A 57671-nucleotide genomic window follows, 5' to 3' on the forward strand; every position below is an offset into this window, starting at 1 on the left:
TTTTACAAGCTATAACGCTTTTGTCTTAATAGGACTCATTGTGGTTATGCCAATTGCAACTTACTATATGCTACCTAAAAACCCTATTCCGATTGATCCCAAACTTTTACAAGAAAAAGTACCCTATCAAGAAATTTCTAAAAACCTAACCAATCCTACTCCTGCTCAAAAACTAGAGAGTAGCAGGATTCTCTCTTTATTTGTCGTGCTTATCGGTATCATTTATCTTGGTGTATATATTTATGAAAATGGTTTTAATTTTACAATCAATACCATCAATTTGATTTTTATCATTTTGGGATTTGTTTTACATAAAACACCAATGGCTTATATGAATGCCGTTACTAAGGCCACTGCAAGCTGTGCAGGCATCATTATTCAATTTCCTTTTTATGCATCCATCGCATTATTAATGGAAAAATCTGGTTTTGGCGAAATTATCACGCAATTTTTTATTCAAATTGCAAATAAGGACTCCTTTGCTCTCACAACTTTTATCAGTTCAGCAATTATTAATTTTGCCGTCCCAAGCGGTGGAGGACATTGGGTTATTCAAGGTCCTTTTATTATCGGGGCGGCAAAAGAAATTGGTGCGGATTTAGGCAAAGCCACAATGGCAATTGCCTATGGAGAGCAATTTGCCAATATGATCCAACCTTTTTGGGCTATTCCAGCTTTGGCAATAGCAGGTCTCGGAGTGAGAGATATTATGGGGTTTTGTGTCACCGCTATGATTATTTCAGCCCCTATCTTTTTGGTCGCATTAATCTTATTTTAAGGAATACGTATGAAAAAAATCGCAATTATAACAGGTAGTGCCGGAGGCATTGGTTTAATAATAGCTAAAAAATTTTTAGCTAACGGATATAGCGTTGTTTTTTCGGATATTAACAAAGAGGGTTTGGAAAAAGCAATCAACGAAGAAAAGCAAAAAGGTTTTGACTGTATCGGTATTAAATGCGATGTCACCAAAGAAGAAGAAATTAAAAATTTAATTTCTCAAGCAATGGAGCATTACGGTCGAATTGATGTTTTGATCAATAATGCAGGATTACAGCACGTAGCCAATATAGAAGATTTTCCAACTGATAAGTTTGAATTTATGATAAAAATAATGCTTACTGCGGCATTTATGGGTACAAAATATGTTTTCCCGATTATGAAAAATCAAAAATTTGGCAGGATTATCAATATGGCCTCTATCAATGGTGTTATAGGGTTTGCCGGAAAATCAGCCTATAATAGCGCTAAACACGGACTTATCGGGCTTACAAAAGTAGTAGCACTAGAGGGTGCAACATATGGAATTACAGCAAATGCAATTTGTCCAGGTTATGTTGATACCCCACTTGTAAGAGGTCAAATGGCTGATTTAGCCAAAACAAGAGGTGTGAGTGTAGAAAAAGTGCTTGATGAAGTTCTTTTCCCACTAATCCCTCAAAAAACGCTTATCGATATTAATGATATTGCTGAACTTGCACTATTTGTGGCTTCTGAACATGCCAAAAATATTACAGGACAAAGTATGATTATTGATGGCGGATACACGGTTCAATAACTAAAATATCAGGAGGTGAAAAATGTTGGGAATTCTTTTAGGACTTATTGTTATTATGGTTTTAGCCTATTTGGGTTGGTCTATTATCTGGGTTGCACCAATTGCAGCAGGAGTCGTCGCTCTAAGCGGAGGACTCGATCTGCTTTCAAGCTATACAGGTCCGTATATGAGTGGATTTGTAGGCTTTGCAAAAGATTGGTTCCCAGTCTTTATGCTTGGAGCAATCTTTGGAAAATTAATGGAAGCTACAAAGATGGCAAATTCTGTGGCTATAATGATTAGTAAAGCTGTCGGTAAAAAACAAGCTATTTTAGGTATATGGCTTGCTTCTGCCATTCTTACCTATGGAGGCGTGAGTCTTTTTGTGGTAGTATTTAGCGTTTATCCTTTAGCAATCTCTCTTTTTAGGGAAGCCGACATTCCTCGAAGATTAATTCCTGGCTCTATCGCCTTGGGTGCTTTCACCTTTACGATGGTGGCACTTCCTGGTACCCCTCAAATCCAAAACCTCATTCCTATTAAGTATTTTCACACTACCGCAATGGCAGCTCCAATAATGGGAATTATCGCTTCAATTATTATGGCTGCGGGCGGGCATTTTTATTTGATCTATCGCGAAAAAAAACTCAAAGCAAATGGAGAGGTTTTTGATGAACCTCAAACAAAAACAATCAAAGAAAAAAATCAAAAAATACCTTCTTTCTTTGTCTCCATTTTGCCTCTGATTGCAGTGGTTCTATCACTCAATCTAGCCAAAATTCCCATTATCCCTTCATTGCTTTTAGGTATTATCCTCATAATGATTTTAAGTTTTAAAGATTTCAAACAATTCATTGCCTCTATCAATGATGGTGCCAATAGTTCGCTGATTGCGATTATCAATACGAGTGCGGCAGTCGGATTTGGAAGTGTGATTAAGATTGTCCCCGGATTTGAACAACTCACGCATTTACTGATGAATATCAAAGGAAGTCCTTTGATATCTGAAGCCATTGCCATCAATATTTTGGCAGGAGCAACAGGTTCAGCAAGTGGCGGGATGGGCATAGCACTAGAGGCACTTGGTGACAAATACTACCAAATTGCCATAGAAAACCATATGAATTTAGAGCTTTTTCACCGAGTTGCCTCAATTTCTTCAGGAGGTCTTGACGTTTTACCCCACAATGGAGCAGTTTTAACACTCCTTGCCGTAACGGGAATGACACATAGAAAAAGCTATTTAGATATTGCTGTTGTAGGTATTATATTGCCCCTAATTTCCTTAGCAGTGGTGATTCTTTTAAGTATGTTAGGATTTGCTTAAAAAGGAAGAAGTGTTGTAAAAACTTGATTTTCATAAATGCCTTTTCAAAAATTATTTTATTCCTAAGGCTTCGCCTTTTAAGGGACAAGGGGGCTTAAATTGAAAAGTTTGCCCCTTATGTCCCTTAACAACGCTGTACCCCCCCCCATCACGCTTTTAAGAAAAAATCAAACCACAATTTTAACTTTTACATTAAAGCATTAGCAGATAAGAATAGGTTTTGGAAATTTGCATTTAAAAAGCGTGTAGTGGGCGATGTTCCGCAAGTTAGAACCCGCCCCCTCCTAAAGAAAAAATTTTAAAAAATAGAGATTTTTGTAAAAAACTATTCTTTCTCATTTACCATTTTGATGCCAAAACTTTCGAAATCTAAAATATTTTCATCAAGATAATAAATATTTTCTAATCCTGCTAGCACAAGCTCACTCCCATAAACTGAAGCAGTATGACCACTATAACAATGCAAAAGGATTTTTTTATCCTCATTTTCTTGAGCAATTTTAGCAATCTTATCCAAATCAACCACATTTAAAGTTCCCTTGATATGCGCTTGGGCGTGATCATAAGGATGTCGTATGTCGATAATTAAATAATCTTCAGGTTGAAATCCATCTAAATATATGGGATTGGCATAGCTTTTATTGTGTTTGCCTAAAAGTTTTTTATTTCTAATTTTTTCTTGATTCATTTTAATCCTCAATCAAATAATCTTTTTGTTATTTTATAATGTTTTGATAAGAACTCTCTCTCAGATTTGGTAAAATTATGAAATTTTTTCAAATCAAGGTATTCCCATAATGCAGGATTATGAATCGTTCAAACAAGAAGCCAAAGAATTTTTAGGAAAAAGGGTTTATGATGATTATTTAAGGAGATTTGTTTATGGCACGGACGCTTCATGCTATCGCTATATTCCCAAACTCATTATTAAAGCTCACAGCGAAAATGAGATTGTAAAAATTTATACTCTCTGTGCAAAATACAACATTCCCCTCACATTTAGGGCTGCAGGCAGTTCTCTTTCAGGACAAGCGTGTTCAGAAAGTGTGCTTGTGATTACATCTCACCATTGGGAAGATATCAATATTTCAAAAAATGCAGAATTGATCAGACTTTCATGTGGCGTGATTGGTTCAAAAGCAAATGAAGCCCTCAAACCCTATGGAAAAAAAATAGGTCCCGACCCTGCTACACTCACAACAGCAATGATTGGAGGAATTTTATCAAACAATTCCAGCGGAATGTGCTGCGGAGTCAAGCAAAACAGCTATAACACGCTTGTCTCTTTGCGTATTATTTTATCTGATGGCACACTATTGGATACATCAGACAAAAAAAGTGTGGAAGAATTTTTAAAAACTCATTCTCATCTCACGGAGGGACTCTTAAAATTAAGGGAAGAAATCTTAGCTGACAAAGAGCTTGAAAAATTGATTAGAAAAAAATATAAAATCAAAAATACCACCGGATATAGTTTGAATGCTTTGGTAGATTTTTCCGATCCAATTGAGATACTCAGTCATCTTTTTATCGGTTCTGAAGGTACCTTAGGCTTTATATCTGCTTGCGAATATGAATGCGTGCAAGATCTACCGCATAAAACCTGTGCGTTATTATTTTACAAAGATATGGAGAAAGCAGCAAAAGTTATCAAAATTCTAGCTGGTTTAAATTCTATCATCTCTGCAGCCGAAGTGATGGATTATGCCTCCCTAAAAAGTGTTCAAAACTTCAAAGGCGTACCTGAAATCATCTTTCAAATCCAACCAAATAACGCTTGCATTTTAATTCAAATAGAAAACAAGGATAAAGAAAATCTTTTAGAAAATGTAAATTTAATTCTTAGTGAAATCTCACACATTCCGACAATTTTACCCATACAAAAAAGTAGCGATGAAAAAATTTACTCTTCTTGGTGGAAAATTCGTAAAGGACTACTTCCAATCGCAGCAAGCACTAGAAGAAAGGGAAGTTGTGTCATCACTGAAGACATTTGTTTTGAAATCGATCATTTTGGAGCAGGTGTGGCAATGATTGAAAATCTCTTTGAAAAATACGGCTTTAAAGACAATGGTATCATTTTTGGCCACGCTCTAAGCGGAAATATTCATTTTATTATCACCCCTATTTTAGACAATAAAACTGAGCGTAAAAATTTTGAAAACCTAATAGAAGAAATGGCTAAAAATGTAGCTGGTTTTGGCGGTTCTATAAAAGCTGAGCACGGAACCGGCAGAATGGTAGCCCCTTTTGTAGAGATTGAATGGGGCAAAAAAGCTTATGAGATCAATAAAAAAATCAAACATCTTTTTGATCCCAAAAATCTCCTTAATCCTGATGTTATTATCTCAAATGATCCCAAAATTCACGTTAAAAATCTAAAAAATGCCACTGAAATAGAAGATTATATAGATACTTGTATGGAATGCGGATTTTGTGAAAAAATTTGTCCCAGCAAAAATCTCACCCTAACCCCAAGACAACGCATCGCTCTCCATAGGGAAATCAAACGTCTTGAAAATAGTGCTCTTGAGGGAAATATCAAAGATATGCAACTCCTCAAAGAGCTTCAAAGGGGTTATAAATATTTTAGCGATGAAACTTGTGCTGCGTGCAATATGTGCGCGACATTATGCCCACTTGAAATTCCGGTGGGTTCTCTTGCCTTAAACTCTAGAAAAGAAAATGCAAAAGGTTTTAGAGAAGTTCTTGCCCAAAAAATCCTAAATCATATGAAAAACACAACATCATTAGCAAGATTTGGTTTAGTTTCTGCAAAAACAACTTCTGATGTATTTGGTGAAAAAACCTTACAAAACTTGAGTTCAAAAATTAGAAATTTTACTTCCATTTTTCCTCAAATTCCAAAAAATCTACCCCAAAAAAATAATTACAAGCTCTCTAACAAACTCGCTTGCAAAGAAAATTCCCAAGTTATTTATTTTACTACCTGCATCAATCGCACTTTTGCACCTTCAAAACATATGCCCGATCAAAAAAGTATTCAAGAAACTTTTGAATCTCTTTGTAAAAAGGCAAATATCAGTGTCATCTATCCTGAAAAAATCCATTCTCTATGTTGCGGCAAAGCCTTTGTAGACTATAAAAAACTTTCAGTTCAAAATACAACCAAAAACTATGCAATGCTCAAAACCCTATCTCAAAATGGAAAAATTCCCATTGTGCTTGACCATACCGCTTGCAGTATGCATCTACTTGAACAATTCAAAGATTCAGAACTTAAAATTTATGACTTAAGTGTCTATATAGATAATTTTTTGATCCCTTATTTGCATTTCGCACCTATTTTAGAAAATATTGGGCTTTACACGATGTGTGCAGGAAAAAAAGCTAATCAAGACAACTTGATGTTCTCTCTAGCTAAACGTTGTACAAAAGGAGAGATTTTTATACATAAAGACACAGGATGTTGTGGTTTTGCCGGGAATAAAGGTTTTTTTACTCCCGAACTTAACGCTGCTGCCTTGGAAGATTTTTCAAAATTTTATTCCGACAAAAATGTAAAACAAGGATTTAGCAGCTCAAGTACTTGCGAAATCGGGTTGAGCGATAAAACAGGATTTTCGTGGCAACACATTGCTTATCTCATAGACTCCTGCACTACCTCAAGGGAGATTTCTTGAGTATATTAAAACATTTAGCAATCATAATGGACGGAAATGGCAGGTGGGCAAAACAAAAAGGTAAAATACGAACTCAAGGACATAAAGAGGGCATCAATACACTCAGAGAAATCACAACTTGGTGTGCAAAAAATAATATTGCTTACTTAACTCTTTATGCTTTTTCAACCGAGAATTGGAATCGTCCAAAAACTGAAGTTGATTTCTTGATGAAATTATTGGAAAAATATCTCATTCAGGAAAAACAAACCTATTTAGAAAACAATATCAGATTCAAAACCATAGGCAATATTGAAGCTTTTAACGAACCGCTCAAGCAGACAATTCAATCTCTTGAAGCAGATACTGCTACAAATTCATCCCTGACACAAATCCTTGCTCTAAACTATGGCTCACGAGATGAAATCAAACGTGCGTGCGAAAAAATCATTCAAACCAAAGCTTATTCCAAAGAATCGGATATGGGCAGTCTCATACAATCCCATTTGGATACAAAAGACATCCCTGATGTTGATTTACTCATACGCACAGGCGGTGAAATGCGACTTTCAAATTTTTTACTTTGGCAGGCAAGTTATGCTGAGCTTTTTTTCCCCCCGATATTGTGGCCGGATTTTACTTCCGATGATCTTGCTAAAATTATTCAAGATTTTAAAAATAGAACCAGAAGATTCGGAGGGCTTTAATATCAAATCAAAATTGTTTGTGATAAGATTCATTCAGCACTAAAATAGAAAAAACGGAAAAAATAATGGAACCTTCGCAAGCTCACTTAGTCTCTATTAATCATTTAAGTAAAAGCTATGGAAATTCACTTGTTTTAGATGATATCACTCTTTCTCTACCAAATAAAAAAATCATCGGACTACTCGGACCAAATGGAGCAGGTAAAACCACTTTTATCAAGATTCTAGCCAACCTTTTGACCCAATATCAAGGAGAAATTCTTATCAATGGACATAAACCCGGAATTGAAAGCAAAAAAGTAACCTCTTATCTTCCTGATGTAAATTTTTTAGATGAGAGTTGGAATGCTTTAAAAGCCGTTGATTTTTATGAAGATTTTTTTAAAGATTTTGAAAAACAAAAGGCTCTTTTCCTATTGGAAAAATTTCAAATTCCTCTGCAAAAAAGATTCAAAATCCTCTCTAAAGGTACAAAAGAAAAACTCCAACTAATCCTAACACTTTCACGAGAAGCCAAACTCTATTTATTTGATGAACCCATTGCAGGAGTGGATCCTTTAGCACGCCAAGAAGTTTTTGATTTGATTTTACAAAACCGTGCTTTGGATTCAAGTGTCATCATTTCAACTCATTTAGTTTATGATGTAGAAAAATACCTTGATTTATGTATTTTTATCAAAAATGGCAAAATCATTCGATTTGGAAATGTAGAAGATGTTCGAAATGGTTTTGGCAATCTTGAAAATGCCTTTAAGGAGATTTTTAAATGAAAAAACTACTTAAATACGATTTTTTAGACAATTATACGGGGATATTTCTCCTCAACGCATTGGTATTTTTCTCCATTATTGGCGTGAGTATTTTCTCAAAACTTGATCTTTATTACAATCTCTATCTGAAAACTTTCGTAATTATTTTTTATTGTGTCCTGTTTATGTCTTTACTCCTTTGGATTGTGCTAATTATATTGGCAATTTTAAATTCAATCAACAAGAAACTTTTTTCTTCTCAAGGTTATCTGACTTTTTGTCTTCCGTTGAGTATTGATATGATTTTAATTTCAAAAATTCTTATCAACTTGTTTTGGATAGTAATCAGCCTAAGTCTGTTCTATGTAGCCCTCTTTATTGGAGCGGTTATCAATCCTCATATGCAAGATATTATCGTTAATATTTATCGATTTTTCTTATCAAATCCACTCAATGCATTTTTGATACATTTAGATATATTTGCCTCCATCGCCTTGTCTTTGATTATGTTTTTATTTGTTTTGAGTCTGCTCAATATAGGAAAAATTAAAAAATATCGCTTTATTGTCGGAGTTTTTATTTATTTGGGCTTACAAGTTTTAATAGGCGTTATTACAAGTATCATTTGGGGTTTATTGCCAAATTTTTATACAAACTATCTCAATCAGTTATCTCTTTATAATTTCTTACAAATTTCTACAAATCAAACTCCGAATATCATTCTTTATATTTTAAATATAAGTATCAATGCAATACAAATTATCATTCTTTATTTTATCATTCGATATCTTATTAAAAATAAACTTGAATTAGAATGAGATTTATCTTCAATTGCTATCGATAAGCCTTTTTACAGGCTTCATTATCTCCATATAAACAATCTTTTTGGAGTTGCTCAAAAGCTTCTATTTTTTCTTTTTCTCTTTGGGTACTTTGATATTTGTCGACAAAATAAAAGGCTAAGCATATGATAATAATGAAAATAAAGTCAAATTTTTTGAATTTAGGGCAAAATTTACAAGCCATTTAAATCCTAATCATTAAAATAATTCGGCAACATAATAGCCCAAATACTTTAAAAAACAAATTTATCAAACAAAAACTAAGCATCTGTTGAATATAATCTCAAAAAAATTTCTAATTTTCAAGGAATAAAAATGATTAAAAAAATTTTTCATCTTTTTACATTACCTCTAGATTTTATCACTAAATATTTCAAAGCACTTGTTTTTTTATTGATTTTAATCATCTTACTAATCACTCTATTACCTCAAGGTTCAGAGATTAAAACCCCAAATTTAGCCAAAATCCATCTTTATGGACATATTATTGAAAGCGAAGACATTCATACCCAGATTGAAAAAATTCTCAAAAATCCCAATATTAAAGGCGCACTTTTATTAATTGACTCACCGGGTGGAGCAATGGCGGCAAGCATAGAGATCAGCGATATGATTCGCGAACTCAAAGAAAAAATGCCTGTTGTCGTGTATGTTCAAGGAGCAATGGCAAGCGGGAGTTATTATGCTGGAATGTATGCCGATAAAATCTATGCCAACCGAGGAGCATTGATTGGCTCAATCGGAGTTATTTTCAGTAGCGTCAATATTGAAGATCTTGCCCATAAAATCGGTATCAAAACACAAGGAGTAGCAGCAGGAAAATATAAAGAAATAGGTATTTTTACACGAGAATGGACGCCGCCAGAAAAAGAATTTCTTCAAGATTTGATCAATGAAGAATATCAAATGTTTATAACTGACGTAGCTGATGCAAGGGGGCTTGAACCTAAAAATGCCAAGGAATATGCCGAAGGTAAAGTATTTACTGCTGCAAAAGCACTTAAATTAGGACTTATTGATACGATAGGCACACAAAATGAAGCCATTGAAACACTCAAAAATCTCTCTCAAGTAGAAAATCCAATCTGGCTCAAAAAAGATAAATTTGAAGCTTATATTGATAAATTTATCAAAACTAGTACTCAAATAGCACTCCAAGCCTTTAGCCAACAATTGCGCTAAAGGAAAAATATGAAACGCATTATACTTATCACTTCACCAGATATGCCCGGACTTGTATTTAAAATCTCTTCAGTTTTACTCCAACACCATCTCAATATCGAACGCAATGATGAATTTGTGGATAAACAAAGCGGACAATTCTTTATGCGCACTCTTGTAAATGGTCAAAGCGATACCAAAAAACTTAAAGAAGACCTGATTGCGTGCCTACCTCAAGAGGCTGACATTAAAGTTTCAGAACAAAAGAAAAAATCTATTATTATTTTATGTACAAAAGAAAACCATTGTTTAGGAGACCTGTTGCTACGATATGACAGCGGGGAACTTGATGCCCAAATCAAGGCTGTCATCAGCAATCATTCCAATCTTGAAGAACTTGTAAAAAAATTTAATATTGATTTTTTTCATATTCCAGCTGAAAATATCTCACGTCAAGAACACGAAAAACTTATCAGTGAAGTTTGCAGCAAATATGAGGTTGATTTTTTAGCATTAGCAAAATATATGCGAATACTATCTCCTTCTTTTGTAGAAAAATACCAAAACAAAATTATCAATATTCATCATAGTTTTCTTCCTGCATTTATTGGAGCCAATCCCTATAAACAAGCTTATGAACGCGGTGTTAAAATCATTGGGGCAACCGCACATTTTGTTAATAACCATTTAGATGAAGGTCCTATTATTGCCCAAGATATTATAAAAATCGACCACACTTATACGTGGCAAGATATGCAGCAAGCTGGCAAAGATGTGGAAAAAAATGTTTTTTCCAAAGCTATCGGATTAGCGCTAAATGATCGAATTTTTATCCACGGAAATAAAACCGTTGTTTTCTGAATTGAAAGCTTAAAGAATTTTAAATTGCTTTGTCTGCGTTATTTTAAGAGTTAATTAATTATTATGGTGGAGCGTAGGGGGTTCGAACCCCTGACCTCGACGCTGCCAGCGTCGCGCTCTCCCAACTGAGCTAACACCCCTTTAAATCAAAAAGGCTATTTTACTATAAATAAAATAAAAATCTAAGCATTCAACTCTTTATAGTGTTTTAGATAAATTTTATGCATTTGGGATTCCAGATGTTCATACCAATCAGTCCCAATTTCAGGTTCAAAAGCTTCCAAAAGCACCATTCTTGCAATGGTATTTGGAGATTCTAATGGTTTGGTGTTGTATATCTTTCTAGTATTGATGAGAACAATAGGTTGTATTTTGAGATTCAATTTTTCAGCCAAGAGTTTTGCACCAGGTTTGAAAGGTAAAAAGTCCTCTTTTCCTCTACTTCTAGTGCCTTCAGGAAAAATAACCAAAGGTCGCGATTGTTCAATTTTCTCTTTGGCTTGTTTTAATAATAAAGCTAAACCTTTCTTATCTTCTCTATCAATAAGTATCATCTCAGGACCTCTAAGAGCATAACCATAAAAAGGTATTTCTCCAAGTTCTTTTTTTGCTACCCAACAAATATTGGATGGATGAAAACCTTCCAAACAAATAATGTCGCTCAGACTCTGATGATTCATCACAACTAATGAAGCACTTTGATCAAATTCTCCAATTTTTTCAAGCTTCAAACCTGTCAAAGAAAAAAAGAATCGACACCATTTTCTATAATGCCTCGCATTATTCTTCTTCTTAGTAAAAAAAATAAAGCAGACAATAAGTGCCAACCCTATTGCGATTACCAAAGTCGCATAAATAGCCCTTAATTTACTGGATATCATTTTTTTTCACCCACCCTATTCTGTCATCTGCAGTAACGATTTTATAATATTTTGCATGCTTACCAATGATCTCAACCTGAATATTTTTTTTTGTAGTTTCAAGCACGGTGGAATTATGGGTTGGTAAAATACGAATCTGTTTATTTGCAAGTAAAATCGCCTGATGTCGAGACAAAACATTCCAAAGCAAATAAACTAAAAGTAGCCCTAAGATAATCAAAAAAATCTTTTTTCTTCCAAATACGAAATAAAATACCAAAGATAATACCATCAAACCAATTAGAATCAAATTAGAAAAAAGTAAAAAATTATTTTTTGGCTTAATGTCATCTTGAGTACTGACGACGTCATCAACAGGAACAATAGGTAAAGAAATATCTTTAAATCGATTTTCGATTAAAGAAAAATATTCAAAAGAAATATCTTGGACATTTTTAGGAACAATGCAATAATAAATTCCATCTGAATATTCTAGTCCAAAATGTGTGCTTTCAAAACCCTGTTTGTCAATATCAGGAAGTTTTAAATCTTCTAAATTAGCATTCTTGGCCTCAACTTCAAAAACTAAAATATTATTTGAAGCATCATACGTCTTGGCTTTATATCCTGTAATTCGAAACTCATCTCCAACCACGCCGACATATTTTTGATTCTGATATAAATCAATAATATTAAGATTAATAGAAGGAGCACTTGAAGAATCAGTATAATTCCCATCGCTTGAAACTGCAATTACCTTTAAAGAAGGAATAAAAGCATCTGTAGATTTGATTTTATACCGATAAACTGCTTTATAAGAACCATCGCTTGAAAGCTTCCATTGTGTGTTTGGATTCCTTAAAATCAATTTATTTGTATTGATACCCCCGACAAATTCAGTACCTGAAAATCTAGCATTAGAAAATAAAAGCAGACTATAGGTGACAGGAATCGTTTCTCCGACATAAACAGGCTTGCTAAAATAATCTTGCGAATCAGAAATTTTAACATAGACAATCTTTGCCCTATTATCAGAATCCTCAGCGTGCAAAATACCTGAAGTCAAGAAAATAAAATAAATAAAAATATTTAAAATGTTTTTCATTGAATTATCCTAAAGTAGCGAACGCAACATTGCTAAGCCATCAGATCCACCCAAAATTGGCTCTATAGCTCGTTCGGGATGAGGCATTAAACCAAAAATATTTTTTTCTTTATTACAAATACCTGCTATAGAATACACCGACCCATTTGGATTGCCAACATATCGAAGCAAAATCTGATCATTTTCTTTCAAAGATTTTAATGTATCGCTATCAGCATAATAACTTCCATCAGCGTGTGCTATGGGAAGAGAAATAATTTCTTTGTGTTTATAATTTGATAAAAATCTGTTATTAACTCCTGTAACTTCAAGTTTTTGAGTTTTGGAGATAAAACAAAGCCCTTCATTTCTCTTTAATACACCTGGCAAAAGCCCTGATTCAGTCAAAATCTGAAAACCATTGCAAATGCCTAAAACAAGCCCTCCGTTAGCAGCATATGAAATCACATCTTTCATAATTGGAGCAAATCGAGCAATTGCCCCACTTCTTAGATAATCCCCATAACTGAAGCCACCTGGAATAACCACAAGGTCAGTTTCAGATGGCAAATTTTTCTGCTTATGCCAAACAATAACACTTTTTACACCTAAAATATTACTATAAGCATATTGCATATCCCGTTCGCAATTTGTGCCCGGAAATTGCAGTATTGCAACCATTATGTTATTTTTCCTCACAATGAATTGAATAATTTTCTATTACGCTGTTTGCCAAAAGCTCTTGAGCCATTTTTTCAGCCTCTTGAAAAGCTTTTTGTTTGTCTTGATGATCAAACTCAAGAGATATTTTTTTACTCAATCTCAAATTCTTGATATCTGAAAAACCTAGTGCTTTCAATGCCTGAGCAATCGCTTTGGCTTGAGGATCCAAAACGCCATCTTTAAGACTTACATTTACTTCAATGACCATTATTACCTACTCTTTCTAAGCCATAATACGATTGAGAACTTCTTGATAGGCAAGTTTAAGATTACCTAAATCCTGTCTGAATCTATCCTTATCAAGTTTCTCATTCGTATCCTTATCCCAAAACCTGCAACTATCTGGGCTGATTTCATCAGCAAGTACGATGTTTCCCTCAGTATCCCTACCAAATTCAAGCTTGAAGTCAATCAATTTAAGATTTTTAGAATCAAAAAAATCTTTCAAAACAGAATTAATTTGCTTTGCTTGTGATCTTAAAAAGTCTAATTCCTCACAATTCTGAATAATGCCAAGCAATTTACAATGATCATCATTGATAATAGGATCCCCCAAAGCATCATCTTTATAATAAAATTCCACAAGCGCGAAAGGCAATATAGTACCTTCTTTTATCCCTAAACGCTTAGTTAAAGAACCTGTTGCCACATTTCTTGTTACAACCTCAATAGGGATAATTTTGACCTGCTTGCATAAAATATTTTGAGAATCTATTCTTTTAATGTAATGTGTTTTGAAGCCTTTTTTTTCAAGCATTTCAAACAGGAAGGAACTGATTTTGCAATTCAACTCCCCTTTTCCACTCTCACTTCCTTTTTTTTCTGCATTAAAAGCGGTTAAATCATCTTTAAATTCTGCGATTAAAATACCTTTTTTTTCAGTACTGTAAAGCTTTTTTCCCTTACCCTCATAAAGCATTTTTATTTTATTCATTTTCCTGCCTCATTTTTGCTTGGAGTTTTAATGATATTCCAAGCTTTTAAAGCATCAATAGCAGACTTTAACTGGATATCGCTATTAATATCTGTTTGAGTGATAGTTTTTTGCTCTTCTGTTTTTTTGACTTCATTCTTTTTATTATCATTCTTTTTATTTTCGGTTTTTTTGCCGACTTTTTCAAGCTCGCTTTCAAGATGATTTCTAAGATCTGCTTCTTTAATCTCAAAACTACTTTCATTTTGAGGAACTGCACCCGGATGAACGACAATATCAGGTTTAATTCCTACAGCTTGAATGGTTCTACCACTCGGGAGATAATATTTGGCTGTAGTAAGCTTAATTGCTTCATTTTTATCAATGGGAAGTACCACTTGAACACTCCCTTTTCCAAAAGTTTCTTCGCCGATAATCAAAGCACGATCGTGATCTTGAAGTGCTCCTGAAACGATCTCACTTGCGCTCGCAGTTCCACCATTTACAAGCACAACAATGGGCAGAGAAGGATAAGGAGCTTTGCCATTCGCTTTGTATTCAAGATTTTCTTCTTTAATCTTGCCTTTTTGAGAAACAATCAACCCTTTTTTGATGAACAAATTCGATAAATCAACCGCTTGATTGAGAAGTCCTCCAGGATTATTTCTTAAATCTAAAACAATCCCTTTTATTTCGCCGGCTTTTTTTAATTCATTTACAACGCTTTCAGTCACATTTTTATCAAAAGAATTTACCCTTACATATAAATATTTTGTCCCATCTATTTTCCTAGCATGAACAGACTTAACTCTTATAATATCACGAACAATCGTAAATTCAAGTGGTTTAGTTTCGGTTTTTCTGACAATAGTAAGTTTTAAAGAAGTCTTTGGTTTCCCTCTCATAATATTCACAGCATCATCTATAGTCATATTTAATGTGCTTTCATCATTAATTTTTAAAATCACATCTCCTGCTTTGAGACCAGCTTTAGAAGCAGGCGTATCATCTAAAGGAGCAATCACCGTCAAAGCCCCATCCTTCATCCCAACAGTAATTCCCAAACCTCCAAATTCTCCATCAGTTTGAGCTTTTAAGTCTTTAAATTTTTTTTCTGTCAAATATGCAGAATGAGCATCTAAATTTGATAAAAGACCTTCAATAGCCTTATCTACAATTTCATTGATACTCACATTATCGACATAATAAGCTTCAATTGTATTAATCACTTTAGTAAGCTTGTTGTATGCATCAATTCTTTGCTGTTTTGTTTCAACACTCTTGCTATTGTCGTTATTTTCTTTAGCATAAAGTCCATTAAAAACTAAAGAGACCCCCAAAAATGATGCGATTATGCCCGACATAAAGTATTTATTCATCCTGATCACCTGCTGAAAATTTATTTTTATAAAGCCTGAATTTTATCCAAAAATTTATTATTTTGGTCAAATAAATATCTATTTAGCTCTAATTTAAAAAGTTTTAGCATAAATCAATAAAATAAATTGACATTATTAGACTAAACTTATATAATGGTCAGTGTATAAATATATTGAAATTCAATGTAATAAGGAGCTTTATATGAACCTATTCGAAAAAATGACTCACCAACTCAAAGAAACCCTTGATCAGGGAGTTTCTTTAGCTCTCTATGGGAAAAATCAAGAAATTGATACCATCCATATCATTTGGGCAATGCTCACAAATACTCAATCTATTTTAAATCAAGCACTCAATAAAATGAACATAGATAAAATAGCCCTTGAGCTTGAAGCCAAAAGCATTGCAGAAAAACTTCCCAAGAGTTCAAGCGTTTCCAAAGAAAATATTACTTTAAGCAAAAATCTCCAAGATGCGATTCATCAAGCTGAAAGCATAAGTGTCAAAAATGGAGACAAATACATTGCTGTAGATACATTTATCATTGCCAATATCAAATCAGAAAGCTTTATTCAAGTTTTTGGAAAATATATGGATTTAAATGAGCTTAAAAAAACTTTGGAAAGCATACGAGGGGGCGCAAAAATTCAGAGTGAAAATGACGATTCCAATTTAGAGTCTCTTGAAAAATTTGGGATCGATTTGACAAAAAAAGCCTTGGAAAATACACTTGATCCTGTCATCGGGAGAGATGAAGAGATTTCAAGAATGATGCAAATTCTGATTAGAAAAACCAAAAATAATCCAATCCTTTTAGGAGAGCCTGGTGTAGGGAAAACTGCCGTTGTAGAGGGACTTGCTCAAAGAATAGTCAAAAAGGAAGTACCCACATCACTACAAAATAAACGTGTCGTTGCCTTGGATATGAGTTCCTTGGTAGCAGGGGCAAAATACAGAGGCGAATTTGAAGAAAGATTAAAAAAAGTAATTGAAGAAGTTAAAAAAGCTGGAAATATTATCCTTTTCATTGATGAAATTCACACCATCGTAGGAGCAGGAGCATCTGAGGGAAGTATGGATGCAGCCAATATTTTAAAACCTGCCTTAGCACGTGGCGAACTCCATACAATCGGAGCAACAACACTCAAAGAATACCGCAAATATTTTGAAAAAGACGCTGCACTTACTAGGAGATTTCAACCTGTTATACTCAATGAACCCAACATCAATGAAGCGCTTCAAATTCTCCGCGGTTTGAAAGAAAAACTTGAAGCCCATCACAACGTCAATATCACTGATTCTGCACTTGTAGCTGCTGCAAAGCTCTCAAATCGCTACATTACCGATAGATTTTTACCTGATAAAGCGATTGATCTCATTGATGAGGGTGCAGCAGAACTCAAAATGCAGATTGAATCTGAACCAACAGAACTTTCTAATATCAAAAGACAAATCCAGCGCCTTGAAGTCGAAAAACAGGCTTTAAATATGGAAAAAAAGGATAGCAACAAAGCAAGAATTGAAGAAATACAAAAAGAACTCAGCGATGCCAATGAGGAAAAAATACGTTTGGAAGCACAATTTGAGAATGAAAAATCCATATTTAAAGAAATAGCCCAAATCAAAAGCGACATTGATGCATTAAAAAGAGAATCAGAATTGGCAAAACGAAATGGGGATTACAATAAGGCTGCTGAAATTGACTACAGCAAAATCCCTCAAAAAGAGACCAAAGAAAAAGAACTCAATGAAAAATGGGACAAAATGCAAGAAAACGGCACTCTACTCAAAAATGCAGTGACTGAAGAAAGTATAGCAGGCATTGTGAGTAGATGGACACAAATCCCAATTCAAAAAATGCTCCAAGGCGAAAAAGAAAAAATTCTAGGCGTGGAGGACGAACTTAGAAAAACAGTAGTCGGACAAGATAAAGCGCTAAAAGCCATATCAAGAGCCATCAAAAGAAACAAAGCTGGCTTAAGCGAAAACAACAGACCTATAGGAAGTTTCTTGTTCTTAGGACCTACAGGGGTTGGCAAAACCCAAAGCGCAAAATCTTTGGCTCAATTTCTCTTTGACAGCGATAAAAATTTGATTCGAATTGATATGAGTGAATATATGGAAAAGCATGCTGCCAGCAGACTTGTAGGAGCTCCTCCGGGATATGTCGGATATGAAGAGGGTGGCCAGCTCACTGAGGCAGTGCGCAGGAAGCCCTATTCCGTAGTCTTATTTGATGAAATTGAAAAAGCCCATCCTGATGTTTTTAACATATTACTCCAAGTGTTAGATGATGGTCGCCTAACAGACAACAAAGGGGTTACCATAGATTTTAGAAATACTATTATCATCCTTACAAGTAACATTGCCAGCGATAAAATTATGGAAATTAAAGATGAAAAAGAAAGGGAAAATGCCGTTAATGAAGCGCTCAAAAAATACTTTAAACCAGAGTTTTTGAATCGTCTTGATGACATTGTGATCTTTAACCCCTTAGATATGGCAGGCATAGTTCAAATCGTGGATATTATGTTTGAAAGTATCGCAAAAAAAGTTTCTGAAAAAGGAATAACACTCAAACTCACTCAAAACGCAAAAGAATTGATTGCAAAAGTAGGCTTTGATCCGGTATATGGAGCCAGACCACTTAAAAGAGCTTTATATGAAGAAGTTGAAGATAGACTTGCTGAGCTTATTTTAGAAGATAAGGTTAAAGAAGGAAATAGTGTAACTTTTGATGTGAAAAATGAGCAGGTTATTCCTCAAATCAGTTAAGTTCCCTCAAACCAAACAAGCATAAATTGTAAAAAAAGGGGGGGGGGGGATCTTATCAATAAGATCCAAATAGTCCATAAGTCTTTCAATTATAATTAAATAAAAATCATTTTATGTATTTTTATAAACAAATACTCTACAATTCTTTATTTTATTTTTAATATCATTGGAGACATAATGGGTTTTTTGGATAAATATTTTCAGCTCACTCAAAATCGCACAAATATAAAAACCGAAGCTTTGGCAGGTTTTACGATATTTTTGACAATGCTCTACATTATTCCTGTAGGTTCGCAAATCCTTTCTGAAGCGGGTATGCCAAAAAACGAACTCATTACCGCAATTTCCTTAGTCACTGCTTTAGCAACCCTGCTTACAGGAATATGGGCAAATACTCCGGTTGCAATGAGCGTAGGAATGGGATTAAATGCCTATTTTACCTATGGACTCGTGCAAGGTATGGGGCTTAGTTGGCAACAGGCTTTGGGAGCAGTTTTTTTATCAGGCATTATTTTTTTAATTATTTCTTTTACTAAGCTTAGGGTTTGGATCATACAAAGCATACCCAAAGATCTCAGATTTGCTTTATGTGCAGGACTTGGTGCTTTTATCGCAACCATTGGCTTCAAATCTTTAGGTTTTATTACGATCACTCCATCTGGTCTAATGACTTTAGGCACCCTTTCCTCTCCTCAGATTTTAATCGGCATATTCGGCGTACTTTTGATGCTCTTATTACATAACCTTAAGGTTCAGGGGGCTTTTATTATCGGAATTTTGATCTGCAGTCTAATTGCTTGGGTATCAGGACTAGCCTCAATGCCTTCAAAAATCATTTCTACCCCTTCTTCAATCTCTGGCATAGCAATGCAATTTGATCTTGCAGGTATCTTTAGTATTGCACTAATTCCGGCTATTATCGCCCTTTTAATTACAGATTTGTTTGATTCCTTAGGAACTCTTGCAGGTGTCGGGGCAAAAGCCAAAATGTTTCAAGATACAAGCGGAAAAGATAAAAAACTTGAAAAAACCTTGCAGGTAGATGCTGCTGCTACAACCGCAGGAGCAATGTTTGGTCTCTCTACGACAACAGCATTTTTAGAAAGCTCTGCAGGCGTTGCTTCCGGAGGTCGAACAGGATTAACAGCTATTTTTTGCGCATTTTTCTTTGCGCTGACTTTATTTTTTCTACCCATTTTCAATGCTATCCCAGATTATGCAATTTATCCAACGTTGATTGTTGTAGGAGCTTTGATGTTTTCTGAAATTAGACATATTGATTTTGAAGATTTTCCCATTGCAAGCGCAAGTTTTTTTACGATTATCCTAATGCCTCTTAGTTCTTCCATCACTACAGGGCTTGCAAGCGGTTTTATTGTCTATGTCTTGATGTGCGGATTCAAAAAACAATGGCACAGAATCAATCTAGGAATTATTATTTTATTTTTAATCAGCTTGATACCGTTTCTATTCCAAAATTAATGCTCACTATCTTTTAATCGTATAAAATTCCAAATTCACGACTTTTTTTAAAAAAAGCTTCTTTTCCTTAAGAAGCTCTTCAATGATGTTTAAAGTCTTTTTATCAAACAAAATCGGGGCTTCCAAAACGCTCACAGGTCTTCTGGCAATAAATTCCATCACATCTTCTGCAGAATAAGCAGCGCCAATTGCAGACATATCTTTTTTTCTATGTGGAAGATTTACATACATCCCATCAAATTCTTTGGCTATATCGGCAAGTTTTTGATAATCAATCGCTGCAGCTTTATAGGCAGGAGGTCTATCTACAGTGCCTAAATCGACTCTGCTAATCGCAATACGCTTTAAAAATTTTGCAATAGATTTGATATTTTCAATCGCATCATTGACTCCCTCAACTATTAAGACTTCTGCAACTAATTTTCCCTTATAAATGCGAGCAAAATCCTCTATGCCTCTCAATAAATTCTCTAAAAGAATTTCCCTATAAGGACGATCCACTCTTAAAAAATTTTTCTCCAATGCGCCATCAAGAGAAAATTTGACAATGTCAAACAAACACAAAGCTCTTTGAATTTTTTCTTCACCAAACCTTGAACCATTGCTTAAAATCAATGTCGAAACCCCTTTTGGCACATAAGGCTTGATTGCTTCCATAAACTCAAACAAATATGGATAAAGAGTCGGCTCCCCATTTGCTGTGATTGTCAAAACATCAATTTTTGGATTTTTACGCAGGGATTGCAAAACACTTTCAATTAAAATTTGAAGATCTAAAATTTCTGTCATTTTTGCTTGGGCTTTTTTGCCTTCAAGTTCGCAATAAAGACAATCAAAGTTGCATTGTTTGAAACTTGGAGAAAGATCAACGCCTAAAGATAAACCAAATCTCCTAGAAATAACAGGTCCAAATACAATATTTTTCATTGTTCTGCTTCAACTTCAATCCTATGTTTGCACTTGATACATTCGTGGATATGTTTGCCCCGATAAGTTCGATCACTCATTATATATCCACATTTAGGGCATTTTTCATTGATGGGCTTATAGTTGGAAATAAAATTACACTTTGGATAGTTCGAACAACCATAAAAAGATCCCCTCCTGCTATTTCTTAGTAATATTTCCCCTCCGCATTCAGGGCATTTGACCTCAACCAAAGATTGAGGCTTGCTTGAAGGATTTTTTAAAGATTTGGTATTTTTGCATTCCGGATAGCCACTGCAAGCCATAAACTCGCCGTTTCTGCCACGTTTTTTTACCATCGGTTTGCCACATTTTTCACAAACTTCAGAAGTTTCTCCAATATCTGCTTCCAGTGGTTCTTGTGGTTTGATATATTTACATTTGGGATAACCGCTACAAGCAATAAACTCCCCATATCTTCCGATTCTTTTTACAAGCTCTTTACCACATTTCGGACAAAACTCTCCTGTAGGAATGATGACTTTTTGAGAAGCGATATTGAGTTTGCCATCTGAAATTTTTTCCATAAACGGTCCATAAAAATCCATCAATACCTTTTGCCAATCTTCCTTATGCTGTGCAATATCATCAAGCTTATCTTCCATACTCGCGCTAAATTTAGAATCAACGATTTCATTAAAATGAGCTTCTAACATTTCAGTCACTTTAAAAGCACTCTCTTGAGGGAGAATTTGCTTTTTTTCAACAACAATATATTCACGATTTTGCAGCAATGAAACCGTTGGAGCATATGTACTTGGTCTCCCAATTCCTAAACTCTCAAGAGTTTTAATCAAAGATGCTTCAGAATATCGTGCAGGAGGCTCTGTGGTGTGTTTATTACTTTGAATATTTTCAAGTTTAATATTAGAACCTGGCAAAAGATCAGGCAATAGTTTGTCTTTATCATCATTTCCCAAAAGCTTGTAATACCCATCAAAGATTAATTTTCTTCCGCTTGCTTTAAATTCGCCTTTATCACATACAAAGGTAATACTTTGGCTTTCAAAAACGGCATCTTCCATTTGAGAAGCTAAAAATCGATTATAGATAAGCGTATAGACTTTAAGTTCATCAGGTTTTAAATACGACTTGGCAATCTGAGGGGTGAAAAATATATTTGTAGGACGAATAGCCTCGTGAGCCTCTTGAGCGCTTTTATTTTTGGTGACGTAATTTTTTGGCTTGGGTGGCAAATATTTCTCGCCAAAATCATTTGATATCTTTTCTCTGGCACTATCTTGAGCTTCTTTGGCAATATTGAGGCTGTCTGTTCTCATATAAGTAATTACACCCATTACTCCATTATCAGTTTCTACACCCTCATAAAGCTTTTGTGCAATCCCCATAGTTCTTGAGGGGGAATATCCCAAAAGACTTGAAGAGCTTTGTTGCAAAGTAGAAGTCATAAAAGGCGGAAGCGTGGGAGATTTTTTTGGTTTTTTTAAAATTTCTCCAACAATAAAAGAAGAATTTTTAAGAGTTTTTAACATATCTTGAGCAAGTTGTTCATTAGTGATCCCTTGCTTTTTAACCTTCTCTCCTTTATAAACGCTCAATTCTGCTTGAATTGCTCCTTCAAAAATTGCATCAATCGTATAATAATCTACAGGCACAAACGCCCTAATCTCTCGTTCCTTATCTACAATAATCTTCAATGCGGCACTTTGAACCCTACCTGCACTCAATCCTCTGTTAATTTTACTTGAAATCAATCCGCTGAGCTTAAAACCTACGATCCTATCAAGCAATCTTCTAGCTTGTTGGGCATTAACCTTATCCATATCAATATTTCTAGGAGATTTTAGAGCATTTTTAATAGCTGTTTTTGTGATTTCGTGAAATACAATTCTAGGAAAAGTTTGTACATCTTTTCCAATAGCTTGAGTGATGTGAAACCCTATGGCCTCACCCTCTCTATCCTCATCGGTTGCGATATAAGTCGTTTTTGCTTTTTTTGCCATTGTTGTAATTTTTTCAACAATTTCCTTATGGTCTTTATCAATCCTATAATCAGGAATAAAGTTTTCCCCATCAATTTTTATTCCAAAGCTTGACTTGGGTAAATCCCTAATATGCCCCTTAGAAGCTATTACTTCATAATCACTATCTAAAAAATTCTTAATAGTTTTAGCTTTTGCAGGAGACTCTACGATAATCAAATTTTTCATTAATTTCTCTCTAAATATTGAATGTCTTGGGAATTTTAACACATTTTTGTTTTTTTCAAAGAAAGTTTTTTGGAACGAGTATTGCTTATATTTTCCAAACCAAAATTTTTAGCAAAGGATGCGATTATGAGTTTTAGGATCAACACCAACATAGCAGCTCTCACAGCCCATGCTGTCGGCGTGCAAAACAATAGAGATCTTGCAACCTCTTTGGAAAAACTAAGTTCGGGACTTCGAATCAATAAAGCAGCAGATGACGCTTCTGGGATGGCTATTGCAGATAGCTTGAGAAGTCAAAGTGAAAGCTTGGGACAAGCAGTTAAAAATGCTAATGATGCTATCGGTATGATACAAGTGGCTGATAAAGCAATGGATGAGCAAATCAAGATTTTGGACACAATCAAAACCAAAGCCATTCAAGCAGCGCAAGACGGACAAACCCTTGAATCAAGAAAGGCACTTCAAAGCGATATCCAAAGACTACTTGAAGAACTTGACAATATTGCCAATACAACCAGCTTCAATGGCCAACAAATGCTTTCAGGCAGTTTTTCAAACAAAGAATTCCAAATAGGTGCCTATTCAAACACTACAGTCAAAGCCTCTATAGGTCCTACAAGTTCTGATAAAATCGGTCATATCCGAATGGAAACCGCATCTTTTGAAGGTACTGGTATGCAAGCATCAGCAGCTGGTTCAAATTTAACCGAAGTGGCGTTAAATTTCAAACAAGTCGATGGAGTCAATGATTATGAAATCGAAACAGCCAAAATTTCAACTTCTGCAGGAACTGGAATTGGAGCATTGAGTGAAATCATCAATAGATTTTCTAATACATTAGGTGTTCGAGCATCTTATAACGTTATGGCAACAGGAGGCGTTCCAGTTCTATCAGGAACGATTAGAGGACTTGTGATCAATGGAGTTTCAATAGGCACCATCAATGATGTACATAAAAACGATTCGGATGGAAGGCTCATCAACGCAGTAAATTCAGTCAAAGACCAAACAGGAGTGGAAGCATTTTTGGATATTACCGGACGAATCAATCTTAAATCAAGTGACGGGAGAGCAATTTCTATTCATACCAGTAGTGCCACAGGTCAAGTCTTTGGAGGCGGAAATTTTGCGGGAATATCTGGTTTCAATCACGCTATTGTAGGCAGACTGACTTTAACTAGAACAGACGCAAGAGACATTATTGTCAGTGGTATCAATTTCAGTCATATCGGTTTGCATTCTGCTCAAGGCATATCTGAATATACAGTTAATTTAAGAGCAGTAAGGGGAATATTTGATGCCAATATCGCTTCAGCATCCGGAGCAAACGCCAATATCGCCCAAGCCGACTTAAATTGGCAAGGAATAGGAGCAGGTGTTACAAGTCTGAAGGGGGCAATGGTAGTAATGGATATGGCAGATTCTGCACGAACGCAGTTGGACAAAATCCGCGCTGATATAGGTTCTGTCCAAATCCAACTTGTATCCACCATCAATAACGTTTCTGTAACACAAGTAAATGTCAAAGCTGCAGAATCTCAAATCAGAGATGTGGATTTTGCTGCAGAATCTGCAAGCTTTTCAAAATACAATATTTTAGCTCAAAGTGGAAGTTTTGCAATGGCACAAGCCAATGCCGTACAACAAAACGTATTAAGATTGCTTCAATAATCGCCGCCTTTATTCTTCAAAATAAACAGGAATCTTTTAAAAGTTTTCTGTTTGTATTTCTACAAAAGTTTAAGGATTTTTATGCAAACCATTTATGACAAAAATTTGTCCGTTTTAAAAACCAAAGATCCTCTTTTGGCACTGGCTTTATTTCATTTCAAGCCCAATCAAAAATTTGAGGTTTTTATGGATAAAGACGCTGCAAATTTCAATATTATCGACAAAGAAACCAATACGCCTTTATTTTTAGGCAAGCCGCTAGAAGAAACAATGCAAAAAATCACAGATTTCACTCCCTATACCTATTACCCTTATCTCTATTTTTATGGAGCAGGAAACGGTGTATTTTATCGCCTGATGTTGGGAAATTCTCAACATCAAAGAATTGTAGTGATTGAACCTGAACTTGAAATTTTGTTTATCATTTTGAATCTTTTGGACTTCTCTGCAGATATTTTGAGTGATAAAATTATCTTTTTATATTCTAAACTTTGTTCCTATCATTTAATTAATTCTCTTTTTGAAATGGATAAAAAATCTAGGATTTATTCAAAAGTTTATGATTTGCATATTTTTAATCCTTATTACGAGCGTTATAAATCTGAAATCTTGACTTTCAATCAATACTTTATCAAGGCTATTGAACACAGCGTCATTAGCGTAGGTAACGATACTAGAGATGCCATTACTGGTATCAGACAACATATCCAAAATCTACCTGATACCCTCCGTTCTCCTACGCTTTTAAATTTAGTGGAAAATCTGAAAAACAAAGATACTGCTATCATTATTTCTACAGGTCCAAGTCTTACAAAACAACTGGATTTGCTCAAATCCATTGCCCCTTATGCAACGCTTTTTTGCATTGATGCTTCTTTCCCTATTCTTTATAAACACGGCATCAAACCCGATATTGTTTTTTCCTTAGAACGCGTTGAAGCAACGGCAAGATTTTATTATGATACCCCACAAGAAGCTCAAGATGGAGTAATATTTGCTATCACATCCATCGTGCATAAAAAACTTAAAGATTCCATCACAAAAGGTATAAAACAATTCAGTTTTCGCCCTTTCGGATATACCAATTTGTTTGGGTTCCATCAATATGGCTATATTGGAATCGGTATGAGTGCAGCGAATATGGCTTATGAGCTTATCGTACATTCACGCTTTAAAAAATGCATTATCATCGGTCAAGATTTAAGTTTTGGAGAAGATGGGAAGAGTCACGCCCAAGAAGCTATCTATGGAAGCGATGAAATCAAACCCAAACCTTTGGAGGAAAAAATTTTTGTAGAAAAATATGGGGGTGGAGGCGAAGTTGAAACAACAAAAGTATGGAAATTGTTTTTGGAATTTTTTGAAAAAGATATTGCTCAAACCCCATACAAGCTTGAAGTTATCAATGCTACAGAGGGTGGAGCGCGGATTCATGGAACGCTTGAGATGAGTTTTAAAGAAGCCATTGCCTCAATTGATACTTCAAAACCAAAAAAATCTATCCATCTCACATATCCGAGTAAAACAGAAAGTAAAAAAAATATTCAAATTGCTAAACAAAAATGTTTGGATATTATTAAATATGGGACAGAAAAAAAATCATTGATTGAAGAATTGTTTTTGAAAGTTGCAAAATATACTGAAGAACTCGAAAAACTCAATAAGCAAAACAAATTAGAAGAAATTAATTTTAAAGAATTAACTCAATTGAGCAATGAAATTGATACGATGAAAAAGCTTTTTGAAGAGAAAAAATTCAATGATTATTTTGTAGATGCGATCCAATCTTATATCTTTCATCAAGAACTTGATATTGCTAAACTTGTTGTCAGATATACAAAAAATGAACTTGAAACTCAAGCAAAACAACTTGAGTGGATTTATGCCCATAAATATTGGCTTTTTAGCCTTGCTGGCGGAATTGACTGCGTGATACAAACCGTTAAAGAAGCGCTTGAAAGCTGGGAGGCGATAAACTAAAGATTTAAATTTTGCTTGAAAATTTTTTTTCGTGTTCTAAAAGCCATTTTTTTATTTCTACCCCTGCGGCATACCCAGATAATTTTCCATCATTTCCAATTACGCGATGGCAAGGAATGATAATAAAAATCGGATTTTTACTATTAGCACTCCCAACTGCTCGGGAATAGTTTGTCGAACCAATCTTAAGTGCCAAATCTTTATAACTCCAGACTTCGCCAAACTTTATATCACACAAAATACGCCAAACTTTCTTTTGAAAAGGGGTACCATCAGGTTCTAAAGGCAAATCAAAAGAAAATACACGTCCTTCAAAATAACCTTTCAAAGCCTCTGCGCAAGAAAGAGCTAAATCATTAGGATTTTCTTCTTGATTCTTTTGATTGGCAAAGGATACGCTTTTTATTCCTGTATCACTTGAACATATATCAATATATTTGACCCCAAACTCCAAAGGAGCATCAATAAAATAATGATAGATCATAAATATTTTCAAACCTTTCAATTAGATTTTATTAAAATAATATTTTCAAAGTACCAACATTGTTTCAATCCCTTAATAATATCTTAGCTGTTTATTAGGTTTTAATATTGTTTATAAACCCATTTTACCTGGATTAAGAATATTATTGGGATCAAATGCCCTTTTGATACTTCTAAAAAGCTCCATTTCTGAAGGACTAAATGCCAAAGGCATAAAAGGAGCCTTAGAAAGCCCTATCCCGTGCTCCCCGCTTAATGTTCCCTCCAAAAAAACGGTAATTTTAAAAATTTCTTCAATCGCTTCATAGCCTTTTTGAAGCTGTTGTTTGTCTTCAGGATTTGGAACCATCACATTTGTATGAACATTCCCATCGCCTGTATGCCCAAAACACGGTATCTTAAAGCCATATTTTTTACTAACTTCAGAAATGCGTTTTAAAAGTTCAGGAAGTTGCGAACGCGGGACGGTAATATCTTCATTCAGCTTTTTTTTTCCATAAATAGCAATGCTTTGGGAAGCGTTACGTCTAGCAAACCACAAATCAGCTTCCTCTTGTTCATTTTGAGCAATTTTAAATTCAAGACATCCATTTTTTTCAAAACATTCTTTGATTTTTTCAAGCTGCCATTTTATTTGTTCGGTAATATCCCCATCCACTTGTGTGATGAGTATGGCTCCAGCTTGCGTCGGTAACCCTTTGTGAAACTTTTCTTCAACTGCTCTAATCGTCAAATTATCTAAAAATTCCATTGCAACAGGAGTTACGCCGCTTGCCATCGTTTTATATACAGCATTCATAGCATCTTCAATACTAGAAAAAACTCCCATCGCAGATTGTTTAAATTTTGGTTTTGCGATTAATTTTAGGGTAATTTCTGTAATCACTGCCAAACTTCCTTCACTGGCAATTAAAATTCCTGCAATGTTGTATCCTGCGACATCTTTGATGGTTTTTTTACCCGCTCTTATAATCTCACCATTGGGCAAAACTGCACGAAGAGCCATTACATAATCTTTTGTAATCCCATATTTTGCCGCACGCATCCCTCCGGCATTTTCACTCACATTACCCCCAAGCGTACTATATTCTTGACTTGCAGGATCGGGAGGATAAAACAAACCTTTTTTTTCAACGCTCTCTTGAAATTGCTTATTAACAACTCCAGGCTGCACTCTTGCAATCAAATTTTTCTCATCAATTTCTAAAATTTGATTAAAATATTTTTCCATCGCCAACACAATTCCTCCACACGCCGGTAAAGCTCCGCCGGTGAAACCGCTTCCTGCACCACGAGGAACGACTGCAATTGCGTTTTGATTGCAATACCTTAATATATCGCTCACATCTTTTTCATTTTTGGGATAAATTACACAATCAGGTTTATAACGCTCTCTTGTAGCATCATAACAATAAGCAATTAAATGTGCAGGATCATCATAGAAATTCTCATCGCCGACAATTTTCTTAAACTCCTCGCGATGTCGGTATTCAATCATTGTTTTTCCTTATTTAAAATTTGCACCTTTCTCTACCAATCCATCATAATATTTAAAATAATTCTTGGACTTTCTACTATAAAATGCATTTGCCAAACTACCCGTCTTAACCTCTTCTAAACGTGAGAAAAAAGGTGCGGTTGTTTTTGTAACCTTTGAAGTATCAAAAGAAGTTTTCTCTAAAATCACCAAACTTTGACAATCTAAGACATTCAAGCTATTTGTCCCGACAATATAAAGCAGACCGATACTATAAATATCACAAGCCTTCCTTAAAAATTTAGGCTTGGGATCAAACCCTCCATAATCATTCAAATATCCCATCAATAAATCAGAATTCATAAAAACGACATCCGTAATTTGTGTTTTTATCTTCTCATAAGTTGTAGAATCTGGAGCAATTAAAAAAGCTCTATTATTTAACTCGCGGAAAATAGCCATATCTCCTTCTTGCGGATTCACACGTGGAGTGGGTAGATATTTTTGCTTCATCGTATCAAAAAAATCAAATTTTGCCAGTGCCACGCCATCCTCAATAGACTCTATCTGAAGCTTTGCAGATATGACATTGTAATCTGTAAGCTTTGTTAAGACAAAACCCGTTTCCCCCACCTTTAAATCATAAGCAGGAAACGTTAAAGTTTTTTGATTCAAATCAACTTTTTCTATATTTATTTTTAAGACCTCATTAAACTCACTTGCATTTGCAATGAGACAAATTAAAATCATTATCCCTAATAAGTTTAAAATTTTATTTAACACTCTCATTCCTTACCGTAAAAAATTGTCCATATACCATCTGATGGCATAACTCAAACCCGAAGTCTTGGCCACATCATTATCATCAATAAAATCTTTGGCTTTTTGAGAAGGTAAAAACAAAACATCTATACATTCATCATCAATTCCCCCACCCTGACTAACCTTATTTTGTTCTGTTATAGTAGCAAAAAATATCGTTTGCTTGCTTCCGCTCATACCTGTAGAAGCATAAAAAACTGTGAGTTTTTGAAGAGAAGAAGCATCGACTTGATACCCGCACTCCTCAAGCACCTCTTCAGAAGCAATCTGCTCAAGACTCTTTCCTTCCTTATCGACAAGCCCAGCACACAATTCATAAGTATATCCCTCACCATTCTTAAAATAAACAGCCGGACGGAATTGTCTGACAATCAAAAACCCATCAAACTCTAAATGATAAAGAAGTATCGATACACTATCGTGAGAAGCAACGATATCCCAATTCTTCTTCTTTCCATTTTCCACATACGACATTCGCTTAGGTTTTATATAAGGAGAATCAACACACTCCTCAAATTTGATGGAATTAAAATCAACTTTTGAGCGAAACTCAGGAAAATATTTCATTTTAGCTCCTGATAGAAACATATGCTTTCTGCTTTTCAAAAGAATATTTTTCAAGCGCTTTTTCCAATTCATTTTGATACTCTTTAGCAACCTGCAAAAATTCCTTTTTGTCCTTGCCTCTAAGTTCGCTTTTTGTTGTACGAATACTTCCTAAAGGATCAATCGGGCGATTGTTTTTATATACCCCAAAATGCAAATGAGGTCCAGTACTTATACCTGTGCTTCCCACTTTGCCGATTATCTGTCCTTTTTTTACATATACGCCATTTCTAATTCCTTTTGCAAAAGCACTCATATGGGCATAAAGAGTCTTCAATCCATTTCCGTGATTGATTTCAACCGTCTTTCCATACCCTCCCTTAACTCCTGCATATACAACCCGTCCATCAGCAGCAGCACGAATGGAAGTCCCCACCCTTGCAGCATAATCAACTCCATAATGAGGGCGGATAATTTTTAAAATAGGATGAACCCTTCCATAAGAAAATCTTGAGGAAATTCTAGTGTATTGAACCGGAAGTTCAAGTAAAAATCCCGCAACTTCTTTAGCATTCTTATCATAGTATCTGCCGTTTTTATAAGCAAAAATATAATTTGGCTTTTTATTTGTCTCAATCACTGCTGCTTTAATATCAGGAGTGCCAAAAGGTTTTCCTAATCGATATTTTCTAGTATAAATGATTGCAAGCCTATCATCTTTGATTACAAATTTTTTAAAATTGATACTTTTTTTATAGGCATTTATAAACTCATTTGCAAGATTAACATCTTGAGTCGCATCTACAATGTCTTGATAAGGAGATTTCTGCACTGCTAGAGCCAAAATCTTTTCAGTCGAAAAGGAAATGATAGGAATAAAATCCATCCTATATTCCCCATTTTCCTTATAGATATGGATTTGAACGTCTTCGCTGATAGGGATGAGGGCTTGGAGCAAATCATCGTTATCATCTCTTAAAGTATAATAAGAAATACCAGCATAAATCTCTGCAGTCAGTTCTTTATCTTGAGAGGAGAGATTATAATAAAGCTTTAAGGGTATGCTGTTTTGTTCAAAAAAAGTAAGTAACGTCGAACCTTTATCCCATAAAAGTCTTTCTCCAACAGCTCCAAAACTTAAAGAGAGAAATAAAAAACATAACAGCAAAACCTTCTTCATTGAAAACCTTAAAATCTATAATGTAAAAGCGAAATTATATATCATTTTAACAAATATCTCCCGAAAGCCAAAAACAAGTCAAGATTTGGTATCATTTGTACTAGCTTGAAATAATTAAAAGGTGAATTGAGATGGACTTTAAAAAATTCGATCTAAAAACGTGGCTTTTTCCTACTATTTGTTTTTTTCTCTTTTGTTATGGAATGGCATTTATTATTATCTATACCTATGCATCAAATACTGATGTATCACTTTTTGGAAATGTTAAGACACCAGCAGGAACAACTGATGCTGTAAAATTTAGAGAAGAAATGATGAAACAAATTAAAAAAATTAACTAAAATATTTATAGTGTGTGTCGATATTAGTTCATATCTTAATTAGGAATAATTATAAGGAGATTTTATAAAAATGATCAATCCAATAGGAACACTCAATACTGCTTTGATAGCAAACGAAAATAAAAAGTCCTCAGAAAATATCAAGCCTCAAGAAGCGAAGGAAATCACAGATAAAATCGCTCAAATCAGAGAGTTGATTAAAAATGATGCTTATCAGGTCAATGTTCAAAAAACTTCTGAAAAGATGGCACTGAATTTGCTTAACCTGTAAATATGGGTGAATTTTCCGAATTATAAAAGCAAGGAATATTCAGCTTAAAATATTTTAGGATTAAGCTTATGTTGCACAATTATTTAAAAGGCGCCGTATTTGATCTTGACTCATTAATTGAGCTGACCCAAGCTGACATAAATGATATCAAGATCGCCAATCACGAGAATATTTTCCAGCGCAATTTTAAAAAACAAGAACTTATCAAATCTTTTGAAAATAAAAAAAATCTTATTGACCAAGAAATAATCCGTCTTAAAAACAAATTTCCAGACAAGAGTTTGGGCGAACTTATGGATGAGCAATCAAGTGAGCTTTTAGGAGAAATGAAAAAAAATCTTCAAGATCTCAAAGAATTAAATGCAAGCTATGCCAGAATTGTCTTTGCGGTATCAGAATTTTATTCGTCTTTGATTCAAAAAATCATTCCTCACGAAATCTGCGATTACAAAGGAAATAGAACACCTGAGAGCAGTTTTTTAAAAATTCAAGCTTAGGAGCGACATATGGGCGGTATTTTATCCTCACTCAACACTTCCTATACGGGACTTCAAGCACACCAGCTTATGGTTGATGTAACAGGAAATAACATTTCAAATGCAAGCGATGAGTTCTACAGCAGGCAAAGAGTTATTGCTAAGCCTGAAAAACCCATCTCCTATCAAGACAAAAATATAGGCAGAGGCGTAGAAGTCGAATCCATTCAGAGAATTCACAATGAATTTGTTTTTTCAAGATATTCCAAAGCAGCCCAAGAAAATGAATTTTATGATACCGAATTTGCCAATCTCAGAGAAGCCTCCGCTTATTTCCCAGATGTCGATGGAGTAGGCATTTACAACGATCTTGAACAATATTTCAACGCTTGGAAAGATTTAGCAAAAAATCCTAAAGATCCTGCACAAAAACAAGTTTTGGCAAAAAATACGGAAGTTCTTGTAAATAATATTAGAGACACCCGAAGCAAATTGAGTACCTTGCAACAAAAAGCAAGTGAGGAACTTAAAAGCACAATCAAAGAAGTCAATAACTTAGGCTCTCAAATCGCAAAAATCAACCAGCGATTAAAAGAGATGGAAGATGCCAAGATTCTTAAACAAGCCAATGAACTTCGAGATAGAAGAGACCAACTCGAATTTCATTTAAAAGAGCTTATAGGTGGAAACGTATCAAAAAGCAATATTAAAACGAATTCTTTGAACGATAAAAAAGTTGCCGATTTTGATGATGGCTATGTCTTAAACATTGCTCACGGGTTTAATATTGTCGATGGAACTATTTTTCATCCATTAGTCATTGAAAATCAAAACAATTCCGAATATTTGAATAGAATTTATTTTCGTGGTTACGATTTTAAAGATGTCGATATTACTGACAAGCTCGATCAAGGAAAAACGGGTGCTTTAATCGGTTTGTATAACAGCGGTTATGATGGGACTAAAACTGGCAAACTTCAAAATTATATCAACCTTTTGGATTCATTTGCAAAAGGCTTTATTGAAGCAAATAATGCTATCTATGCTCAAAGTGCAAGCCACGAGATTGAAAGTACCCAACTAGAATTTGAAAATGATGAAGCCTTAAAAGATACCAATTATAACATCAAGAACGGCACTATTGATCTGATTGCCTATAACACCGACGGAAAAGAAATCGCAAAAAAAACCATCAAAATCAACGATATCACCACGATGAAAGATATTGTAAATGCCATTAATGCAAATACTGATGATAATAAGGACAATAACGCAACAAATGATTTTGACGATTATTTTCAAGCCTATTTTGATAATGATTCCAAAAAATTTTACATTCAGGCAAAAGAACCTTCAAAAGGATTTTATGTTTCCCTCAAAGACAATGGAACGAATTTTACGGGCGCTTTAGGTCTAAATGCGTTCTTTGAAGGCAATAATGCCCAAAATATACGCCTAAGCACAAAATATAAAAACGATCCTACCTATATCAGACCTTGGCTCGCACCTATCAGTGGGAATTTTGACGTTGCCAATATGATGCAACAACTCCAATATGAAAAAGTTGATTTTTACAATAATAAGTTCAATATCCAGCAGATGAAACTCAGTGAATTTTATCAATATGTTTCGGGAAAAGTTGCAACAGATACTGAAAAATCCCAACAAACTCTTGATACCAAAAAATCCGTTTTTGAAGCCATCAAAAAAGAATATTTAGCAATATCTCAAGTCAGTATTGATGAAGAAATGGTCAATCTAATCAAATTTCAAGGCGGATATGCTGCAAATGCGAAAGTAATCACAGCTATTGATAGAATGATAGACACTCTTTTGAGCATCAAACAGTGATACAAAACCTTAAAGAATTTCTAGACAAACACTATGCATTAAAAAATCACCCTTTTGAAATCACTGAAGAGAAACCCGATCCACTTTTGGTATTAAAAAAATATCAGCACGACGAACTTTTTGAAGAAATTGCCCTCATTTGTGCTTTGTTATCCTATGGCAATGCAAAACAAATCGTACTCTTGCTCAAAAAACTCGATTTTTCGCTTTTAAAATCATCTGTAAGTCAAATTCAAAAGGCAGATTTTCCCCTTTATCGCTTCCAAACTTCAAAGGATATTCAAAATCTTTTTATCGCCATCCATCAAATCATTCAAACCAAAAGAATTAGAGATTTAATTTTTCAAGGTTATGCTCAAAACAATAGTGTGATAGAAGGTATCCACTTTGCTATGCAAACTATTTATGAAACGCTTGAAAATTTTTGTTCCAAAACTAATGGATTAAATTTTTTGATAGGAAAAATCAATAAAAACCCTAAAGGTAGCTCGCCTTTAAAACGTTGGAATATGTATTTGAGATGGATGGTTAGAAAAGATTATCTAGATTTTGGCAATTGGAGTGGGCAAATTGAAAAATCAAAATTGATTCTACCTTTAGATACCCACACTTTTCGAACTTGTCAAAGTCTGAAAATTCTCAAAAGAAAGACTTATGATTTACACTCTGCAATCCTTGCAACGCAGTCGCTAAAAAAATTTGATCCGACAGATCCGATTAAATATGATTTTGCTCTTTATCGAATCGGGCAACAAAAAATTGGGATAAAAACTCAAATTTTGGAACAAAACCCGTCTTAAACAAATAAAACTTAAGTTAGTTTTAGAAATATTTAAGTATAATTCCAAATTCATATAATTTTAAAAAGGCAATATTATGGCAAGAAAATGTTTTATCACAGGCAAAGGTCCAATGGTAGGGAATAACGTAAGCCACGCAAACAATAAAAACAAAAAAAGATCTCTCCCTAACCTTAGAAGTATTAAAATCAAGCTTGAAGATGGTTCTTCAATGAAAATAAAAGTAGCAGCTTCCACGCTTAGAACTATGAAGAAAAAATCTTAAGACTGGGGCAAAAATGCCTTGCTTAAAAAAATAAGAAAAATCATCCATTGGGGAACGAATTCAAAGCCCGATATTGATCTGAGACCCGAGCTGTATGAACAGCTCAAAGCTTTCAGACTTCCTTTTATCCTTATCCAAATTTTTATTTTGATTGGAACTTTAGGTTATCTTGCTTTAGAAAACTATAGTCTTATCCAAGCATTCTTTCAAGCCTCTTACACTTTCACAAACACCGGTTTTGGAGCTCTTAATGAAAAAGACTTTGGACCTGTGGCAATTCTTTTTACTGCACTTTTAATGTTTTGTGGAGCAGGAGTCATCACTTTTAGTGTGGCTTTCATCATCAGTATTATCAACAATGGAACTCTTACAAGACTCATCAAGGAGAAAAAAATGGTCAATAAAATAGCAAGATTACGAAACCATTATGTTATCTGTTATCAGAATGAATACACCATCGAACTCAGTAAGCAATTTCGAGACGCCCAAATTCCTTTCGTTGTGGTCGACAATAATCCAAATTTTGAAAAAGAAGCCATTAAATATAAATATCCTTATTACATTATTGGGGATCCTCATACTAATATTGCAATGCTAAAAACTCATCTTTCAAGTGCCAAAGGCATTGTCACTTTTTCAAAAACTCCTTCTGATAATATTGCGCTTATCGTTTCAGCACGGCTTTTTGAAAAAGAACTCAATCGAAAGCCTTACTATATTATTTCAAGCGCAGATACTGAAGAAGATGTGGAAAAACTAAAAAAACTAGGCTCTGATAATGTTGTTTCACCTACAAAATTAATGGCGCAAAGAATCAGTGCAATGGCAATTCGTCCTGATATGGAAAATCTCTTGGAAAGATTTGTTTATAAAAAAGACACGCCCTTAGACCTTGAAGAAGTGATAGTCCCCAAATACAGCTGGTTAGTATTACGAAAACTCAAAGAAGCTCATTTTAGAGAAATCACAAAAATATCCATCATCGGCATCACTCAAAAAGATGGAAAATATATTCCAATGCCCGATGGAGATGCTATCATTGCAAGCGAAGCAAAACTCCTAATGATAGGAACATCTAATGGAATTCGAGAAACCAAACGCTTCATCACAAGAAAACAAAAACCCAAAGAAATGGATTATGTATAAGGAGTCTTTATGAAAACTTTTGAAATTTTACCCATCAAAGGGGGCATAAACACTCCAAAGGGATTTTATGCTGATGGTATTAGTGCAGGACTAAAAGGATTTGATTGCGAAAATAAACCAAAGCTTGATATCGCATTTATCTATATGGATCCTCCGTGTATCCCGCACGCCATTTTTACTTCTAACAAATTTCAAGCTGCTCCCATCAAGCACTTTAAAAGATATGTAGAAAATCGCCCAAGCAATTTTGTCTTCATCAATACAAAAAATGCCAATGCACTCACAGGAGAAAAAGGGGTGGAAGATGTAAAAGAAATTCTCAACTCCCTAAAAGTCGATTTTCCAGTAATTCTTAACCCAATTATGTGCAGTACCGGAACGATTGGAATCAGACTACCCAAGGAAAAAATAATCAAATCTTTTTCAAAAATTGATTTGAATGCTAAAGAAAATTTTTCGCACACTAGAGCTGCTCAAGCGATTATGACAACCGATCGCTTTCATAAAGAAATTGCCTTAAAAATAGAGCTTTCAAACGGAGAAATTTTCCATATCGGAGCAATGGCAAAAGGTGCAGGAATGATCAATCCAAGTTTAGCAACAATGCTTTGCTTTATCACAACAGACGCTTGTGTGCCACAGGATGAAGCAAAAAATATTCTTCAAGAATGTGCCCATACCACTTTTAATGCCATTAGCGTAGATGGAGACACTAGCACAAATGACACCATTATGCTTTTTGCAAATTCTCAGAGTAAGGCATACGATAAAAATGCTTTTAAAGAAGCTCTCAAAATAGTTATGCATAAATTAGCCACCGACATCGTTTCAGATGGAGAAGGTTCTAATAAACTCGTAGCTTTTGAGGTCAGTGGAGCAAAAAATGAGGCAGAAGCTATCAAAGCTGCCAAAGCCCTCAGTAACTCTCTTTTAGTAAAAACGGCAATTTTTGGATGCGATCCCAATTGGGGACGTATTGCTTCAACAATCGGATCTTGTGGAATTGAAGCAAATGAAGAAAGCTTGAGGATTTTTATCGGGGATATTCTTATTTATGATAGAGGCGAAATTTTATTTGACACAGAAAGCGAAAAAAAGGCCGCTGATGTGATGATGCAAGACTCATTTGCAATTCGATGTGATCTAGGGATAGGAAGTGCAAAATTTCGAACTTACGGATGCGATTTAGGGCACCGCTATGTCGAAATCAATTCAGATTACAGAAGCTAAATCAAAGCTCATCAATGAATCTTTGATTATTGCTTCAAATTCAAAAGGGTATTTAAAATCTGATCAGAAGTTGTCACCGCTTTAGAATTTGCCTGAAAACCCCTTTGAACAACAATAAGTTGGGTAAGACTTCGACTCAAATCCACGTTACTCATTTCCAATTTTGAACCCGATACCCCCCCTCTTCTGCCCGTATTGGCTGCACCTATCATTGCTTGCCCCGAGTTTCCGGTTTGAGAAAAAACATTCCCACCCTCAGACTGCAAGCCTGTATTATTAGAAAAGTTTGCAAGTGCTACTTGAGCAAGTGCTAAAGTTCTCCCATTACTGAATGCACCAAGCAAGGATCCATTAGAATCGAATCTCACATCCATTAAATCCCCAGCTTGATATCCATCTTGATCAATTGCATAAGTTTCTGAAATTTTATCAACACTTGTCAATCCTCCAAAACTTCCTCTTGCGCCAAAACTCAAATCAATTCTTTGCGGGGAATTTGAACCATTCTTGGGATCAAACTGAAGAACGGGCGGATTCATTCCAGCCAAGCTTCCATCACTATTGAATCGAAGTTTCCCACCCTCAAAAATATTGGGTCTTGTTGCAGAAGCTCCATAAAGTTCAGATGGTTCAGGCACAATTGCTCTGAAATTCCATTCTGCACCCCCACTCTTATAAAATTCCAATCTTAATGTATGCTTAGTACCCAAACTATCGATAATATCGATACTTGTCGTATGGATAGCATGGGTAATTTTAGAAGTACTTGTAGAAACGCCACCCTCGATTAAAGAAGCTGTATTTAAAGCTTTCATCGTGTCTTTAAACAAAACATTATTGGTAACATTTTCAGAAGCATAACCGCTGACAAAAATATTCAAATTTTGTTTGACATCATCTCCATTATCTTTATTGAGAATTTCAAACATCCCGTATTTATTTACAGTTACAGAAACAGAAGCAGAAGTATCACTATAGTTCATAGTAGGATCTTTAATCATATTGGCATCATACTGCATCAAAGCACGAAGATCTTCTGTGGTTCTAAACTGACCTGTTGCTGAGTCTGGACTAACAGATTTTGTATATCGATATCTAAAGGAGGTAATATCAGCATCTCCTTCGACAAAATTAGAAAATGCACCAGTTCCTGAAGAGGTTACTCGAATATTTTTTACTTTTTCATCACCATCAAGTTCATTTTTATTTTCCAATCTTAACAAGCCGCCATCAACATATGCTTCAATACCAGTCTTATCTTTTACTGCATTGATAGCATTTTGAGCTGCGATCAAACTTGAAACACCACTCACACCTGAATCATTTGTGAAAGAAATTTGAGTGCCATTCAAGCCTATAGTATTGGTTTGGTTTGAAGCAAAAACTTCATTTTTCATTTCAGATGTTTTATAACTTACCCAAATCCCTTGATTTTCATTCAATGAAAATGCATCTCCGTCTTGATTAAAAAGCGCACCTATATCTTCTGCCATTTGAGTAAGATTTGACTTTGAGTCATAAATAGGATTCACGCCATCAGAAGCAGTTCTAACAGAAGAATCAAGAGCAAAAATACTTCCTGTTTGTTCAACGTGTCTGCCTGCATTTAAATTTGCTCTCATAGAAATTTTTGAACTAGCTCTAGCTGGCATTACCATACCTGGATCAATCCGTATATTTTCAAGCGGACCAGTGTTATCGACTTTGAAAAAATCAGTATCGCTCATTTTGGAAGCATTCTCAATATCACTTCTTACCCATCCTTGAACGACATAGCCCCCTGTGGTGACTAAATTCCCATCAGCATCAAATAAAAATTCTCCATCCCTTGTAAAATTCCTTGTAATTCCTCTATCAGGACTGATTACAAAAAATCCTTCACCTTCAATTGCCAAATCGGTTTTTACATCAGTATTCTGAGTATTTCCTTGAGAAAAAACTTTTGTCGTTGCATCAACTGCAACGCCAAGCCCTATCGAAAAATCATTCTGACCTCCCAATCCATTTTTATAAGGAGAGGTTGCAATCAATTTAATCTGTGAAAGCATATCTACAAATGATGCCCTAGAATATTTAAAACCAACAGTGTTCACATTTGCAATATTGTTACTTTCTATATCAAGTGCTATTTGATGAGCCTGCATACCGCTCACACCAGACCACATAGACCTAAGCATATATAAATCCTTTGCAATTTTTTATAAAATATAAGCAATTACTGTGCCAAATTTGAAGATAAGAATTATTAGCTGATAAAACCAAATATTATAAGGAAAGATGCCCATCAAGGGCAAAAACTAGCAGGAATAAGTAGAAATAAATTCGAAAGGATGAGGTCTGCCTTCCCAAGGCCAAATTTCTGTTTCAAATTTGAAACTCTTATAAATCTGAATAAAATCTTCAGTAAAAACATTTCCTTCTTTTAAATATTTTCTATCTGAAAGCATTTCTTCTATTGCTGTTCTAAGTGTATGGGGCATTTGCTTGATGCCTTTCTCTCTAATTTCATCTAAAGTAAGCTCAAACAAATCTATATCCATTGGTTCTCCAGGATCAATTTTATTAACAATCCCATCAAGACCTGCCATCAAAATAGATGAAAAGGCCAAATACGGATTAGCAGAACTATCAGGAAAACGAAATTCTAATCTAGCGCTTTTTCCAGAAACACCATAAGGAATTCGCACGCTTGCACTTCTATTTTGCGCCGAATAAGTTAAAATTGAAGGAGCTTCAAATCCTGGTATGAGTCTTTTATATGAGTTTGTGGAAGCATTTGTAAAAGCTGCAACACTCCTTGCATGCTTAAGAACCCCGCCTAAAAAATGGAGAGCATCACTGCTCAATCCTTGATATTTTTCACCAGCAAATAGATTTTTTCCCTCTTTCCAAATGCTCACATGGGTATGCATACCACTTCCATTATCTCCAAATAAAGGTTTTGGCATAAAAGTCGCTGTTTTTCCGTTCAGATGGGCGACCATTTTAACGACGTATTTAAGCTTTTGAACATTATCAGCCGCCTCTACTAAATCCCCAAACTTAACACCAATCTCTCCTTGCCCTTGTGCAACTTCGTGATGTACAACAAATGTTTCGATTCCGACTTGATTTAAGACCTTAACAATTTCTGCACGCAAATCCATCATAGAATCTACGGGCGGAACAGGAAAATATCCTCCCTTAGTTCCGGGACGATGCCCAACATTTGTGCCACCCTCAAAAATCTTATCTCTATTCCATTCTCCTTCTTCGCTATCAATCTCATAATATTGGCAATTTACAGCGTCTTTAATTTTAATTGAATCAAAAATAAAAAACTCATTTTCTGGACCGATATAGACCTCATCCCCTAACCCACTCTGCTTGAGATGAGAAATGGCTTTTTTAGCTAAACTTCGAGGGCACCTTTCATAAGGCTGATCCTTATAAATATCCCAAACATCACAAAAAACAACAACAGTAGTATCTGCTGTAAAAGGATCGATAAAATACCTTACAAGATCTGGAAATAAAATCATATCAGAATGCTGTATAGGTTGCCACGCTTTCACTGAACTAGCATCAAAAGGAATTCCATTTTGAAAAATCTCTTCTGTAATAGCTCCAAACGAATAGGCCATATGATGCCATATTCCCTTAATATCAGTAAATCTAAAATCTACAAATTCAACTTCATTTTCTTTGCAGAAAGTGAAAAATTCCTTGATATTATCTAATTTATGGCACTTAGGAACTCCCATAATATTATCCTTTCAAAAATAAACTTATTGCTAAATTCTACCATTCTATTCTAAAATCAAAACTAATAAAATATCAAATCCCTAATTGAAATTTATTGATTTAAAAACTTAAATCTCATTCAATGCCATCGATACGCAGGATAATCACTCTTCCCTCGAATGACTCTGCCAATACACTCAATATGGAGACGATGTTTTTTAGCCATTCTAAGGGTACGCAAAAAGTCTTTTGGAGCTATGCAAAAAAGTATTTCATATTCTTCACCGCTTTTATAAACTTCCTTTCGATGATTGAGTTTAAATGCAAGTTGGTTGGATTTGGAAAGTCGGTTGCATTCAGCATAAATCCCATCAGAAATATCCATACCCAAATGAGCAAATCTAGCTATTTCTGCAATAAAATCGGTATGTAAAACAGGGTGATAAAACCGTGATTTTTTATTACCCTTTCCGCCTCTTAAAAGTCGCTTCAATTCACAATAACTCCCTCCGATTTTTCCTGTATGCAAAATCAAATCCCCAATCACTGCACCTTTTCTAAATAAAATCTTCTTTTTACCCTCTCCAATCATACTCACTGAAATACCAAGTGCATTGCCACCAATCGTATCTCCCCCAACAATCTTTATATTGAACTTTTTGCAAACTTCTCTAATCCCCTCAAGAAGTCCCTTAATAAAGTCTTTTGAAATATCTTTCGGGAGAGATACTCCCAAAAGGGCATATTTAGGAATTGCATTCATCGCTAAAATATCTGAAACATTTACTAAAAAAGCTTTACGCCCAATCTCCTTAGGAGAAAACCAATCTTTTTTAAAATGTGTCCCTTCCCAAAACATATCCATAGCATATACAGGCGTAGTAATATCATTTGGCAAACACGACCCTTTTGCCTTATTTAAAAGCGAAACATTGCGGGAAAATATTACAGCATCATCGCCCAATCCCTTAACGATGTCACTCTCAAGTAACTTCTGAATAAAATACGCTTCAAGATCCATCACAGCATTTTCATACTCAAATCAACCCAAACAGCCTGATGAATCAAAGAGCCGATACTGATGGCATCTACCCCGCTTTCTGCATATGCAAGCGCTTTTTCTTTTGTGATTCTCCCGCTTCCCTCAAGTAAAATGCTTGGATAATTTGCATTTCTAAATGCTACGACTTCTTTAATCTGAGAAATATCCATATTATCACACATCACAATATCAGCACCTGATTGCATTGCAATTTGAGCAAATTTGACATCTTCACATTCAATTTCTATTTTTGCCGTCCAAGGAATATTTTTTCTAGCTATCTCTACAAAAGATTTCAAATCTGTTATATGCTTCAAATGTGTATCTTTAAGCATTAAAGTATCATCAAGCCCCATACGATGATTTTTAGCCCCACCATTGCGAACAGAATATTTTTCAAATTCTCTTAAAAGCGGACGAGTTTTACGCGTATCCAAAACTGCAATATTGATACCCTCAAGCGCTTTGACATAAGCAGCTGTATTGGTAGCAATGCCACAGGAATGCTGTAAGATATTCAAAATAACTCTTTCAAGCTTGAGTAAAAGCGTATAAGACCCCTCAAGTTCAAGCAAAATTTGTCCATTTTTAAAATGCTCAGTATCTGAAATTTTCCATTCAGATTTCACTCCAGTCAATCTCAAAAGTTCTCTGATATAAATTTCTCCAGAAAAAATACCTGTATCTTTAGAAATGATGACAGCTTTAGCTAAAAAATCCTTTTTTATGAGACGTTCAAACAAATCCCCGCGACCCAAATCCTCATTCAAAGCATTTTGAACAAAATATTCTATATTTTTAAACATCAAGAAAGCTCCAACATTCTATCTAAAGCTTTTTTGGCAAATGTTGCAGTTTCCAAATTCACATCGATCTGATTATAAGGGCGATGATTTTTATAAGCTTTCAAAACCTCAAAAATATCTTTTAAGGTTGTCTCATTCATTGTCGGGCATTCAGGAATCGTAGCAGAAAGCACAAAAGTATTTCTCTTCCCTTCATAGGGAGGGCGCAGGCGATTAACCAAATTAAACTCTGTGCCAACTGCTACTTTTTGATGAATAGGAAGAGAACGGACATATTCAATAATCTGACTTGTAGAACCCGTAAAATCAGCTAATTCAACAACATCTGGGCGGCATTCTGGATGCACTGCAATTAAAATATCAGGATATTTTTGCCTGAAAAATTCCACATCAGAGGGCATAAAAAGCTGATGAACCGAACAAAAACCATTATAACAAACTACATCCGCCTCCAACACCTTCTCTTTAGGATCAATTCCTAAAATTGCTGATTTAAGCCCCTCTGAACGAGCTAAATTCTCTCCCAAACATTTATCGGGCAAAAAGAATATTTTCTTTCCTTTGGATTTAGCAAATTCAAAAATCTTTTTAGCGTTACTGCTTGTACATACCAAACCTCCCATTTTTCCAACCTTAGCCTTAACATCAGCATTAGAGTTGATATAAGTGATGGGTAAAATCTGATCTTTTAAAATACCATATTTTTCTAAAAGAGCAATACTATTATCATAATAAGCGCTACTAACCATTCTAGCCATTGAACAACAAGCGATTTTTGGCATAATCACATTTTTATGAGGTGCTAAAATTTTTACACTTTGCCCCATAAATCCTACCCCGCAAAACACAATCAGGTTTTTATCACTTTGGCTGGATTTTTTTGCAAGCTCTAAACTATCCCCGCTCAAATCTGCAATCTCTATAATTTCATCTTTTTGATAAAAATGAGCCACTAATTGAGCGTCCAAATCATTTAGAAGCTGTTTGATTTCTTTTTGAATCTCCCGCATAGTCGCAACCTTTTTAAATTTACCTATCCTTTAAAATGAAAGCCCCTATTGTATCACCAAATTTCACTTTTAAATCACTTGAACAAAATGATTTTAAATTTTTCGCAAATACTACTACCGTTGAACCCATTTTAAACATACCTAATTCTTCACCCTTACGAATACAAATTGGTGAATCATAACAATAGCGCGCATTTTTTGGAATAATATTAGTCTGAACACGAGGTTCAAAATGCAAAACCATTTGCCCTACATTCAAAGCTCCTACAGCCACAAAATACAGTGTTTCTCCAAAAATGTCCTTAGCAACCACCACCACACGCTCATTTTTTACAAATAAATCAGTATTTTTACGCAAAGAAGGCTTATTTACAGGTAAAAGCTTGCCCCCAAAATAACGTGTTTCTATTATTTCCAAATCACAAGGAGCGTGATAATGATGATAGTCTCTAGGCGAAAGATAAAAATTAATATAATAATACCCTGCTTCTAGCTCACTATCTATACCAAGTAATTCATTCACACCATATTGCATCCCTTTTATCTGTAATGCCCTACCTCTATCAACTTCTCCACACTCAGTAATTAAAGAATCGCAAGGGGAAATAAGAATATCTTGTGAATATTCAAATTTTCTTTGGACTTTCAAAGATCTGGTAAAAAGAGCATTCAAACTCTCATAACTCTCAAGAGAGTCAAAATCTTTCAGATCAATATCAAAGATTTTGACATAAAGCGCATTGATGTATCTTTGAAAAAATCTAGGAAACCTATGATTGGCAAATCTTCCAAAAATTCTCGAAATCTGATTGCTAAAGCCCATTTTTTTCCTTTTGATAAAATTGCCAAGAAGGCACATCGAATAGATCTGGGGCATTCATAAGCGTTTCAAAAGGTTTAAAACGCTCTTTATACCCCATACAATAGTGATCTTTTATCCAATACCCTGGATAAAAGTATTTTAATCCCTTCTCTTTAGCAAGTTTAATTTGAGACAAAATATTGAATGTCCCCAAGCTAAAATTCTCATTATTGTGATCATAAAAAAAATAAATTGCTGACATACTATCCAAAAGAATATCCATAAGCCCAACACCCACTAAATTCCCCCCAATATAATAGGCAATTTCATAGCCAAAATCCATAAAACCATCAACAAACATATCCTCATAACTTGCCCTATCAATGCTTCTATATTCCCAACCTTTTTTGCACATCATATGTTTATGATACTTATCATATAAAAAAAGACGTTCATCATCAACGCGTGGTCTTGAAATTACAATCTTAGTATTTTTATTTTTAACAAAAACACGCTTATGATTTTTGCTGAAAATAAAATCATCTGTAAGCTGGCGGATTGAAACACAATCCCTACAATGCAAACAAACAGGAGCAAAAAAATATCTTCCAAATCGTCTCCAACCCCTCTCAAGAAGCCCTCTATAGAAATAAGGACGGCATTCTTCAATATAGAAATAACGGAATCGACTTGTTTTTGTCTTGATATAACTGCAAACTTTTTGTTCCGAATAAAATTCTACAATACGCATTCAAGCAAAACTTTATTTGATATCGGCAAGCTTTAAAATAAACTCAACCTCACCACGACCAATTCTGAGTTCTTTGGCAATAGAATCTATGCTCCAACCATCTTGGAACATAGAAACAATGCGTTTTTCATCAACATCATTGCCGCTTGGAGCAAAGTAGCCAAATTCTCTAAGCTTATTTTCAAGAGTGATAATTTTTTCTTCAAAATAATCCCTATCTTTATCTAAAGTTTCTTGAATCCCTTGAATATGATTATAGAGGCTAGAGAGACTAGAATTTAAATTGCTTTTAACTTCATTTTTGATATTTGTACCCAATGTAGAACTTGCAAATTCAGAATGAAGTTCGCTCTCTTGAATCCATTTTTTAGTCTTATAAATCTCTTGACTCATTGCTTCGATAGCTTTCTCCAAGCGCTGTGTTTTTTTATGAAACTCCCTATCCTTAAGATAGCTATATAATATTAAAAATATTAATACCAACAATATCGCTGCAGATATTGCCAATAATAAGTCATCGGAACTAAAAAGCATTATTTATCCTTTCTATTGCGTTGGGCTCTAAGATTTTCCATCTCTTTATTGGCAATATACATATCAAAATCTTGAATATCCTTTGGATGCATTTGCGTGATCTTGAGAATTCTCTCATCAAAAGCCTGCGTAAAAACACCCATATGTTTATAAGGAAAAATAGGGAGTTTAAACCTTACATAATAATCTTTTGAAGGTTCAAAAGATTTTTCAACTGAGCAAATCACTCCGTGACCCAAAGCCCCTGCAAGTGCCTTATTGTCTAAATTTATGAATTCTTCACATTGCTGTTTGATTAAACTTTCTAAAAAATTAAGTTTATGATATATTTGAGTCAAAACTTTCAAAATCAATTCATTTTCACTTTCGTCTCTATTTTTTCTTTTTAGATTTTCTAACCAATTCTCAAAACCATCACTGCCCCATTCTCCAAGCTTCAAATATTCTTCATACGCAGCTTGAGAAGGTCTGCCATATTCAAATTCAAAAGAACAAGATACAATTCGGGTGGGAAACCCATTTTCTCTGCAAATCCCAGCAAAATCAAATTGCATATGTTCTACTCACTCCATCAATTAAAATAAAAAGAAAAAATACAAAACCCAAATAACCATTGGAAACAAAAAATGCCTTAGGAATATTTTTAAAATCCAAGCTCACTAAATATTGCTCATAAACAAGCATCATCATCGATACTCCAAGTCCTATATAAGCAAAAATTGACCCTTGAGAAAAATACACAAACAAACCCCAAAAAATCACTGCAAGAATGTGGAAAAGACGAGAAATTATCAAGGTCTTTTTTTCACCAAAAACAGAAGGGATTGAATAAAGCCCCTCTTTTCTGTCGAAATCAATATCTTGAAGCGAATAAAGCAAATCAAAGCCTGCAACCCAAAAAATTACCCCCACAGACAGAAAAAAACTCCATAAAGGCACTTCTCCTAAAACAGCAATAACTCCAGCTATTGGAGCTAAACCTAAAGAAATTCCCAAAACCAAATGCGCCAAATAACTGAAGCGTTTCATATAAGAATACCCGCCTAAAACAATCAAAAACGGGATTGAAAGATAAAATGCCAAAATATTAATAAAATAACTCACAGCAATAAAAATCAATGCGTTAAAAACACAAAAAAGCAAAACCGAATTTGATGAGATTCTCCCATCCACACTTGGACGCCCATTAGTTCTGACATTTTTAGCATCAATGCTTCTATCACAATAGCGATTAAAACCCATAGCAAAATTTCTTGCACTTACAAGCGCCAACGCACATAAAAAAAGTATTTTAAAACCAAACCAAACGCTTCCATTCAACTCCACAGAAGCCACAATCATTGAGATCAAAATGAATGCACCCGAAAATACCGTATGTTCAAATGCTACAAGCTCGCTAAAATTTTTTAATCTTTTTAACACTTTTTCCTCTTAATTTTACTTAATACCCAATGAAATTACTTTTTTTAAGCCTTCTGAAACACTCATATCAGCCTTTTGTATTTTATCTTTTTTGACTTTGAGCAAAATGCCTGAGGTAGGATTTGGCGTGGTAGGAACAAAAATCCAATAAAAATCATCTTCTTCTTTTGTAATAAAGCCTATGACGCTATGTCCGGCCAAATCAACATAAGCCACACCTAAATAGCCCTCTCCTCCTTTGCCAGAAAACATCTTTATAATGTCTTTTAAAACTGCATATATGGTAGCAATTCCGGGTATTTTACCGATAATAAATTCAGAAACCTTGATCAAAAGAAATTCTTTATTTTTTTCAAATAAATAGCCTGCATAAATCAATAAAAACAAAGTTGCAACCAAAATGCTGATAGTAGCACTCATACTATTGGCAGTAGTATTAAAGATAATCTCAACAAAATACTTGATAAAACCAAAGATAAAAGATAGCAACCAAAGAAGAAGGATAATTGGCAAAAGCACCAAAATACCTTTACCCACCAATCTGAAAATTGTATTCATCCATTTCCTTCAATTTTTGTGATATTTTACAATTTTTTGACTGCAAAAACTATAAATATTTTAAAAGCAGAAAAATAAAAAACCCAATGCTGCAAACATTTAGAAATAAGTAAATACGCTTTGAATAAACAGCACCTAAAGAGATCCCAACATAAGCAAGTACAAACCAAGTCGGAGCGTAGTATTCAATAAAAGGGGGATGAATCAAAAATGCTTGAAGCAAAAAATCATCAAACATATTTCCAAAGCCAAAAAAATGTAGCCCCAAGCTCAATGGAAAAAAGACAACAAATACAATCCCTACAGGAATTGAGGCAAGTTGATAAAGTGAAAAATAAGGAAAAAAATAATGTACAATCGGAGCAATATTAAAAAAAATTGCCAAATTGAAAAAAATCCCATAAAGAATAAAATGCATTTTTGGAAAATATTTAACGAATAAAAAAATATAAAAAACTCCTGCAACAGATAAAATAAATCCAATATTCATAAGTAATCTTGGAGAAAAGGCAATACAAAAAAGACAAACAAAAAGCAATAAAGAAAAACTTAATAACCTAATCCCGCTGCAATAAACCAAAAATGCCGCCATAGCCATCACAAAAGAACGAAAAAATGAAGGCTGAAAATCCAAAAGCAACAAATACCCAAACATAAAGCACAATATCAGTGCGCCCAAATCATAAGCCTCGTTTCGATACGGAAAATAACGTTTTTGAAAATATCGATAAAATGGTACCAGCAAAAAATAAAGAAAACTGCTTAAAATACCTAGATGAAAACCGCTAATGGCAATAATATGAGCAAGTCCAAGCTTATTGGAAATATCTCTCCAATTTTTATCCAAAGGATCTGCAATAAAAAGAGCTCGATAAAGATTACCTAAAGAAGCATAAGCATTCAAATTGAGATGTTGGGCATCAATAAAATCTCTGATCTTATCGCGATAATCCCTCTTGTGCAGTAAAGATATGCCATAAGCACTCAAATAACAGCTTTTTATAAATTCTATAAAACTGCATTTTGCCATCTGACCATATACCCGAACATAGCGATTGATGATTGATTTTATGTCTTCTTTGGAAGTAGTATAAAAAATATTTCCATTAGAATCAGCAAGCTTCAATACAGAATAAGTCTCAATTTTTTTCAAACCATTTTTTAACGTTTTCTCTTTGCTTTTGGAATACTGCAATAGAACTTGAGCATAAATCTCTTGAGGCTTTGAGAAATCAAGTTGCAAAAACTGTTGGTATTTAAAACCTAAACTACAGGCAAACACAACCGATAAAATACCAAAGACCCAAAGCCATTCTCTATATCCCTCAATTAAAAAAATTTGGTAAGGCGCAGTTTTGGACTTTTTCACAGATCAAATATGAACAGTAACGATTGGAGACTCATCAGTGATTTTAGTGGGGGTATAGGCAGTTTCTGTTTCCATAGCAATATCTTCAAATCGAGTGTAGGGTCCATTGAATTGTATTTTGACCGTATTGGCTTCCCCATTTCTATTTTTAGCAACAATGATTTCAACAGGAACGACGCTGTTTCTATTTCGTCTTTCTACTTCTTTTAGGTGTTTCAATTCTTCTTCATAAGCTTTTAATGCTTTATCAGTGCCCTCTTTTTTGAGCTTGGCAAGTTTAGCTTTTATCTCATTTTCCTCATTTTTATCTTCACGATATAAAAATAAAATAATATCGGCATCCTGCTCAATTGCCCCCGACTCTCTTAAATCCGATAACTTAGGACGTTTATCATCTCTAAAGTCCACAGAACGATTCAACTGTGAAAGAGCAATAATAGGAATCTCAAGCTCTCTAGCCAAAGTTTTAAGCCCTCTGCTGATCTCACTGATCTCTTCGTGTCGCATCATATCCCCTCTTTTATTCCCGCCACTCATCAATTGCAAATAATCAACAATGGCAATTTCAATATTTTGATTTTTGCCCTTAAGCTTGCGAAGCTTGGAACGCAACTGATTGATGGTTAAAGTGCTTCCATCATCAATGAATAAATCTTTTGAACTCATCATATCTGAACAACGAGAAAGCTCTTTCCATTGATTATCATCAAGATTTCCGATTCTAAGATCTTGAAGTGGAATAGAAGTCATTGAAGAAAGCATTCGAAGCATCAAATGCTCTGCAGGCATTTCAAGGCTAAAAACTGCTACACCTTTGCCGTGATTTAAGATGGTCTGTGCCATATTTAAAAAAAGTGTCGTCTTTCCCATCGAAGGTCGTGCACCAATGATAATCAATTCCCCTTTATTAAACCCTGTCGTCAATCGATTAAGTTTCTCAAACCCCGTATTCAATCCCGTGATATAATTACTTCCTCTTTCTTTAAGTTCTTGTATCCATTCAATCGTACTGCCGACAATCTGATGGCTATCTCTAAATCCACTCTGAGTATTTTTGACAGAAATATTATAAATCTTTCTTTCAATTTCATCTAAAATTTCTTCACTATTTGTCCAAGGTTCAAGCGATTTTTCCCTCAAAGAACTTGCCAAAGAATGCAACTCTCTTTTGATGGAAGCATCTTTAAGTTCTTTAATATAGGCCTCAATATTGGCAATAGGATTAGTAGACAGAATGTATAAAAATTCTTCATCGCTGATTTTTTTATTATCTGGAATTTTGGAACGGATAAACTCTTCATCTAAAGGAAGATTTTGCCTAAACAAATCCAAACAAACTTCAAAAATCGTTCGATGCGGGATGTGTAAAAAGTCTTTAGGTTCAAGCAAATCAGCCACTTCATCAAATTTGTCCGAATCAAAAATAATAAAAGAAATGATAACGCGTTCGACATTAATTAAGTGACTATTGGGAATTTCTACCATTTTTTTACCTTTTCCATTGTTTCCTACAAGATCTTTGAATCAAATTTTTGATTATTTTTAATGCAATTGCATACTGCTTTTATTTTATAATTATATTGCTTAAGAGCGAATTTAAGAATTCTATCAAAACTAAAACTCAAATAAAAATTGCAAATATCAAATGTTTTATTGCCCTTTTTCTTGAATCTAACGTTTCTCAAAGTCAATTCTAGGATCAATAAGCGTATAAGTAAGATCACTGATAAGACTCACAAGCAATCCCAAAAGCGTAAAAATATACAAAGTCCCAAATACAACAGGATAATCCCTATTTACAATGCTTTCATATCCAAGTAACCCCAATCCATCCAAGCTGAAAATCATCTCAATCAATAAACTTCCACTAAAAAACATCCCTAAAAATGCGCTTGGAAAGCTTGAGATAACAAGCAACATCGCATTTCTAAAAATATGTCTATATAAAATCCTTCCCTCACTTGCCCCTTTTGCTCTAGCTGTACTGACATAAAGCTTTGTCATTTCATCTAAAAATGAGTTTTTCACTAGTAGGGTTAAAGTTGCAAATCCCCCAATTGATAGACAAAGAACGGGCAAAGTGATATGCCAAAGATAATCTTTTATTTTTCCCCAAAAGTTTAAATCTGAAAAATTATCGCTCACCAAACCCCGTAAAGGAAAGATATCCCAATAACTCCCGCCCGCAAACAGCACAATCAACAATATAGCAAACAAAAATGCTGGTATCGCATTCCCCACCACGATGACGACACTTGAAACGATATCAAATTTAGTGCCATTATGACGAGCCTTAAAAATTCCAAGCGGAATAGAAATCAAATAAATTAAAATCGTGCTAAAAACTCCCAAAGAAATCGAAACAGGAAGCTTTTCCCCAATCAAATCAATAACGCTAATTTGACGATAAAAACTCTGCCCAAAATCAAAACTCAAATAATTTTTTATCATTAAAATATAACGTTCCCAAACGGGTTTATCAAAACCATAAAGTTTGCGCAAAGAAACAAGTAAATCTTCATCCATTCCTTGTGCGCCTTTATAAACACTATTCCCGACGCTCCCACTACGCACTTCAGCACTAGAACCAACTTTTTCAATCTTTGCCATCATTTGCTCAACCGGACCTCCAGGTGCCATTTGAATGATAAAAAAATTAATTGTAATGATTCCAAATAGCGTAGGAATGATGAGCAAAAGCCGTTTCAAAATATAATGCAACACGTCTTAAGGCTCCTTTGGCTGATTTTGAAGATTTTTATCCCACCATAAATACTGAGAAAATCCATATTTTGGACTAACAGAAGGCATTTGAATCTTATTCCAATATGCAATCCGAAAATCAGGCAAATAAAAATGTGGGATCACATAAAATCCCCACAATAACACCCTATCCAAAGCCCGAGTAAGTTCAATTTGTTCTGATCTGTCTTTGGCTTTAATCAAAAGCTTTATCAAATCATCTACCACAGGATCAGAAACCCCTGCATAATTCTTACTGCCAAAAGTCTTTGCGCTTTGGCTTCCCCAAAAATACCTCTGCTCATTGCCAGGAAAAAGTGATTGACCAATAACAGCTACAATCATATCATAATCAAAGTCGCGCAAGCGATTGATGTATTGACTCAAATCCACACGTTGGATTTTCATTTCAATGCCCAAAACTTTCAAATTCTGTGCATAAGCTAATGCTAAGCGCTCAAAAGCAAGATTATCTAAAAGTAAGGTAAAGACAAAAGGTTTGCCTGTTTTTACATTGATAAGACGATTATTTTTGACTTTCCAACCAGCTTCTTCAAGAAGTTTTTGGGCATATTTAAGATTTTCCCGTCTGTTTTCCCCTACAACCTTATCTCCATCTGTACTAGGGATTACATAAGGTGTGCTAAAAATCTTTGGAGCAGAAGTCTTTAGCTCTTTTTGATATTGTTTCAAAATATCAAGCTCACGCCCTTTTGGAACACCAAAAGAAGCAAAAACAGAATTATTAAAATAACTACTTGTTCTTTTGTATTGGGAGAAAAAAAGATTCTTATTACTCCATTCAAAATCAAACGCATAAAATAAGGCTTCCCTGACCCGAATATCTTTAAAAATATTTCTACGCGTATTAAAGAAAAAACCTTGCATTCCACTAGGTAAATAATGCCTGAGGGAAATTTTTTTTATCTCTCCAGAGCTTAGGGCTTTTCCTGTATAACCCCTTGCCCAAACTTTCGCACTTGTCTCAATACGCCAATCATATGCACCGCTTAAAAATGCTCGCAAAGCCACTGTATCATCTTTATAATATTCATAAACAGACGTATCAAAATTAAATTGCCCCACGCGCGAAGGCAAATCTTTTGCCCAATAGTTTTTATCCCGTTCATAAACGATTTTTTTACCAACATCAAAGGACTTGACTTTGTAAGGACCACTACCCACAGGTAGAAGCAACGGATTTTTCCCAAAAGGATTTTTTTCATAATAATGCTTGGGTAAAATCTGAAGCTGTCCCAAAATCAAAGGAAGTTCGCGATTTTTATTGGTTCTAAAGATAAATTTTATGCGATTTTTATCCAAAACTACAGCTTCTTTTATATCAGCATAATATTGTTTAAAAACAGGCGAACCCTGTTGCATTAAAATATCAAAACTAAATTTCACGTCTGAGGCTTCAACGCTTTTACCATCGCTAAACTTTGCGCGTTTATCAATATGGAAAATAACAAAAGAATTATCTTTAGCTACCTCAATATCATCAGCAATTAGGGCATATTCAGCATAAGGCTCATCAAGACTTTGCACTAAAAGCGTATCATAGACCAATTCCAAGCCATCTGCAGGTGTGCCTTTGATAATAAAAGGATTGAGACTATCAAATGTTCCTAGAGAATAATTTTTGATACTCCCGCCTTTAGGGGCAAGTGGATTGACATAATCAAAATGCTTCAAATGAGGATACTTGGCTTTTTCACCTAAAGAAATATAAGAGCTTCCAAAAGCAAAAATGCCCGTCAATAAAAAAATCACAATGGTTTTAAAAATTCGCATTCTTATCTCAAAAAATTTTATAAAATATTTTAACAAAATAAAATCAACGAGTGATAAAAAATTGATAATACATATTGTGTTATTTACTTTATCGCTATATAATTTTTTTTAGTTTTAATGCATATCTGACATAAACTAAAGTGCATAGTTTAGATTAAAACCGATAAAAATTTACATCATCAAAGGAATAAAATGATTTTAACAGGTTTAATTTGTGGCATTCTGCTTGGTTTTGTCCTTCAAAGAGGACGTTTTTGTATGGTTGGTGCGTATCGGGATTTGATACTGAATAAAAAAACTACTGTCTTTTTGGCGATTTTTATTGCTATCACGATCCAAAGCATAGGAATTTTTATGCTTCAAGACGCTAATATTATACATCTCAATTATAAGCCTTTTTTCTGGCTTGGAACAATCATTGGTGGCATTATTTTTGGCTTTGGAATGGTACTTGCCGGAGGATGTGCTACAGGGACGTGGTATCGTGCAGGAGAAGGACTTATCGGGAGTTATATCGCTCTTTTTGGGTATATGTTTGGAGCTGCAATGACAAAATTTGGGATTTTACAACCTCTTAATAACAATATTAAATCCTATCATTTTCAAGATGCAACTTTATATCAAACCTTTGATATTTCACCTTGGATACTTGTTGGAATTCTGCTTTTAATAGTCGGATTTTTTACCTATAAAGAACTCAAAAAGCCAAAACGAAAAATTGCTACGCTAAAACCAAAAAAATCAGGGCTTTCTCATTGGCTTTTCGAAAAGCCGTGGCATCCTTTTGTGACTGCCATTTTAGTCGGTCTAATCGCCATTTTGGCGTGGCCTTTAAGCTATCAGAGCGGAAGAGAGTTTGGACTAGGTATCACAACCCCTTCAGCAAATTTAATAGGTTTTTTAGTAACAGGAAAAATTGATTATATCGATTGGGGCGTATTCCTAGTTTTGGGAATCTTTATCGGAAGTTTTATTGGCGCAAAAGGAGCGAACGAATTCAAATTCAGACTGCCAGACAAAAAAACTCTTGGTCTAAACCTTTTTGGAGGTCTTTTAATGGGATTTGGAGCCTCTTTGGCAGGAGGTTGCACAATTGGAAACGGACTTGTCAATACGGCTATCTTTTCTTATCAAGGCTGGGTGGCTGTTATATTTTTTCTCATCGGGGCTTGGGCGGCAACCTATCTAACGATCATTCGTCCCAATCAAAACGCCTTAATTAAATAAATTCAATTAACAAAGGAAAAATAATGACAAAAGTATTACGCACAAATGGACTAGTATGCCCCTTTCCTCTAGTAGAAGCAAAAAAAGCAATGCAAGAAGTGGGAATAAATGAAGAACTGATTATTTATTTCGACTGTACGCAAGCAACGCAGAGTATTCCTGAATGGGCTGCAGAAGAAGGATATGATGTTGGAGATTTCACTCAAATAGGCAATGCAGAATGGAAAATTTCGATCAAAAAAACCAAGTAAATCTCAAATCAAGCCGATAAGTTCTTTAGCTTTTTGATAAGTTTCCCTTGCTATAGGTCGAACTTTATCGGCTCCTTCAGCGAGTATTTTGGCAATGTAGCCTTTTTCGGCATTTAATCTCACATATTCTTGCCGAATTGGTCTGAGGGCTTCAATCACAACATCTGCAAGTGCGATTTTAAATTCTCCATACCCTTTGCCTTCAAAATCTTTTTCTATTTCATCCTTGCTTTGATGGGTAAAAATTTGATAAATACTCAATAAATTATACAAACCCGCACGATTTTCATCAAAAACAATAGCGGTTTGAGAATCGGTAGCAGCCTTTTTAATTTTTCTTAAAATTTCTTCAGGAGTATCCAATAAAAAAATAGCGTGGTTGGCTCCTTTGGCTGATTTACTCATTTTGGTATCAGGATCATCAAGTCCCATCACCCTCGCCCCGACTTTTGGAATCATAGGTTCAGGGATTTTAAAACATTCTCCAAAATCACGATTAAATTTAATCGCAACATTCCTTGCAAGCTCCAAATGTTGCTTTTGATCTTCCCCCACGGGTACCCCATCAGTCTGATAAAGCAAAATGTCTGCTGCCATCAAAGCAGGGTAATTAAAAAGTCCCACATTTACATTTTTGGAATTTTTTAAAGATTTGTCTTTGAATTGAGTCATTCGATTCATTTCACCCATTGAAATATTACAATCAAGTATCCAAGACAAAGCAGGATGCTCATCGATTTCACTCTGAATAAAAAGGTTTGATTTTTTAACATCTATCCCGCAAGCCAAAAGCATCCCTGCAAGCTCAAAAGTTTTTTCTCTAAGTTCTTGAGGATTTTGCGTTGTCGTGATGGCGTGAGAATTGACAACACAAAATATATTTTCATAATCATCTTGAGAATCAACCCAATTTTTAACTGCGCCCAAATAATTTCCCAAATGAATTTGCCCTGTTGGCTGGATACCTGAAAACACTCTTTTTTTACTCACTCTATGACCTTTTGCAAATCTAAATGTATTTTAATTTTGTATTATAGAGATAGTGAGCTTTCAACAGAATTAAATTATTATTTATTAAGCTTTAGGTTATTTTAATCAAGACTTCAATACAATTAAAAAAAAATTAAAACATACAAGGGACTAGAAACAATGATGACAAAAACTTATCTGATTGGCATTCTTATCGCCATAGGGATTTTGGCTGGTTGTGCTTCAAAAAATAAACAAGTCGGAAACGTAGAGGCTTATGGTCTAGACAACGCCCCCGATTGGGTTTTAAACAATAATCAAGGCTTGCTTAGTGCCACAGGAAGTGCGAAAATAAAAAACAATAACGTCGGCTTTGCAACAACACAAGCTACCAATACTGCCCGAGCTGAAATTGCAAGTCAAATAGCTGTACAAATAGAGAGCAAATATAAAGAGCTTGCTACAAGCACAGAAGACAGTCTATCGCAAGAAACCGTGCAAGCGATTCGCAATAGCGTCAATACAACACTCTCAGGTTCAAAAAGAGTCAAAACTTGGATAAGCAAAGATGGCACACTATGGGTTTTAGTAACAGTCGATCATCTGGATACCAAACTTTTACAAGAAAATCTAGCTAAAAGTAATGCATTAGACAAGGCTGCAGCAAAAGCACTTTCAGAAGCTGTAGATGAAATCATAGACGGACAAAAAACGACTAAATAAATCATTAAAGCCCTCTATTTATTTTGAAACACCTACTAACATCAAAATTTCATATTCGGCTTTTTCATACGGGACGCTTTCTTTAAAGCGTTTTGCTTCCGTATAATTCAATGCCCCACCTCCTAAAAGTCCCAAACCTTTCAAATGTTTTAAAAAATCTGAACGAGATTGAAATTTTTGTTCCAAATGCTCCACCCATATCTCCCCTTTGAAATATTTTTCTAAAATCGCCTTTAAGCTTTCCTTGC

The 57671-nt window shown here is 34.7% G+C and carries 55 protein-coding genes and 1 tRNA gene (2 of these 56 only partly in view); 24 read left to right on the forward strand and 32 right to left on the reverse strand.

The features are described from left to right. The 3 genes in view from BKH41_RS01175 to BKH41_RS01185 are tightly spaced (at most 22 nt apart) and all read left to right on the forward strand, a layout consistent with a single transcriptional unit that may run on beyond the window. A protein-coding gene (locus tag BKH41_RS01175) for a TIGR00366 family protein (RefSeq protein WP_095296589.1) crosses the window boundary here: on the forward strand, positions 1-778 show its 3' portion. The gene continues 545 nt to the left of window position 1, outside the view; only the last 778 of its 1323 coding nucleotides appear in the window; the start codon falls outside the window, past its left edge; its stop codon occupies positions 776-778. Positions 779-787: 9 nt separating this feature from the next. Continuing rightward, on the forward strand, positions 788-1558 hold the full coding sequence (locus tag BKH41_RS01180; protein WP_095296590.1) for a 3-hydroxybutyrate dehydrogenase: 771 nt from the start codon (positions 788-790) through the stop codon (positions 1556-1558). A 22-nt stretch (positions 1559-1580) separates the two neighbouring features. Next, positions 1581-2864 (forward strand): GntP family permease, encoded by a 1284-nt coding sequence (locus BKH41_RS01185; protein ID WP_095296591.1) that lies wholly within the window; start codon positions 1581-1583, stop codon positions 2862-2864. Between the two features lie 325 nt (positions 2865-3189). Here BKH41_RS01185 and BKH41_RS01190 read toward each other — a convergent pair whose 3' ends face one another. Continuing rightward, a complete protein-coding gene (locus tag BKH41_RS01190) occupies positions 3190-3552 on the reverse strand; it encodes a rhodanese-like domain-containing protein (RefSeq protein ID WP_095296592.1) in 363 nt (120 codons plus the stop codon). 106 nt (positions 3553-3658) lie between these two features. On the opposite strand from BKH41_RS01190, the gene BKH41_RS01195 reads away from it, so the two are divergent. The 6 genes from BKH41_RS01195 (at position 3659) to purU (ending at position 10807) form a co-directional block, all read left to right on the forward strand. Beyond that, a complete protein-coding gene (locus BKH41_RS01195; protein WP_095296593.1) occupies positions 3659-6508 on the forward strand; it encodes an FAD-binding and (Fe-S)-binding domain-containing protein in 2850 nt (949 codons plus the stop codon). Further along, positions 6505-7194, forward strand: coding sequence for a di-trans,poly-cis-decaprenylcistransferase (locus BKH41_RS01200; RefSeq protein ID WP_095296594.1), 690 nt, complete (start codon positions 6505-6507; stop codon positions 7192-7194). Before BKH41_RS01195 ends, BKH41_RS01200 begins: the two co-directional genes overlap by 4 nt. A gap of 65 nt (positions 7195-7259) precedes the next feature. Then, entirely contained in the window at positions 7260-7964 is a 705-nt protein-coding gene (locus BKH41_RS01205) for an ABC transporter ATP-binding protein (RefSeq protein ID WP_095296595.1), read from the forward strand. Next, positions 7961-8761 (forward strand): hypothetical protein, encoded by an 801-nt coding sequence (locus BKH41_RS01210; RefSeq protein WP_095296596.1) that lies wholly within the window; start codon positions 7961-7963, stop codon positions 8759-8761. The genes BKH41_RS01205 and BKH41_RS01210 overlap by 4 nt, the downstream gene beginning before the upstream one ends. A gap of 339 nt (positions 8762-9100) precedes the next feature. Beyond that, on the forward strand, positions 9101-9967 hold the full coding sequence (gene sppA / locus BKH41_RS01220; RefSeq protein WP_095296598.1) for a signal peptide peptidase SppA: 867 nt from the start codon (positions 9101-9103) through the stop codon (positions 9965-9967). 9 nt (positions 9968-9976) lie between these two features. Then, the gene (gene purU / locus BKH41_RS01225) at positions 9977-10807 is read left to right on the forward strand and encodes a formyltetrahydrofolate deformylase (protein ID WP_095296599.1); all 831 of its coding nucleotides are present in this window, start codon (positions 9977-9979) and stop codon (positions 10805-10807) included. Between the two features lie 64 nt (positions 10808-10871). Here the strand turns inward: purU and BKH41_RS01230 are convergent. The 7 genes from BKH41_RS01230 to BKH41_RS01260 form a co-directional block, all read right to left on the reverse strand. Further along, a tRNA-Ala gene (locus BKH41_RS01230) sits at positions 10872-10947 on the reverse strand. A gap of 42 nt (positions 10948-10989) precedes the next feature. Further along, positions 10990-11688, reverse strand: a complete 699-nt coding sequence (locus BKH41_RS01235) for a 1-acylglycerol-3-phosphate O-acyltransferase (protein WP_180762686.1) — start codon at positions 11686-11688, stop codon at positions 10990-10992. Further along, positions 11675-12772: an SH3 domain-containing protein gene (locus BKH41_RS01240; RefSeq protein WP_257875360.1), complete on the reverse strand. Its 1098-nt coding sequence runs from the start codon at positions 12770-12772 to the stop codon at positions 11675-11677. The genes BKH41_RS01235 and BKH41_RS01240 overlap by 14 nt, the downstream gene beginning before the upstream one ends. Positions 12773-12781: 9 nt before the next feature. Continuing rightward, positions 12782-13435: a phosphoribosylformylglycinamidine synthase subunit PurQ gene (gene purQ, locus BKH41_RS01245; protein ID WP_095296671.1), complete on the reverse strand. Its 654-nt coding sequence runs from the start codon at positions 13433-13435 to the stop codon at positions 12782-12784. Between the two features lies 1 nt (position 13436). After that, the gene (purS, locus tag BKH41_RS01250; protein WP_095296600.1) at positions 13437-13682 is read right to left on the reverse strand and encodes a phosphoribosylformylglycinamidine synthase subunit PurS; all 246 of its coding nucleotides are present in this window, start codon (positions 13680-13682) and stop codon (positions 13437-13439) included. A 15-nt stretch (positions 13683-13697) separates the two neighbouring features. Continuing rightward, positions 13698-14408, reverse strand: coding sequence for a phosphoribosylaminoimidazolesuccinocarboxamide synthase (gene purC / locus BKH41_RS01255; protein WP_095296601.1), 711 nt, complete (start codon positions 14406-14408; stop codon positions 13698-13700). After that, the gene (locus tag BKH41_RS01260) at positions 14405-15766 is read right to left on the reverse strand and encodes a S41 family peptidase (protein WP_095296602.1); all 1362 of its coding nucleotides are present in this window, start codon (positions 15764-15766) and stop codon (positions 14405-14407) included. The genes purC and BKH41_RS01260 overlap by 4 nt, the downstream gene beginning before the upstream one ends. Before the next feature lie 202 nt (positions 15767-15968). On the opposite strand from BKH41_RS01260, the gene BKH41_RS01265 reads away from it, so the two are divergent. Both BKH41_RS01265 and BKH41_RS01270 read left to right on the forward strand, forming a co-directional pair. Further along, positions 15969-18542, forward strand: a complete 2574-nt coding sequence (locus tag BKH41_RS01265) for an AAA family ATPase (protein WP_095296603.1) — start codon at positions 15969-15971, stop codon at positions 18540-18542. A 177-nt stretch (positions 18543-18719) separates the two neighbouring features. Further along, positions 18720-20024, forward strand: coding sequence for an NCS2 family permease (locus BKH41_RS01270; protein ID WP_180762687.1), 1305 nt, complete (start codon positions 18720-18722; stop codon positions 20022-20024). A 6-nt stretch (positions 20025-20030) separates the two neighbouring features. Here BKH41_RS01270 and BKH41_RS01275 read toward each other — a convergent pair whose 3' ends face one another. Both BKH41_RS01275 and topA read right to left on the reverse strand, forming a co-directional pair. Continuing rightward, positions 20031-20951 (reverse strand): radical SAM protein, encoded by a 921-nt coding sequence (locus BKH41_RS01275; RefSeq protein ID WP_095296604.1) that lies wholly within the window; start codon positions 20949-20951, stop codon positions 20031-20033. Next, positions 20948-23161, reverse strand: a complete 2214-nt coding sequence (gene topA, locus BKH41_RS01280; protein ID WP_095296605.1) for a type I DNA topoisomerase — start codon at positions 23159-23161, stop codon at positions 20948-20950. The genes BKH41_RS01275 and topA overlap by 4 nt, the downstream gene beginning before the upstream one ends. 126 nt (positions 23162-23287) lie before the next feature. Here topA and BKH41_RS01285 point away from each other — a divergent pair, with 126 nt between their 5' ends. After that, positions 23288-24832 (forward strand): flagellin B, encoded by a 1545-nt coding sequence (locus BKH41_RS01285; RefSeq protein WP_095296606.1) that lies wholly within the window; start codon positions 23288-23290, stop codon positions 24830-24832. 81 nt (positions 24833-24913) lie between these two features. Further along, positions 24914-26812 (forward strand): motility associated factor glycosyltransferase family protein, encoded by a 1899-nt coding sequence (locus BKH41_RS01290; RefSeq protein WP_095296607.1) that lies wholly within the window; start codon positions 24914-24916, stop codon positions 26810-26812. Between the two features lie 4 nt (positions 26813-26816). On the opposite strand, the gene BKH41_RS01295 is transcribed toward BKH41_RS01290, so the two are convergent. From BKH41_RS01295 to BKH41_RS01315, 5 genes are all read right to left on the reverse strand, one after another. Next, positions 26817-27296, reverse strand: a complete 480-nt coding sequence (locus BKH41_RS01295; protein ID WP_219350012.1) for a methylated-DNA--[protein]-cysteine S-methyltransferase — start codon at positions 27294-27296, stop codon at positions 26817-26819. A gap of 111 nt (positions 27297-27407) precedes the next feature. Further along, positions 27408-28793, reverse strand: a complete 1386-nt coding sequence (gene glcD / locus BKH41_RS01300; RefSeq protein WP_095296608.1) for a glycolate oxidase subunit GlcD — start codon at positions 28791-28793, stop codon at positions 27408-27410. A gap of 9 nt (positions 28794-28802) precedes the next feature. Continuing rightward, positions 28803-29555: a plasminogen-binding N-terminal domain-containing protein gene (locus tag BKH41_RS01305; RefSeq protein WP_180762688.1), complete on the reverse strand. Its 753-nt coding sequence runs from the start codon at positions 29553-29555 to the stop codon at positions 28803-28805. A 9-nt stretch (positions 29556-29564) separates the two neighbouring features. Beyond that, positions 29565-30161 (reverse strand): NUDIX hydrolase, encoded by a 597-nt coding sequence (locus tag BKH41_RS01310; protein WP_095296610.1) that lies wholly within the window; start codon positions 30159-30161, stop codon positions 29565-29567. Between the two features lies 1 nt (position 30162). Further along, positions 30163-31320, reverse strand: a complete 1158-nt coding sequence (locus BKH41_RS01315) for a peptidoglycan DD-metalloendopeptidase family protein (protein ID WP_095296611.1) — start codon at positions 31318-31320, stop codon at positions 30163-30165. 131 nt (positions 31321-31451) lie between these two features. Between BKH41_RS01315 and BKH41_RS01320 the strand changes: the two genes are divergently transcribed. The 8 genes from BKH41_RS01320 (at position 31452) to argJ (ending at position 37700) form a co-directional block, all read left to right on the forward strand. Continuing rightward, complete coding sequence (locus tag BKH41_RS01320; RefSeq protein WP_095296612.1) at positions 31452-31661, forward strand: hypothetical protein; 210 nt, start codon at positions 31452-31454, stop codon at positions 31659-31661. Positions 31662-31731: 70 nt separating this feature from the next. Then, positions 31732-31932, forward strand: coding sequence for a flagellar biosynthesis anti-sigma factor FlgM (locus BKH41_RS01325; RefSeq protein ID WP_095296613.1), 201 nt, complete (start codon positions 31732-31734; stop codon positions 31930-31932). A gap of 68 nt (positions 31933-32000) precedes the next feature. Next, positions 32001-32429, forward strand: coding sequence for a hypothetical protein (locus BKH41_RS01330; protein ID WP_095296614.1), 429 nt, complete (start codon positions 32001-32003; stop codon positions 32427-32429). 9 nt (positions 32430-32438) lie between these two features. Beyond that, a complete protein-coding gene (gene flgK, locus BKH41_RS01335) occupies positions 32439-34259 on the forward strand; it encodes a flagellar hook-associated protein FlgK (RefSeq protein ID WP_095296615.1) in 1821 nt (606 codons plus the stop codon). Continuing rightward, on the forward strand, positions 34256-35059 hold the full coding sequence (locus BKH41_RS01340; protein ID WP_257875362.1) for a TIGR02757 family protein: 804 nt from the start codon (positions 34256-34258) through the stop codon (positions 35057-35059). The genes flgK and BKH41_RS01340 overlap by 4 nt, the downstream gene beginning before the upstream one ends. A 76-nt stretch (positions 35060-35135) precedes the next feature. Beyond that, positions 35136-35324 carry a 50S ribosomal protein L28 gene (rpmB, locus tag BKH41_RS01345; protein ID WP_095296616.1) on the forward strand — a complete coding sequence of 63 codons (189 nt, stop codon included), beginning with the start codon at positions 35136-35138 and terminating at the stop codon, positions 35322-35324. 18 nt (positions 35325-35342) lie between these two features. After that, a complete protein-coding gene (locus BKH41_RS01350; protein ID WP_095296617.1) occupies positions 35343-36470 on the forward strand; it encodes a potassium channel protein in 1128 nt (375 codons plus the stop codon). A 9-nt stretch (positions 36471-36479) separates the two neighbouring features. Further along, positions 36480-37700: a bifunctional glutamate N-acetyltransferase/amino-acid acetyltransferase ArgJ gene (gene argJ / locus BKH41_RS01355; protein WP_095296618.1), complete on the forward strand. Its 1221-nt coding sequence runs from the start codon at positions 36480-36482 to the stop codon at positions 37698-37700. Positions 37701-37726: 26 nt separating this feature from the next. Here argJ and flgE read toward each other — a convergent pair whose 3' ends face one another. The 15 genes from flgE to BKH41_RS01430 form a co-directional block, all read right to left on the reverse strand. Next, positions 37727-39877, reverse strand: a complete 2151-nt coding sequence (flgE, locus tag BKH41_RS01360; protein ID WP_095296619.1) for a flagellar hook protein FlgE — start codon at positions 39875-39877, stop codon at positions 37727-37729. Positions 39878-39997: 120 nt separating this feature from the next. Next, positions 39998-41443, reverse strand: coding sequence for a type I glutamate--ammonia ligase (gene glnA, locus BKH41_RS01365; protein ID WP_095296620.1), 1446 nt, complete (start codon positions 41441-41443; stop codon positions 39998-40000). A gap of 119 nt (positions 41444-41562) precedes the next feature. Next, on the reverse strand, positions 41563-42444 hold the full coding sequence (locus BKH41_RS01370) for a thiamine-phosphate kinase (protein ID WP_095296621.1): 882 nt from the start codon (positions 42442-42444) through the stop codon (positions 41563-41565). Next, complete coding sequence (nadC, locus tag BKH41_RS01375) at positions 42444-43271, reverse strand: carboxylating nicotinate-nucleotide diphosphorylase (protein WP_095296622.1); 828 nt, start codon at positions 43269-43271, stop codon at positions 42444-42446. The genes BKH41_RS01370 and nadC overlap by 1 nt, the downstream gene beginning before the upstream one ends. Beyond that, positions 43271-44281 carry a quinolinate synthase NadA gene (gene nadA, locus BKH41_RS01380; protein WP_095296623.1) on the reverse strand — a complete coding sequence of 337 codons (1011 nt, stop codon included), beginning with the start codon at positions 44279-44281 and terminating at the stop codon, positions 43271-43273. The genes nadC and nadA overlap by 1 nt, the downstream gene beginning before the upstream one ends. Positions 44282-44300: 19 nt before the next feature. Continuing rightward, entirely contained in the window at positions 44301-45104 is an 804-nt protein-coding gene (locus tag BKH41_RS01385; protein ID WP_095296624.1) for a phosphatidylserine decarboxylase, read from the reverse strand. After that, positions 45094-45834 carry an arginyltransferase gene (locus BKH41_RS01390; RefSeq protein ID WP_095296625.1) on the reverse strand — a complete coding sequence of 247 codons (741 nt, stop codon included), beginning with the start codon at positions 45832-45834 and terminating at the stop codon, positions 45094-45096. The genes BKH41_RS01385 and BKH41_RS01390 overlap by 11 nt, the downstream gene beginning before the upstream one ends. 12 nt (positions 45835-45846) lie before the next feature. Next, positions 45847-46368, reverse strand: coding sequence for a helix-turn-helix domain-containing protein (locus BKH41_RS01395; protein ID WP_095296626.1), 522 nt, complete (start codon positions 46366-46368; stop codon positions 45847-45849). Beyond that, on the reverse strand, positions 46368-46922 hold the full coding sequence (locus tag BKH41_RS01400) for a hypothetical protein (protein ID WP_095296627.1): 555 nt from the start codon (positions 46920-46922) through the stop codon (positions 46368-46370). The genes BKH41_RS01395 and BKH41_RS01400 overlap by 1 nt, the downstream gene beginning before the upstream one ends. After that, on the reverse strand, positions 46912-47790 hold the full coding sequence (gene mqnP / locus BKH41_RS01405; RefSeq protein WP_095296628.1) for a menaquinone biosynthesis prenyltransferase MqnP: 879 nt from the start codon (positions 47788-47790) through the stop codon (positions 46912-46914). Before mqnP ends, BKH41_RS01400 begins: the two co-directional genes overlap by 11 nt. Before the next feature lie 15 nt (positions 47791-47805). Continuing rightward, positions 47806-48348: a DUF502 domain-containing protein gene (locus tag BKH41_RS01410; protein WP_095296629.1), complete on the reverse strand. Its 543-nt coding sequence runs from the start codon at positions 48346-48348 to the stop codon at positions 47806-47808. Positions 48349-48397: 49 nt separating this feature from the next. Further along, positions 48398-49717, reverse strand: a complete 1320-nt coding sequence (locus BKH41_RS01415) for a ComEC/Rec2 family competence protein (RefSeq protein WP_257875363.1) — start codon at positions 49715-49717, stop codon at positions 48398-48400. A 3-nt stretch (positions 49718-49720) separates the two neighbouring features. Beyond that, a complete protein-coding gene (locus BKH41_RS01420) occupies positions 49721-51202 on the reverse strand; it encodes a replicative DNA helicase (RefSeq protein WP_095296630.1) in 1482 nt (493 codons plus the stop codon). 186 nt (positions 51203-51388) lie between these two features. Then, the gene (gene yejB / locus BKH41_RS01425) at positions 51389-52441 is read right to left on the reverse strand and encodes a microcin C ABC transporter permease YejB (RefSeq protein ID WP_095296631.1); all 1053 of its coding nucleotides are present in this window, start codon (positions 52439-52441) and stop codon (positions 51389-51391) included. Between the two features lie 3 nt (positions 52442-52444). Beyond that, a complete protein-coding gene (locus BKH41_RS01430; RefSeq protein ID WP_095296632.1) occupies positions 52445-54253 on the reverse strand; it encodes an extracellular solute-binding protein in 1809 nt (602 codons plus the stop codon). Positions 54254-54448: 195 nt separating this feature from the next. On the opposite strand from BKH41_RS01430, the gene BKH41_RS01435 reads away from it, so the two are divergent. Continuing rightward, on the forward strand, positions 54449-55480 hold the full coding sequence (locus BKH41_RS01435) for a YeeE/YedE family protein (protein ID WP_095296676.1): 1032 nt from the start codon (positions 54449-54451) through the stop codon (positions 55478-55480). Positions 55481-55503: 23 nt separating this feature from the next. Further along, positions 55504-55731, forward strand: a complete 228-nt coding sequence (locus BKH41_RS01440; RefSeq protein WP_095296633.1) for a sulfurtransferase TusA family protein — start codon at positions 55504-55506, stop codon at positions 55729-55731. A gap of 3 nt (positions 55732-55734) precedes the next feature. On the opposite strand, the gene trpS is transcribed toward BKH41_RS01440, so the two are convergent. After that, positions 55735-56721, reverse strand: coding sequence for a tryptophan--tRNA ligase (gene trpS, locus BKH41_RS01445; protein WP_095296634.1), 987 nt, complete (start codon positions 56719-56721; stop codon positions 55735-55737). Between the two features lie 159 nt (positions 56722-56880). Here trpS and BKH41_RS01450 point away from each other — a divergent pair, with 159 nt between their 5' ends. After that, positions 56881-57423 carry an LPP20 family lipoprotein gene (locus BKH41_RS01450; RefSeq protein WP_095296635.1) on the forward strand — a complete coding sequence of 181 codons (543 nt, stop codon included), beginning with the start codon at positions 56881-56883 and terminating at the stop codon, positions 57421-57423. An 18-nt stretch (positions 57424-57441) separates the two neighbouring features. Here the strand turns inward: BKH41_RS01450 and BKH41_RS01455 are convergent, their stop codons facing one another. Continuing rightward, a protein-coding gene (locus BKH41_RS01455) for a methyltransferase domain-containing protein (protein ID WP_095296636.1) crosses the window boundary here: on the reverse strand, positions 57442-57671 show its 3' portion. 472 nt of this gene lie beyond the right edge of the window; only the last 230 of its 702 coding nucleotides appear in the window; its start codon lies beyond the right edge, outside the window — the gene reads right to left on this strand; it ends in the stop codon at positions 57442-57444.

It is taken from the genome of Helicobacter sp. 12S02232-10 (assembly GCF_002272895.1).
GTDB lineage: Bacteria > Campylobacterota > Campylobacteria > Campylobacterales > Helicobacteraceae > Helicobacter_J.

Excerpts from the sequence above, each read along its gene's own strand:
- BKH41_RS01370 (WP_095296621.1), bottom strand. The coding sequence starts at position 42,444 with ATGGATCTTGAAGCGTATTTTATTCAGAAGTTACTTGAGAGTGACATC.
- BKH41_RS01285 (WP_095296606.1), top strand. The coding sequence starts at position 23,288 with ATGAGTTTTAGGATCAACACCAACATAGCAGCTCTCACAGCCCATGCT.
- BKH41_RS01320 (WP_095296612.1), top strand. The coding sequence starts at position 31,452 with ATGGACTTTAAAAAATTCGATCTAAAAACGTGGCTTTTTCCTACTATT.
- BKH41_RS01265 (WP_095296603.1), top strand. The coding sequence starts at position 15,969 with ATGAACCTATTCGAAAAAATGACTCACCAACTCAAAGAAACCCTTGAT.
- BKH41_RS01295 (WP_219350012.1), bottom strand. The coding sequence starts at position 27,296 with ATGATCTATCATTATTTTATTGATGCTCCTTTGGAGTTTGGGGTCAAA.
- purU (WP_095296599.1), top strand. The coding sequence starts at position 9,977 with ATGAAACGCATTATACTTATCACTTCACCAGATATGCCCGGACTTGTA.
- BKH41_RS01315 (WP_095296611.1), bottom strand. The coding sequence starts at position 31,320 with ATGAAGAAGGTTTTGCTGTTATGTTTTTTATTTCTCTCTTTAAGTTTT.
- BKH41_RS01330 (WP_095296614.1), top strand. The coding sequence starts at position 32,001 with ATGTTGCACAATTATTTAAAAGGCGCCGTATTTGATCTTGACTCATTA.
- BKH41_RS01440 (WP_095296633.1), top strand. The coding sequence starts at position 55,504 with ATGACAAAAGTATTACGCACAAATGGACTAGTATGCCCCTTTCCTCTA.
- BKH41_RS01310 (WP_095296610.1), bottom strand. The coding sequence starts at position 30,161 with ATGAAATATTTTCCTGAGTTTCGCTCAAAAGTTGATTTTAATTCCATC.
- nadC (WP_095296622.1), bottom strand. The coding sequence starts at position 43,271 with ATGTTTAAAAATATAGAATATTTTGTTCAAAATGCTTTGAATGAGGAT.
- BKH41_RS01290 (WP_095296607.1), top strand. The coding sequence starts at position 24,914 with ATGCAAACCATTTATGACAAAAATTTGTCCGTTTTAAAAACCAAAGAT.
- BKH41_RS01410 (WP_095296629.1), bottom strand. The coding sequence starts at position 48,348 with ATGAATACAATTTTCAGATTGGTGGGTAAAGGTATTTTGGTGCTTTTG.
- topA (WP_095296605.1), bottom strand. The coding sequence starts at position 23,161 with ATGAAAAATTTGATTATCGTAGAGTCTCCTGCAAAAGCTAAAACTATT.
- flgK (WP_095296615.1), top strand. The coding sequence starts at position 32,439 with ATGGGCGGTATTTTATCCTCACTCAACACTTCCTATACGGGACTTCAA.
- purC (WP_095296601.1), bottom strand. The coding sequence starts at position 14,408 with ATGAATAAAATAAAAATGCTTTATGAGGGTAAGGGAAAAAAGCTTTAC.
- BKH41_RS01400 (WP_095296627.1), bottom strand. The coding sequence starts at position 46,922 with ATGCAATTTGATTTTGCTGGGATTTGCAGAGAAAATGGGTTTCCCACC.
- argJ (WP_095296618.1), top strand. The coding sequence starts at position 36,480 with ATGAAAACTTTTGAAATTTTACCCATCAAAGGGGGCATAAACACTCCA.
- BKH41_RS01185 (WP_095296591.1), top strand. The coding sequence starts at position 1,581 with ATGTTGGGAATTCTTTTAGGACTTATTGTTATTATGGTTTTAGCCTAT.
- BKH41_RS01450 (WP_095296635.1), top strand. The coding sequence starts at position 56,881 with ATGATGACAAAAACTTATCTGATTGGCATTCTTATCGCCATAGGGATT.
- BKH41_RS01180 (WP_095296590.1), top strand. The coding sequence starts at position 788 with ATGAAAAAAATCGCAATTATAACAGGTAGTGCCGGAGGCATTGGTTTA.
- BKH41_RS01210 (WP_095296596.1), top strand. The coding sequence starts at position 7,961 with ATGAAAAAACTACTTAAATACGATTTTTTAGACAATTATACGGGGATA.
- BKH41_RS01240 (WP_257875360.1), bottom strand. The coding sequence starts at position 12,772 with ATGAAAAACATTTTAAATATTTTTATTTATTTTATTTTCTTGACTTCA.
- BKH41_RS01430 (WP_095296632.1), bottom strand. The coding sequence starts at position 54,253 with ATGCGAATTTTTAAAACCATTGTGATTTTTTTATTGACGGGCATTTTT.
- BKH41_RS01270 (WP_180762687.1), top strand. The coding sequence starts at position 18,720 with ATGGGTTTTTTGGATAAATATTTTCAGCTCACTCAAAATCGCACAAAT.
- BKH41_RS01420 (WP_095296630.1), bottom strand. The coding sequence starts at position 51,202 with ATGGTAGAAATTCCCAATAGTCACTTAATTAATGTCGAACGCGTTATC.
- glnA (WP_095296620.1), bottom strand. The coding sequence starts at position 41,443 with ATGGGAGTTCCTAAGTGCCATAAATTAGATAATATCAAGGAATTTTTC.
- rpmB (WP_095296616.1), top strand. The coding sequence starts at position 35,136 with ATGGCAAGAAAATGTTTTATCACAGGCAAAGGTCCAATGGTAGGGAAT.
- glcD (WP_095296608.1), bottom strand. The coding sequence starts at position 28,793 with ATGATTGAATACCGACATCGCGAGGAGTTTAAGAAAATTGTCGGCGAT.
- BKH41_RS01190 (WP_095296592.1), bottom strand. The coding sequence starts at position 3,552 with ATGAATCAAGAAAAAATTAGAAATAAAAAACTTTTAGGCAAACACAAT.
- BKH41_RS01390 (WP_095296625.1), bottom strand. The coding sequence starts at position 45,834 with ATGCGTATTGTAGAATTTTATTCGGAACAAAAAGTTTGCAGTTATATC.
- BKH41_RS01395 (WP_095296626.1), bottom strand. The coding sequence starts at position 46,368 with ATGCTTTTTAGTTCCGATGACTTATTATTGGCAATATCTGCAGCGATA.
- BKH41_RS01325 (WP_095296613.1), top strand. The coding sequence starts at position 31,732 with ATGATCAATCCAATAGGAACACTCAATACTGCTTTGATAGCAAACGAA.
- BKH41_RS01205 (WP_095296595.1), top strand. The coding sequence starts at position 7,260 with ATGGAACCTTCGCAAGCTCACTTAGTCTCTATTAATCATTTAAGTAAA.
- sppA (WP_095296598.1), top strand. The coding sequence starts at position 9,101 with ATGATTAAAAAAATTTTTCATCTTTTTACATTACCTCTAGATTTTATC.
- flgE (WP_095296619.1), bottom strand. The coding sequence starts at position 39,877 with ATGCTTAGGTCTATGTGGTCTGGTGTGAGCGGTATGCAGGCTCATCAA.
- BKH41_RS01385 (WP_095296624.1), bottom strand. The coding sequence starts at position 45,104 with ATGGGCTTTAGCAATCAGATTTCGAGAATTTTTGGAAGATTTGCCAAT.
- BKH41_RS01260 (WP_095296602.1), bottom strand. The coding sequence starts at position 15,766 with ATGAATAAATACTTTATGTCGGGCATAATCGCATCATTTTTGGGGGTC.
- BKH41_RS01275 (WP_095296604.1), bottom strand. The coding sequence starts at position 20,951 with ATGAAAAATATTGTATTTGGACCTGTTATTTCTAGGAGATTTGGTTTA.
- purS (WP_095296600.1), bottom strand. The coding sequence starts at position 13,682 with ATGGTCATTGAAGTAAATGTAAGTCTTAAAGATGGCGTTTTGGATCCT.
- nadA (WP_095296623.1), bottom strand. The coding sequence starts at position 44,281 with ATGCGGGAGATTCAAAAAGAAATCAAACAGCTTCTAAATGATTTGGAC.
- BKH41_RS01235 (WP_180762686.1), bottom strand. The coding sequence starts at position 11,688 with ATGATATCCAGTAAATTAAGGGCTATTTATGCGACTTTGGTAATCGCA.